Source organism: Pseudoduganella namucuonensis (genome assembly GCF_900116645.1).
GTDB lineage: Bacteria > Pseudomonadota > Gammaproteobacteria > Burkholderiales > Burkholderiaceae_D > Rugamonas > Rugamonas namucuonensis.
The window spans coordinates 1-57,671 of record NZ_FPBO01000023.1 but is presented as its reverse complement, the minus strand read 5'-3'; the positions used below and the strand labels follow the sequence as shown (position 1 = coordinate 57,671).

At 66.9% G+C, this 57,671-nt stretch carries 46 protein-coding genes; 24 read left to right on the top strand and 22 right to left on the bottom strand.

Annotated elements, in window-relative coordinates:
* The first annotated feature begins 265 nt into the window (after positions 1–265).
* The 5 genes from BM436_RS36385 to BM436_RS22090 all read left to right on the top strand — a co-directional run bounded on the left by BM436_RS36385 (position 266) and on the right by BM436_RS22090 (position 4,799).
* Positions 266–445 (top strand): hypothetical protein, encoded by a 180-nt coding sequence (locus tag BM436_RS36385; protein WP_143133268.1) that lies wholly within the window; start codon positions 266–268, stop codon positions 443–445.
* Between the two features lie 95 nt (positions 446–540).
* Complete coding sequence (locus BM436_RS22105) at positions 541–1,341, top strand: ABC transporter ATP-binding protein (protein ID WP_093557697.1); 801 nt, start codon at positions 541–543, stop codon at positions 1,339–1,341.
* Between the two features lie 86 nt (positions 1,342–1,427).
* A complete protein-coding gene (locus tag BM436_RS22100; RefSeq protein WP_143133267.1) occupies positions 1,428–2,756 on the top strand; it encodes a hypothetical protein in 1,329 nt (442 codons plus the stop codon).
* A 151-nt stretch (positions 2,757–2,907) separates the two neighbouring features.
* Entirely contained in the window at positions 2,908–4,059 is a 1,152-nt protein-coding gene (locus tag BM436_RS22095; protein ID WP_177307420.1) for a sensor histidine kinase, read from the top strand.
* Positions 4,056–4,799 (top strand): LytR/AlgR family response regulator transcription factor, encoded by a 744-nt coding sequence (locus BM436_RS22090; protein WP_218164908.1) that lies wholly within the window; start codon positions 4,056–4,058, stop codon positions 4,797–4,799. The genes BM436_RS22095 and BM436_RS22090 overlap by 4 nt, the downstream gene beginning before the upstream one ends.
* A 77-nt stretch (positions 4,800–4,876) precedes the next feature.
* Here the strand turns inward: BM436_RS22090 and BM436_RS22085 are convergent, their stop codons facing one another.
* Together BM436_RS22085 and BM436_RS22080 are read right to left on the bottom strand one after the other, a co-directional pair.
* Positions 4,877–6,232 (bottom strand): tetratricopeptide repeat protein, encoded by a 1,356-nt coding sequence (locus tag BM436_RS22085; protein ID WP_093557694.1) that lies wholly within the window; start codon positions 6,230–6,232, stop codon positions 4,877–4,879.
* Between the two features lie 34 nt (positions 6,233–6,266).
* Positions 6,267–7,739: a type VI secretion system contractile sheath domain-containing protein gene (locus BM436_RS22080; RefSeq protein WP_177307419.1), complete on the bottom strand. Its 1,473-nt coding sequence runs from the start codon at positions 7,737–7,739 to the stop codon at positions 6,267–6,269.
* A gap of 126 nt (positions 7,740–7,865) precedes the next feature.
* Here BM436_RS22080 and BM436_RS22075 point away from each other — a divergent pair, with 126 nt between their 5' ends.
* From BM436_RS22075 to tagF, 7 genes are all read left to right on the top strand, one after another.
* A complete protein-coding gene (locus BM436_RS22075; protein ID WP_093557692.1) occupies positions 7,866–8,255 on the top strand; it encodes a DUF4280 domain-containing protein in 390 nt (129 codons plus the stop codon).
* Positions 8,256–8,275: 20 nt separating this feature from the next.
* Positions 8,276–10,369, top strand: a complete 2,094-nt coding sequence (locus BM436_RS22070) for a type VI secretion system Vgr family protein (RefSeq protein ID WP_093557691.1) — start codon at positions 8,276–8,278, stop codon at positions 10,367–10,369.
* 141 nt (positions 10,370–10,510) lie between these two features.
* Positions 10,511–12,193 (top strand): type VI secretion system-associated FHA domain protein TagH, encoded by a 1,683-nt coding sequence (gene tagH, locus BM436_RS22065; protein ID WP_177307416.1) that lies wholly within the window; start codon positions 10,511–10,513, stop codon positions 12,191–12,193.
* A 21-nt stretch (positions 12,194–12,214) separates the two neighbouring features.
* Positions 12,215–13,546 (top strand): type VI secretion system baseplate subunit TssK, encoded by a 1,332-nt coding sequence (gene tssK / locus BM436_RS22060; protein ID WP_093557689.1) that lies wholly within the window; start codon positions 12,215–12,217, stop codon positions 13,544–13,546.
* Between the two features lie 27 nt (positions 13,547–13,573).
* The gene (gene icmH, locus BM436_RS22055; RefSeq protein ID WP_093557688.1) at positions 13,574–15,046 is read left to right on the top strand and encodes a type IVB secretion system protein IcmH/DotU; all 1,473 of its coding nucleotides are present in this window, start codon (positions 13,574–13,576) and stop codon (positions 15,044–15,046) included.
* Complete coding sequence (gene tssM, locus BM436_RS22050) at positions 15,043–18,600, top strand: type VI secretion system membrane subunit TssM (RefSeq protein ID WP_093557687.1); 3,558 nt, start codon at positions 15,043–15,045, stop codon at positions 18,598–18,600. The genes icmH and tssM overlap by 4 nt, the downstream gene beginning before the upstream one ends.
* Positions 18,600–19,286 carry a type VI secretion system-associated protein TagF gene (tagF, locus tag BM436_RS22045; RefSeq protein ID WP_093557686.1) on the top strand — a complete coding sequence of 229 codons (687 nt, stop codon included), beginning with the start codon at positions 18,600–18,602 and terminating at the stop codon, positions 19,284–19,286. The genes tssM and tagF overlap by 1 nt, the downstream gene beginning before the upstream one ends.
* A 76-nt stretch (positions 19,287–19,362) precedes the next feature.
* On the opposite strand, the gene BM436_RS22040 is transcribed toward tagF, so the two are convergent.
* Complete coding sequence (locus BM436_RS22040; protein WP_218164907.1) at positions 19,363–20,232, bottom strand: PP2C family protein-serine/threonine phosphatase; 870 nt, start codon at positions 20,230–20,232, stop codon at positions 19,363–19,365.
* Positions 20,233–20,343: 111 nt separating this feature from the next.
* Between BM436_RS22040 and BM436_RS22035 the strand changes: the two genes are divergently transcribed.
* Positions 20,344–23,016 (top strand): protein kinase domain-containing protein, encoded by a 2,673-nt coding sequence (locus tag BM436_RS22035; RefSeq protein ID WP_093557684.1) that lies wholly within the window; start codon positions 20,344–20,346, stop codon positions 23,014–23,016.
* A 22-nt stretch (positions 23,017–23,038) separates the two neighbouring features.
* Here BM436_RS22035 and BM436_RS22030 read toward each other — a convergent pair whose 3' ends face one another.
* The 6 genes from BM436_RS22030 to BM436_RS22005 form a co-directional block, all read right to left on the bottom strand.
* Positions 23,039–23,902: a hypothetical protein gene (locus tag BM436_RS22030; RefSeq protein ID WP_093557767.1), complete on the bottom strand. Its 864-nt coding sequence runs from the start codon at positions 23,900–23,902 to the stop codon at positions 23,039–23,041.
* Positions 23,903–23,984: 82 nt separating this feature from the next.
* Positions 23,985–24,668 carry a hypothetical protein gene (locus tag BM436_RS22025; protein WP_143133266.1) on the bottom strand — a complete coding sequence of 228 codons (684 nt, stop codon included), beginning with the start codon at positions 24,666–24,668 and terminating at the stop codon, positions 23,985–23,987.
* Positions 24,665–25,711, bottom strand: a complete 1,047-nt coding sequence (locus BM436_RS22020; RefSeq protein ID WP_093557682.1) for an ABC transporter substrate-binding protein — start codon at positions 25,709–25,711, stop codon at positions 24,665–24,667. The genes BM436_RS22025 and BM436_RS22020 overlap by 4 nt, the downstream gene beginning before the upstream one ends.
* The gene (locus BM436_RS22015) at positions 25,708–27,780 is read right to left on the bottom strand and encodes an MFS transporter (RefSeq protein WP_093557681.1); all 2,073 of its coding nucleotides are present in this window, start codon (positions 27,778–27,780) and stop codon (positions 25,708–25,710) included. Before BM436_RS22015 ends, BM436_RS22020 begins: the two co-directional genes overlap by 4 nt.
* Complete coding sequence (locus tag BM436_RS22010) at positions 27,777–28,487, bottom strand: hypothetical protein (RefSeq protein WP_143133265.1); 711 nt, start codon at positions 28,485–28,487, stop codon at positions 27,777–27,779. Before BM436_RS22010 ends, BM436_RS22015 begins: the two co-directional genes overlap by 4 nt.
* Before the next feature lie 146 nt (positions 28,488–28,633).
* Positions 28,634–30,898, bottom strand: coding sequence for a penicillin-binding protein 1A (locus BM436_RS22005; RefSeq protein ID WP_093557766.1), 2,265 nt, complete (start codon positions 30,896–30,898; stop codon positions 28,634–28,636).
* Positions 30,899–31,086: 188 nt separating this feature from the next.
* On the opposite strand from BM436_RS22005, the gene BM436_RS22000 reads away from it, so the two are divergent.
* Positions 31,087–32,373 (top strand): metal-dependent hydrolase family protein, encoded by a 1,287-nt coding sequence (locus tag BM436_RS22000; RefSeq protein ID WP_093557679.1) that lies wholly within the window; start codon positions 31,087–31,089, stop codon positions 32,371–32,373.
* On the opposite strand, the gene BM436_RS21995 is transcribed toward BM436_RS22000, so the two are convergent.
* Positions 32,309–33,334, bottom strand: a complete 1,026-nt coding sequence (locus BM436_RS21995) for an NAD-dependent epimerase/dehydratase family protein (RefSeq protein ID WP_093557678.1) — start codon at positions 33,332–33,334, stop codon at positions 32,309–32,311. The genes BM436_RS22000 and BM436_RS21995 overlap by 65 nt on opposite strands.
* A gap of 95 nt (positions 33,335–33,429) precedes the next feature.
* On the opposite strand from BM436_RS21995, the gene BM436_RS21990 reads away from it, so the two are divergent.
* Together BM436_RS21990 and glpD are read left to right on the top strand one after the other, a co-directional pair.
* Positions 33,430–34,338 (top strand): LysR substrate-binding domain-containing protein, encoded by a 909-nt coding sequence (locus BM436_RS21990; RefSeq protein WP_093557677.1) that lies wholly within the window; start codon positions 33,430–33,432, stop codon positions 34,336–34,338.
* An 89-nt stretch (positions 34,339–34,427) separates the two neighbouring features.
* Positions 34,428–35,954, top strand: a complete 1,527-nt coding sequence (gene glpD, locus BM436_RS21985; protein ID WP_093557676.1) for a glycerol-3-phosphate dehydrogenase — start codon at positions 34,428–34,430, stop codon at positions 35,952–35,954.
* Positions 35,955–36,009: 55 nt separating this feature from the next.
* Here the strand turns inward: glpD and BM436_RS21980 are convergent, their stop codons facing one another.
* A complete protein-coding gene (locus tag BM436_RS21980) occupies positions 36,010–37,518 on the bottom strand; it encodes a peptide MFS transporter (protein ID WP_093557675.1) in 1,509 nt (502 codons plus the stop codon).
* Positions 37,519–37,827: 309 nt separating this feature from the next.
* Here BM436_RS21980 and ppnN point away from each other — a divergent pair, with 309 nt between their 5' ends.
* On the top strand, positions 37,828–39,198 hold the full coding sequence (gene ppnN, locus BM436_RS21975) for a nucleotide 5'-monophosphate nucleosidase PpnN (protein WP_093557674.1): 1,371 nt from the start codon (positions 37,828–37,830) through the stop codon (positions 39,196–39,198).
* A 130-nt stretch (positions 39,199–39,328) separates the two neighbouring features.
* Here the strand turns inward: ppnN and lysS are convergent, their stop codons facing one another.
* From lysS to BM436_RS21955, 4 genes are all read right to left on the bottom strand, one after another.
* Complete coding sequence (gene lysS / locus BM436_RS21970) at positions 39,329–40,864, bottom strand: lysine--tRNA ligase (protein ID WP_093557673.1); 1,536 nt, start codon at positions 40,862–40,864, stop codon at positions 39,329–39,331.
* A gap of 23 nt (positions 40,865–40,887) precedes the next feature.
* Positions 40,888–41,562: an HAD family hydrolase gene (locus BM436_RS21965; RefSeq protein ID WP_093557672.1), complete on the bottom strand. Its 675-nt coding sequence runs from the start codon at positions 41,560–41,562 to the stop codon at positions 40,888–40,890.
* Between the two features lie 15 nt (positions 41,563–41,577).
* Positions 41,578–42,682, bottom strand: a protein-coding gene (gene prfB / locus BM436_RS21960) for a peptide chain release factor 2 (RefSeq protein ID WP_143133264.1) whose coding sequence is annotated in 2 segments (ribosomal slippage) — positions 41,578–42,600 and positions 42,602–42,682 — 1,104 coding nt in all. Because the reading frame shifts where the segments join, the coding sequence is not laid out codon by codon here.
* A gap of 33 nt (positions 42,683–42,715) precedes the next feature.
* Positions 42,716–43,354, bottom strand: a complete 639-nt coding sequence (locus tag BM436_RS21955) for a hypothetical protein (protein ID WP_229490594.1) — start codon at positions 43,352–43,354, stop codon at positions 42,716–42,718.
* A 222-nt stretch (positions 43,355–43,576) separates the two neighbouring features.
* Between BM436_RS21955 and BM436_RS21950 the strand changes: the two genes are divergently transcribed.
* Entirely contained in the window at positions 43,577–45,607 is a 2,031-nt protein-coding gene (locus tag BM436_RS21950) for a bifunctional 2',3'-cyclic-nucleotide 2'-phosphodiesterase/3'-nucleotidase (protein WP_093557765.1), read from the top strand.
* A gap of 143 nt (positions 45,608–45,750) precedes the next feature.
* On the opposite strand, the gene BM436_RS21945 is transcribed toward BM436_RS21950, so the two are convergent.
* Genes BM436_RS21945 through BM436_RS21935 form a run of 3 tightly spaced genes read right to left on the bottom strand, consistent with a single transcriptional unit; the run spans position 45,751 to position 47,199 of the window.
* A complete protein-coding gene (locus BM436_RS21945) occupies positions 45,751–46,071 on the bottom strand; it encodes a DUF2288 domain-containing protein (RefSeq protein WP_093557670.1) in 321 nt (106 codons plus the stop codon).
* A 7-nt stretch (positions 46,072–46,078) separates the two neighbouring features.
* The gene (locus tag BM436_RS21940; protein WP_093557669.1) at positions 46,079–46,762 is read right to left on the bottom strand and encodes an RES family NAD+ phosphorylase; all 684 of its coding nucleotides are present in this window, start codon (positions 46,760–46,762) and stop codon (positions 46,079–46,081) included.
* Complete coding sequence (locus BM436_RS21935) at positions 46,762–47,199, bottom strand: antitoxin Xre/MbcA/ParS toxin-binding domain-containing protein (protein ID WP_093557668.1); 438 nt, start codon at positions 47,197–47,199, stop codon at positions 46,762–46,764. Before BM436_RS21935 ends, BM436_RS21940 begins: the two co-directional genes overlap by 1 nt.
* A gap of 88 nt (positions 47,200–47,287) precedes the next feature.
* On the opposite strand from BM436_RS21935, the gene BM436_RS21930 reads away from it, so the two are divergent.
* Both BM436_RS21930 and BM436_RS21925 read left to right on the top strand, forming a co-directional pair.
* On the top strand, positions 47,288–47,737 hold the full coding sequence (locus BM436_RS21930) for a YybH family protein (protein WP_093557667.1): 450 nt from the start codon (positions 47,288–47,290) through the stop codon (positions 47,735–47,737).
* A 71-nt stretch (positions 47,738–47,808) separates the two neighbouring features.
* Entirely contained in the window at positions 47,809–48,201 is a 393-nt protein-coding gene (locus tag BM436_RS21925; RefSeq protein ID WP_093557666.1) for a hypothetical protein, read from the top strand.
* Positions 48,202–48,264: 63 nt separating this feature from the next.
* On the opposite strand, the gene BM436_RS21920 is transcribed toward BM436_RS21925, so the two are convergent.
* The 4 genes from BM436_RS21920 to map form a co-directional block, all read right to left on the bottom strand.
* A complete protein-coding gene (locus tag BM436_RS21920) occupies positions 48,265–49,029 on the bottom strand; it encodes a flagellar brake protein (RefSeq protein WP_307666148.1) in 765 nt (254 codons plus the stop codon).
* A gap of 118 nt (positions 49,030–49,147) precedes the next feature.
* On the bottom strand, positions 49,148–49,897 hold the full coding sequence (locus BM436_RS21915) for a pseudouridine synthase (RefSeq protein WP_229490592.1): 750 nt from the start codon (positions 49,895–49,897) through the stop codon (positions 49,148–49,150).
* Between the two features lie 27 nt (positions 49,898–49,924).
* Positions 49,925–52,507, bottom strand: coding sequence for a [protein-PII] uridylyltransferase (locus BM436_RS21910; protein WP_229490590.1), 2,583 nt, complete (start codon positions 52,505–52,507; stop codon positions 49,925–49,927).
* Between the two features lie 5 nt (positions 52,508–52,512).
* Positions 52,513–53,340: a type I methionyl aminopeptidase gene (gene map, locus BM436_RS21905; RefSeq protein ID WP_093557664.1), complete on the bottom strand. Its 828-nt coding sequence runs from the start codon at positions 53,338–53,340 to the stop codon at positions 52,513–52,515.
* Positions 53,341–53,606: 266 nt separating this feature from the next.
* Here map and BM436_RS36380 point away from each other — a divergent pair, with 266 nt between their 5' ends.
* The 4 genes from BM436_RS36380 to BM436_RS21890 all read left to right on the top strand — a co-directional run.
* Positions 53,607–54,173, top strand: coding sequence for a DUF6531 domain-containing protein (locus tag BM436_RS36380; RefSeq protein ID WP_143133263.1), 567 nt, complete (start codon positions 53,607–53,609; stop codon positions 54,171–54,173).
* Positions 54,097–57,171: an RHS repeat domain-containing protein gene (locus BM436_RS21900; protein WP_093557663.1), complete on the top strand. Its 3,075-nt coding sequence runs from the start codon at positions 54,097–54,099 to the stop codon at positions 57,169–57,171. Before BM436_RS36380 ends, BM436_RS21900 begins: the two co-directional genes overlap by 77 nt.
* 5 nt (positions 57,172–57,176) lie before the next feature.
* Positions 57,177–57,386 (top strand): RHS repeat-associated core domain-containing protein, encoded by a 210-nt coding sequence (locus BM436_RS38715; RefSeq protein WP_177307414.1) that lies wholly within the window; start codon positions 57,177–57,179, stop codon positions 57,384–57,386.
* Positions 57,387–57,441: 55 nt separating this feature from the next.
* Positions 57,442–57,671 (top strand): transposase (locus BM436_RS21890; protein WP_143133262.1); only part of this gene is annotated, 230 nt, incomplete at its 3' end.

Here is a 57,671-nt window from a genome sequence, read left to right as displayed (position 1 = left end):
CGTTGAACCACACCGGGCCGCCGGCATCGCCATTATCACCAGCCCCAGCGCGGCGATGCAGGTTTCGCCATATGCGGCCAGCAGCCCGCCTCACGGGTTGAGCAACTCACACCACGCTTGTGCAAAACGCCGTTCGCCAACAAGCCGTTGCGCTCCGACCTTTAGCAAAGTGATGAACGTGTGTCACATCAATAACGGCGTCGGCTTACCGCTTGCGCACGTTCTGCTTTTCGCGCAGCCACTGCCCGGCCAGTAGCGCTGGAACATGAAGGAAAAACAAGACTCCTTCGCAAACCGCGTTCCTTGTTCGTCGCGGCAATCCGGTACCGAGGCCGAGAAAACCGGGATTCGTCGCAGCATGTATCCCGCATTGGGGCCAAGCCTTTATCGTGCGTCCATCGACATCAATTGGCAGATGCCAACTGATGCGGTCAAACGCAAATGATCGGTGGTACTTGATGCGAACCATTTTGAGTGGAAGCCGCTGCGACGTTTGCATTGCTTGAGAAAACCGACTAACTACATAGGGTAGGGAACATCATGAAACCTCTAGCAAATAGTTGGACAGGATCAGGGAGTGGCGCTTCAGAACTCCATGCGTTACGGGTTAGCGGACTGCGGAAGTCGTTCGGCCGGCCCGCAGTCTCGGGGATCGATCTGACGATAGCACCGGGCGAGTTTTATGGACTCCTGGGCCCCAATGGCGCCGGCAAGAGCACGACTCTGCGCATGATCGCGGGTCTTCTGGCGCCGGACGCAGGAACCATCGAGGTCTTTGGCATTGACGTGCGGAAGGACCCGCTGGCCGCCAAAAAACTCATCGCGTGGGTGCCCGATGAGCCGTTACTCTACGACAAGCTGACGGTGATGGAGTACCTCGAGTTCATCGTCGGTCTCTGGCGGCTCGATGCGAACAAGGCTCAAGGCCACGCCCAGGAACTCCTAAAACGCTTGGATCTCTGGCAGCACCGCGATGAGCGCTGCGAAGGCTTTTCGCGCGGCATGAAGCAGAAGGCCGCACTGGCCGGGGCACTCCTGCATGAGCCGCGGCTTCTGATTCTCGACGAGCCGCTGACTGGCCTCGACGCTGCCATTGCACGTCAAGTGAAAGACCTGCTGCTTGAGCGCGCACGACAAGGCTGCACGATCATCCTTACGACACACCTCATGGACGTCGCCGAGCGCATGGTTCAGAGGCTGGGCATCATTGCATCGGGGCGGGTGCTCGCCGAGGGAACGCTGGACGAACTGAGGACCCGCACACAACAGGTCGGCGGCACTCTCGAAGACATCTTCCTGCGCCTTGTCACGAACGCCAAGGAAGAGGTGGCCGCATCGTGATTTCGGGCAAAGGTTCTGCAATCTGGCTCCTGCAGCATGAGCTGAGACTCTTTTGGCGCGCGGGGCTTGTCAGACGGATAAGCGCCGTGTTCCTCATCGTAGCGCTCGTCCTCATGCACCTGGTCGCCGCAGCGACCGAGTTCGCGCTTGAGGACGCACCGCCAATGCCTCGCGGCCTCCGCCTGCTGATCGTTACAGGACTCATCAGCTTCGTCTTCGGGACGATGCTGTCGCGGTGCCTGTTCCTCGTGATTGAAGCGATCTATACGCGACGGGACATGGAGCTTCTGCTCACTTCTCCGCTTGCCCCAACGTCGTTCATCGGGGCGCGCGCCATGAGCATAGCTATTACGGTGACGCTGGAGTTCGCCGCGCTACTGTTCCCGTTCGCGGACATCTTTGTGATGCTGGGACACATGGACTGGCTCAAGGTCTATCTGCTCGTCCCGGCCTTCGCCATGCTCACGACAAGTCTCGCCCTGCTGATTGCGCTCGGCATGTTCCAGTTGCTGGGGCCGAGGCGGACGCACGTGTTCGCGCAGATCATGTCGGCAGTGGTCGGAATCAGCTTCCTGCTGGTGATACAGCTGCCCAGCATGATGCCGCGGCAAACCCCGCAGGGGCTCGGTGATCTCGGCCGGCAAGCCGCCGAAACTGGCGCTGCTCTCATCTGGCAGCCGGCCTCACTGATCCTGAACGGCTTTGCCGCCACGCTGATCTTTACCGTCGGCTGCATCGCCTTGTTCATTGCCACGGTGAGGGCCTTGGGCGGCCCGTTTGTGTCTGCCTCGCTACTATCGAGCGGTACGTCGAAGGGCTTAGGTCGCGCCCAGTCCGCCGAGACGATGGTATTCCGTTCGGACCCGCACAAGATCCTCGTCTCCAAGGAACTGCGACTCATCGCCCGTGATCCGGGCCTGCTATCACAGCTTTTGCAGCAACTCGGCTACGCCGCCCCGATAGCGCTCATCCTCTGGAAGTACCAGTCCGACGGCACGCCGTGGATGTGGCTCAGCCTGATCCTGATCTCGGGATCGTGCGCGAGCGCTCTTTCCTGGCTCATCTTCACGGCCGAGGATGCTCCTGACCTCCTGGGGACTTCCCCCATGTCGCGCAAGGCCATCTTGCGTGCGAAGGTCGAGGCGGCGCTGACGCCGCTGATGGTCCTTATCTCCGTGCCCCTCTTTATGTTGTTGAAGCGCCATCCCGTGTTTGCGGTCTCGCTGGTCGTGTGCTCAGCGGGATGCGCGGCCAGTTGCGCTCTGCTGAACGTTCGTGGCGGGAGTCACCGGAAACGTGCCGAGTTCAACGCGCGACACCAGGGTGCGCCCGGCAGTGGCATCGTGGAGATACTCGTAATCGTTGGCTGGATGGCGTGTTGCGCGGGCATCATGTGGCTGAGCCCGTGGGCCTGATTCTTTAGGAAGGATGAGATGCGTGACCGTGACGATATGCGCAGCCGCACGGACAACCCAGAGCCGATCGACCTGTCGACGGCAATTGGCCCGCTCGACTGTCGACGTTTGCATTGCCTACGGTAAACCGAACAACTACACTGGGAATATCATGAAACTTCTAAGAAATAGCTGGACAGGAATAAAACATACGCGCGATCTCCTCAATGAAGGGGGCGATATGTCTCCTAAAACCGGGGTATGGATGTCGCGCCTGTCGCGCGGCGCCATCATCGCGCATTCTGCGATGCTGCTGGGAAGCCAACTGGCGGTCGCGGCGATATGGCTCATAAAGAAGCCAACTGACAAAATGTGGGCCTTGAACGTTGCCGTCACGTGCGGGGCCACCATTTTTTACTTGAGCTGGCTATTGGCGATGATGATCGACAAACATTTCGAGCGCATGCCAACGACAGAGGAATTCCGGAAATGGGCGGGCCTGGCGGCCTTGCTGGGATTGCCCGTCGGTCATCTGATATTTTTTATGGCCGGAAAAATTCAAACGCTTTCGGCGATGCCCTCGTTTATGTGGTTCTTTCCGGAACTGATGGTCGGCGGCTTGATCGCTTTCTGTTATTTGCGCTTCACGTATGTGCGCCAGTGGCATGAGCGCTTGAGCAGCGAAGCGCTGAAACGTCACTCCGCCGAGCAAGGCCAGGCACTGGCGGAAGCCCGCCTCACGCTCCTGCAGGCCCAAATTGAACCGCATTTCTTGTACAACACCTTGGCCAGCGTGCAGCATCTGCTGCGCAAGGATCCCGAGAATGCCGATTTCCTGTTGAGTCAACTGATCAGCTATTTGCGTCAGGCCATCCCGGATGTGCGTGGCACAGGTTCAGTCCTGGGACGCGAATTTAGCCTAATCGAGACCTACTTGAACATCGTGCGAGTGCGCATGGGCGGTCGGCTTGAGGTGGACGTGCAATTCGATCCGGCACTGGCGGACGTGCCGTTTCCCAACTTGATTATCCATACCCTGGTTGAAAATGCCATCAAACATGGCGTAGAACTCAAGCCCGGACCGGTCGGCATAGCGGTACAGGCCGTGCGAGTGGCGCATGAGGGGCAGGCACGCATCGACATTACGGTGAAGGACAACGGGCCCGGCTTTGGTGCCGGCGATACGGTCGGCACCGGCGTCGGACTGATTAATATCCGCGCTCGCCTGGCCGCGGCATATCAAGGTCGCGCGCGACTCGATATTTCCGATGCGCCGGGCGGGGGCGTGTGTGCTACAGTCAGCATTCCTGGAAATCCCATATGATTCTGACCGCCGTCATTGCTGACGATGAACCATTCGCCCTTGCCGGACTGGCCGATGCGCTGGTGCTGGTCTGGCCCGAGCTCCAGGTGGTGGCGACCGCTTGCGACGGCCCCTCGGCATTCCAGGCAATTCGCACCCATCGGCCGACCCTGGCCTTCCTGGACATTCGCATGCCGGGCATGAGTGGCTTGCAGGTGGCCGAGGCGGTCGGCGAGCAGACCCTGGTGGTGATCGTGTCGGCCTACGATCACTATGCCATGTCGGCGTTCGAGAAGGGCGTGGCGGACTATGTGCTCAAACCGGTTGAGCTGCCGCGCCTGGTAACGGTGGTGCGCCGCCTGCAGGAGCGCATGGCGCAGGTGAGCACTGCGAAAGCGAGACCAGACCCGGCGCCCGCCGTCGACGTGCAGCCGGCGGCGGCGCTGCAGTGGATCAAGGCCTCGGTCGGTACCCTGGTGCGCCTGATCCATGTGGACGACGTGTATTACTTTGAATCGGACGCGAAGTACACCCGCGTGGTCACGGCCGATGGCGAGGCACTGATTCGGATGCCATTGAAACAACTTGCGGGTCAGCTCGACCCCCAGTGGTTTTGGCAAGTGCATCGCAGCTCGGTGGTGAATCTGCGGCATGTCGTCAGCGCGGTGCGGATCGATGAAAACATGGAAGTGATACTGAAAGACAGGCCTGAACGAATTAAGGTGTCGTTGCAGTATCAGGCCTTGTTCAGGCAGATGTGAGGCCTGCACAGAAGTGCGCGCTGGCGGTCCAGCTGATGGTGAAGCGCTTGGTGGGCGGGCCACCACGGCCCGCTTGACTAGCGGCGGCTCGCCCCGATCAGCAGGCCGGCCACCGGTTTGCCCGCCTCCTGGCGCAGCGTGACGTGGCGCAGCTCGCGTACCTCCAGGCCGGCCTGTGCGAGGGCGGCAAGCGCATAGGCTCCGGCATGGCTGTAGCGCCCGTGGGGATTGAGCCGGTGGCGAAGGTCCGGCGGGGCGTCCTCGACTTCCTCCAGGGTGAACACCAGGCTGCCGCCGGGCCGCAGCGCGCCGGCGGCGGCCGTGAGCACGTCCTCTAGCTCGCCGAAATAGATCAGCGTGTCGGATGACACCACCAGGTCGTAGGCATGGGGATGGGCGCCCAGCCAGGCCGTCAACTCCGCCTCGTGCAGGCTGTCGTAGCCACCCCGCGCGCGCGCCTTGTCGAGCATCCCGGGCGACAGGTCCACCCCTTCAAGCCGCCGAGCGTAAGGACGCAGCAGCGGGCCGCACAGGCCGGTGCCGCAGCCGGCGTCCAGCACATCCAGGCCGCCGCGCGCATCGCCCAGCAGCGTGGCGGCCACCTCGGCGCACAGCGCCGGCGCGCAATAGCCCAGGTCCGCCAGCACCTCGTCGAAGGTGCTCGCGAAGCCGTTGAACACGGTTTGCACATAGGCGTCGGACGCGCGCGCCGGGTTTGCAGCCGCCTGTCCCAGCGCCGCGAGGCAGGCCTGGATGTGGTGGGCGACGATGGGATTGTCCGGCTTCGACTTTTCCCACTGCCGGTACAGGTCCAGCGCGTCGGCGTGGCGACCCTTGGACACCATGGCCTGCGCCACGTTGCGGCAGGCTTCGGGACTGTCCGGCTCCCGCAGCAGCGCGTTGCGGTAGGCGTCCAGGGCCTCGTCGATCTCGCCCAGCCGTTTCAGCGCGTTGCCAAGGTTGACCCAGCCCTGCGCGAAATCGGGATCGATGGCCAGTGCCTGGCGGTAGGCGTCGCGCGCCTCGGCGTGCCGGTCCTGCTCGCGCAGCACGACGCCCAGATTGTTGTGGGCGGCGGCGAAGTCCGGCCGTGCGGCGATCACGCCGCGGTAGGACAGCTCCGCGTCGGCGTAGCGGCCCGCCTCCTTCTGCACGTTGCCCAGGTTGTTGCGGGCGTCGACATAGCCGGGCGCCAGCGCCAGGGCGCAGCCGATCAGGCGGATCGCCTCGTCGTGGTCGCCCAGCTGGTGGCGGGCGATGCCCAGGTAGTGCAGCGCGTCCGCGTGTTGCGGCTGCAGCTTGAGGATGGCGGCGTATTGGCGCGCGGCCTGTTCGGGCCTGCCCTGGCGGTGCAGGGCGACTGCCGCCTGCATCGCGTCGTCGATGGGATTGCCGCGTTTCGCGGCGGTCTTCCTGGACTGCGGTTTCTTCATGCGGCTTGATCTTGGTTTTTGGTCTTCGTGTTTCTTAATATTCCCAGGCCCCGGCCAGCGCTTGCGGCGGAGTCGCGATCGATTGGCTGCGCAGCAGGCGCACGGCGTTGCGGTTGCGGAAACTGAGCAGCGGCATCAGGCCGCGCCGCAGGATGGCGTCGCCGGCGCGCTCGGACAGGTAGGCCTCGGCGCAAGCCTGCATATGCGCCTCGCCGTCGCGCCGCACCGTGTGCGCGGGCAGGTCGCCCAGATCCACCACGTCGCTGGCGCTCATGCCCCATGCACTGTCCTGGAAGGCGCGGCCCAGCAGCAGCGCGCACGCCAGCGAGGCGTGGCCCCACAGGTAGTCCTCGTGCCGGTGCGCGGGGCCGGCCTCCTCGTAGTCGAACTGGTCGACGCGGTCGGTGGCCTTGCCGTACGGGAGCCGCAGCAGCACGCGGGGCAGGGCGAGGCCCAGCCAGGCGGCTTGCCTGCTGGCGCGCAAGGCTTGCCAGCGCGCGGACGATTCGGCGTCCGCCGGTGCCCAGTCGGCCGCGTCGGGCTGCTCGGCCAGCGACGTGGCGCCCAGCAGGCTGGCCGAGGCCGCGCCGATGAAGGGGGCGCGGGCCTCGGCGGCGACGGCGCCCAGCACTGACAGCAGGCGGACGTCGTCCTCGCCGCCGTCGAAGCTGTAGTCGCCGCAAATGAGGGACCACGGCGCCGCGTCGGCCGAGCTGCGCGGCTGTTCGACGAGCACGCGCCGCAGCGCCAGCGCGTCGGCCCGCAACTCGGCCTTGGTGGCGTCCAGGATGTGCAGCTGCAGGCTTTCCTCCAGTTCCAGGCCGGTCACCAGCATGTGCAGGCCGCGCCACGCCGCCTCCAGCGCCTGGAACGCGGGCGCGTGCAGCACGGCGTTCATGCGCTCGGCGATGACGGCGTCCACGGCGGCGACGTAGTCGGCCTGGCGGGGATCGGGGCCGGCGGGCATGGCGCCCACCAGCTTGCGCACCAGTTGGTCGATGGGCGCGGCGGCCGGCGCGGCGGCGGTGCCGACCACGCCGCCCAGCAGGCTGGCGAACGGGTTGTCGCCGCCGGCGGCGCCGGACGATGCCTGCGCCGCCGGCGGGGAAGAGGGCGCGGGTGGCACCCCGTCCGCGGGACGCAGCTGGGCCGCGGCCGCCGCGAACGTGGCCGGATTCTTCAGCCGCTGCCGCTGCCCGCGCAGGTCCGCGAAAGCGTCTGATTTAAGATACAGCTGGTCGGGATGGAAGTCGTCCAGCTCGCGGAACTGGAAGGTGTGCGTGGCGCCCTCCAGCGCGAGCGACATGGAGGGCGCCAATTGCGCCATCAGGGCGTTGAAGTTGTCGATGTCCAGGCGGCGCGCGGGCCGCTGGCCCAGCGCTGGCCGGGCCGCGGCGCCGCCGCTGAAATCACCGAGCACCAGGATGCGCATGGGTTGGCCAGGTTCGGCGGGCCGCTGCGCGCCCTGCGTGGCGAAGTTCAATTCAAAAATCAGCGATGCGGCCATGGCCATTCCTCCTCGTTGCGTGCAGTGCTGGGCAGCTTATCCTAAAACCTTACCTTTAAGACAGCTTTATCGGTCATAATAGACGGTCGGCAATCATGACGTAAGAGTAATTCGTAGGAGATAAGAATGCCAAACCAAGTCTCGATGGGGGCAATGATGACCTGCACTTTCGGTGCCGCGCCGTCGTCGCTGGTCGTGCTCCCGAAGAACAAGGTGCTGGCCGAAGGTCCGCCCGCCGCCAACATCATGGACCACGTGCCGATGATGAACATCATGCCGTTCGGGATGTGCAACTCGCCCGCCAATCCCACCGTCGCCGCCGCCACGGCCGCCGCGCTGGGCGTGCTGACGCCGATGCCGTGCATCCCCGTGACGTCGGCGCCGTGGGTGCCGGGCGCGCCGACCGTCCTGATCGCCAACATGCCCGCGCTGGACAACGTCTCCAAGTGCATGTGCAACTGGGGCGGCGTGATCGGCTTCACCAACGCCGGCACCGTCAAAACCATGATCCCCTGATCCACCGAGACTAGAGTCCCATGCCTGTAACGCAAGCCAACCGCGAAGTCGCCGTCACCTCCAAGCTGGGGGCCGATGTCCTGCTGTTCGACCGCATGAGCGGCCATGAACAGTTGGGCCGCCTGTCCGAATACCGTGTGCAGCTGCTGAGCACCAAGCACGACGTGAAGATCGCCGACGTGCTGGGCAAGCCGATGGGCGTGCACGTGAACCTGGCCAGCGGCGAGGTGCGCCATTTCAACGGCATCGTCACGCGCTTCGCCTGCACCGGTTGGCGCGAGGGCTTCGCCAGTTACGAGGCCACCGTCCATCCCTGGCTCTGGCTGCTGACGCGCGCCTCCAACTGCCGCATCTTCCAGGAGAAGTCGGTGGTCGACATCGTCAAGGCGGTGTGCGCCGATTCCTCGTACGGCGGCATGATCGACCTGGACGTGAGCGCGCTGAGCGGCACCTACGCCGCGCTGGGCTACTGCGTGCAGTACCGCGAGACGGACTACAACTTCGTCTGCCGCCTGCTCGAGGGCGCGGGCATCTATTTCTATTTCAAGCACGACGAGACCAAGCACACCATGGTGCTGGCCGACTCCTACAGCGCGCACGCGGCCTGTCCCGGCTACGCCAAGGTGGTGTTCTCCGGCGAGGACGGGCGCCGCATCGTGGACCAGGAGGCCATGCACGGCTGGGCCGCCGGCGGCGAGATCCAGGCCAGCAGCTATGTGCTGAACGATTTCGACTTCGAGAAGGTGGCCGCCAGCACCAGCGGCGGCCTGGTGGTCAACTCCGCCATCGCGGCGGCCTTCGACCAGCAGTCCTATGAGATGTACGACTATCCCGGCCTGTACGTGGAGGCCGCCGCCGGCAAGGACCTGGCGCGCGCGCGCATGGAAAGCCTGCACGGTCAATGCGAGGAGATCACGGCCGACACCAACGCGCGCGGCCTGTTCCCGGGCGGCCTGTTCGCGCTGACCGGCCACCCGCGCGACGACCAGAACCGCGAGTTCCTGGTGACGGCGGCGCAGTATGAAATCGCCGGCAACGATTACCTGAGCGGCAGCGCCGGCGAGCCTTTCGACTTCCGCTGCAACTTCCGCGCCATCGGCAAGGAGCACAGCTACCGCGCGCCGCGCATCATGGTCAAGCCCGTGGTGCAGGGGCCGCAGACGGCGATGGTGGTGGGTAAATCCGGCGAGGAGATCTGGACCGACAAGTACGGCCGCATCAAGGTCCAGTTCCACTGGGAGCGCGAGGGCAAGGAAAACGAAACCAGCTCGTGCTGGGTGCGCGTGCAGCAGACCTGGGCCGGCAAGGGCTGGGGCAGCGTGTTCATTCCGCGCATCGGCATGGAGGTGGTGGTCAGCTTCCTGGAGGGCGATCCGGACCGGCCGCTGGTCACCGGCTGCGTCTACAACGGCGACTCCATGCCGCCGTACGCGCTGCCGGGCGAGCAGACCAAGTCCACCATCAAGACCAACACCTCCAAGGGGGGCGGCGGCTACAACGAGATCCGCTTCGAGGACAAGAAGGACAGCGAGGAAATCTACGTCCAGGCCGAGAAGGACTACAACCGCGTGGTGAAGAACAACGACACGCTGAAGGTGGGCTTCGAGAAGAAGGACAAGGGCGACCAGACCATCGCCATCAAGAACGACCGCAGCCTGGACGTGGGCCACGACCACAAGGAGCACGTGGTGAACGACCACACGGTGACCATCGATCACGACCAGATCGTCACCATCACCAACGACCAGACCGAGAACGTCAAGCACGACCAGAGCCTGAAGGTGGACAACAACCAGACGCTGGAGATCGGCGTCGACCGCAAGCTCGACGTGGGCGGCGACCAGACCACGGCCATCAAGGGCGACCACAAGGTGACGGTCACGGGCGACCAGAAGGTGAAGTCGTCCAAGACCATCGTGATCGAGGCCTCCACGTCGATCGAGTTGAAGGTCGGCGGCAGCAGCATCAAGATAGAGGCGGCGAAGATCACCGTGAAATCGCCGGAGGTGATGGTGCAGTCCGACGCCAACACCACCGTGAAGGCCGGCGCGATGATGCAGCTGAAGGCGGGCGCCATCATGACCGTCGAAGGCTCGCTGGTGAAAATTAACTGATGAACCGGCGCGGCCCGTTTCTACTCCCTTATAATCCATGGTCCCGGCCAGGGACGCGCCATTGAACCACCGGAATACAGAGAGCCGATGTCCTTAACTTTGCGGATACAGTCGTATCGAAAACAAGCGCCCGCGGTGCCCGTGGAACGCCGTTTCGACCAGTTGGGCGGCACCATAGGCCGCGCCGCCGGGAACGACCTCGAATTGCCCGATCCGGGCAAGTACATTTCGCGCAACCACAGCAAGATCGACTTCGCCGAGGGCCGCTACACGCTGATGGACCTGGGCGCCAATCCCAGCTGGATCAACGACCGGCCCGTGGGCGCCGGCAAGACCGCCAGCCTGGAGCATGGCGACCGCCTGATGATAGGCGACTACGTGCTGGAGGTGCTGGTTGAGCGTCCCGGCGCGGCCGCCGTGCCGGTGTTCGAACCCGAGACCTCGGCCGAACTGCCGTTCCAGGCGCAGCCCGCCGCGCCGCCGTCGCCGCACGAGGGCCCGTCCTTCGACGAGCTGCGCGACACGTTGGCCGGCGTGAAGATACTGGACGTGGCGGGCGGATTCGATCCGCTGGCCGCGCCGTCGGCCAACGACCCGCTGGGATTGAACATGCTGGGCGGGGCCGAACCCATGCCGCTGGCGCAGCAGCCGGCCGCGTTCCGGGGCTCCGAACCGGACCACGTGTCGCCCCAGTTCATACCGATGCCGGGCGCGCTGCTGCCGGGCCACGCGGCGGCCCCGCAGCCGGCCGCCTACGTGCCGGAATCGCCGCCGGTGTCGCCGTATTCGTCCGAACCCACGGTGCTGACCATACGCGCCACGCAGCCGCCCCAGATGCCGGGCATGGCCGCCGCGCCGCCGCCTTCCATGCTGATCCCGGACGACTACGATCCGCTGGCCGACTTCCTGCCGCCGCGCGTCGGCGCGCAGGCGCCCGCGCAGGGGGGAGGCTGGCAGCAGCCCGTCCCGGCGCTTGGCCAGGGCGCACAGGGCTGGCCCGAGCCCGGAGGAATGCCGTCGGGCGGCCAGGCGGGCTATCCCGGCCAAGCGGGTGCGTCCGCCGGCTCCCAGCCCGCGTGGCCCGCGCACGCGGCGACACCTCCGTCCGCGCCGGCCGGCTGGCCGCAGCCTCCGGTCCACGGCGGGGCGCCAGCCGGCTGGCCCGCTTCGCCTCTCCCGCCAGCCGGGGCGCCGGGCTGGCCGCAACCGGCCGCCGCGGTCGTCTATCCATCGGCGGGCGGCGACGAGGTCCTGCAGGCGCTGTTGCGCGGCATGGGCCTGAGCGGCCTGCAGCTGAAAAAGTCGCCCGCCGAGACGGCCGAACTGGCCGGCATGATGCTGCGCGAAGCCACCGCCGGCACCATGGCCGTGCTGATGGCGCGCGCCATGACCAAGCGCGAAAGCCGCCTGGAAATGACGGTGCTGGGCGCCCAGGCCAACAATCCATTGAAATTCTTCCCGGACGCGGAAAGCGCGCTGTCGCAGATGCTGACCAACGCGCTGAGCGGCTACATGCCGCCGGTGAAATCCATCGGCAGCGCCTTCGAGGACTTGAAGGCGCACGAACTGGCGGTGATCGCCGGCATGCGCGCCGCGCTGGACGGCGTGATGGCGCGCTTCAACCCGGCCCTGATCGAGGCCAAGGAGCCGGAAGGCGTGATGGACAAGATGATGGTCAACGCGCGCAAGGCCCGCATGTGGGACCGCATGGTGGAACTGTACGACGACATCCTGCGCGAAGCCGACGACGACTTCCAGCACCTGTTCGGCGAGAAGTTCTCGGCTGCCTACGAAGAGCAGATCGGCCGCCTGCACCGCAAATAACCCATAAGCTAGCGAGACAACATGTCGTGGAATCGTAAAGTCATCTGGTCGGAAGGCATGCTGCTGCAACCGCAGCACCTGCAGCAGCACGACCGCTACCTGCAAACCCAGCTCGAAAGCCGGGTCGGCAAGCTGCGCCCCTACGCGTGGGGCTTCTCCCAGCTCAAGATCGACGAGCAGCAGCTGGCGCTGGGCAGGCTGGCGCTGTTGTCCTGCGCCGGCGTGCTGCCGGACGGCACCCCGCTGGCGCTGCCCGCCGACGACGACCTGCCGCTGCCGCTGGACATACCCGAGGACGCGCGCAACGTGCTCATCGTGCTGGCGCTGCCGCTGCGCCGGCCCGGCATTCCCGAAACGGGCGACAACCCGGCGCCGGACAATTTCGCCCGCCACGGCACGGTCGACCACGAAGCCTGGGACAGCAACGGCATTGACAACAGCGCGCTGATGCAGGTCGGGAAGATGCGCCTGCGGCTGGCGCTGGAATCGGACGTGGCCAACGCCTACGCCTACGTGGGCGTGGCCCGCGTGATCGAACGCCGCCCGGACAACCGTGTGGTGCTGGACCCCGAATACTGCCCGCCGTGCCTGGACTTGCGCGTCGCGCCCCGCCTGGGCGGCTTCGCCGACGAGGTGGTGGGCCTGCTGCACCAGCGCGGCGACGCGCTCGGCAACCGCCTGTCGCAGCCCAGCGCCGCGGGCGCCGCCGAGATCGCGGACTTCCTGCTGCTGCAACTGGTGAACCGCGCCGAGCCGCTGTTCGCGCACCTGTCCACGATGACCGGCCTGCACCCGGAATCCTATTACCGCGAGGCGGTGCAGCTGGCCGGCGAGCTGGCCACCTTCGCCCCCAACAGCAAGCGCGCCATCCAGTACCCGGTCTACCGCCACGACCAGCTGCGCGAGACCTTCCTGCCGGTGATGGAGGACCTGCGCCAGGCCCTGTCCATGGTGCTGGACGCGCACGCCGTGCCCATCCCGCTGGAGGAGCGCCAGTTCGGCATCCGCGTGGCCGTGATGCGCGATCCGGAACTGGTGAAGTCCGCCAGCTTCGTGCTGATGGTGAACGCGCACATGCCGGCGGAGACCGTGCGCAGCGCCTTCCCGCGCCAGGTGAAGATCGGTTCCGTGGAAAAGATACGCGACCTGGTCAACCTGCAGTTGCCGGGCATCGCCCTGCGTCCGCTGCCGGTGGCGCCGCGCCAGCTGCCGTTCCACGCCGGCTTCACCTACTTCGAACTGGACCGCAACAGCGAATACTGGCACCAGCTCAGCACCTCGGCCGGATTCGCCATGCACGTCGCGGGCGACTTCCCCGGCTTGCAGATGGAGTTCTGGGCGATCCGGAAATAAGCGGACACTAAAGCGGAAGCAGCAACAATGAGCCAGGAAGATCTGCCGGACTCGGACCGCACCATCCTCGTGCCCAAGCCGGGCGGCCGGCGCGGCGCGCCTTCGCCCGTGCCGGGGCTGGGCGGCGCCGACGCGGCCGCGCCGGGCGGCGGTGGCGGCTATGGCGGCCAGGCGGGCGCTTACGGCGGGCCGGGCGGAGCCGCCGGCCCGGGCGCCGATCCCCTGTCGCAGGGCCTGCGCGGCGGCGCCCATCCTTCCGGCGGCGTCCCCGGCGAGGGCCCGGCCGCGCCCGTGACCAATTACGACGCGGCGCTGGCCCCCCTGGCCGCCGCCCCGCGCGCGCATTTGAACGGCGTGAATCCGCTGGTGGGCGCGGCCAACGCGCTGCTGGACCTGGTGGTCCCGCTGCGCATCATGGCCACCCATCCGAACGTGGAGGGCCTGCGCGGCCAACTGGTCTCGGCCATCAAGAAGTTCGAGGTGGACGCCAAGGCCGCCGGCTGTTCGCAGGAGGCCATCGCCGTCGCGCGCTACTCGCTGTGCACCTTCCTCGACGAGACCATCTCCAGCACGCCCTGGGGCGGGGGCGGCGTGTGGGCCAGCCGCAGCCTGCTGGTGGCCTTCCACAACGAGGCCTTCGGCGGCGAGAAGTTCTTCATCATCTTGCAGAAGCTGTGCCAGCAGCCGCAGGCCAATCTGCACGTGCTGGAACTGATGTACCTCTGCCTGGCGCTGGGCCTGGAAGGACGCTACCGCGTGATCGACGGCGGGCGCGGCCAGCTGGACCTGCTGCGCGAGCGGTTGCAGCAGCTGATCCAGAAGGAGCGCGGCCCGCTGGAGCCGGCGCTGTCGCTGCGCTGGCGCGGCTCGAATGAAAAGCGTCCCGGCCTGATGCGGCTGATCCCCGTGTGGGTGATGGCCGCCATCGCCGGCCTGGTCCTGCTGTTGCTGCACCTGGGCCTGAACTTCGTGCTGAACCGCCAGTCGGACCCGGTGTTCGCGGCCCTGCAGCGCATTCGCCTGGTCGCGCCCGCGCCGCCACCGCCGCCCATGGCCAATCCGCCGGTGCGGGTGGCCAAGTTCCTCGCGCCCGAGATCGAGCAGGGCCTGGTCAGCGTCACCGAGACGCCGGACCGCTCCACCATCGTGCTGCACGGCGACGGCGTGTTCAAGTCCGGCAGCGCGGAGGCCGAGCGCTCGTACGAGCCGCTGCTCAAGCGCATCGGCGAGGCGCTGAAACCGGTGCCGGGCAAGGTCATCGTCATCGGCCACACGGACGACGTGCCGAGCACCTCGGCGCGCTTCCCGTCCAACTGGGCCTTGTCCAAGGGCCGCGCCGCCACGGTGGCGCGCACATTGGCCGAGCAGGCCGGCCCCGCCGCGCGCTACAGCGCGGAGGGCCGCGGCGAGACCGAACCGCTGGTGCCGAACGACAGCTCCGCCAACCGCGCGCGCAACCGGCGCGTGGTCATCATCGTATTGACGCCCGCCGCCCCATGATCAAACGCTTCTTCAACTGGCTCATCAAGCCGCCGGTGCTCACCTTCATCGGCGTGCTGCTGCTGTCTCTCATCGTCTGGTTCGAGGCCCCGCTGCTGGCTTTCGACGGCAAGGAACCGTTCGCCGACAGCGGCGTGCGCTGGTTCATCATCTGGATGCTGTTCCTGGCCTGGGCCTGCTGGTTCGGCTGGAAGATCGTATCGGCCAAGCTGGCTAATCGCCGCCTGATGAAAAGCGTGGCGGGCGAGCCCAACGGCGCGCCCGCGCCGGCGCCCGGCCAGAAGGAGACCGCCGCCGAGATGGCCCTGCTGGCCAAGCGCCTGCAGGAGGCCATGGCGGTGCTGAAGAAGTCCCGCGTCGGCGGCGGCTCGGCCGGCCTGTACCAGCTGCCCTGGTATATGTTCGTGGGCGCGCCCGGCAGCGGCAAGACCACCGCGCTGGTGCACTCCGGGCTGAAATTCCCGCTCAGCGACACGCACGGCAAGGGCGCCATCGGCGGCGTGGGCGGCACCCGCAATTGCGACTGGTGGTTCACCGACGAAGCCGTGCTGCTCGACACCGCCGGCCGCTACACCACGCAGGACAGCTACACCGAGGTCGACAAGGCCGCCTGGAAGGGCTTTTTGCAACTGCTGCGCAAGCACCGCGGCCGGCGCCCGATCAACGGCGTCATCGTCGCGCTCAGCGTGGCGGACCTGCTGCAGCAAGGCGAAGTGGCGCGGCGCGCGCAGGCGCTGGCGATCCGCGCCCGCATCCAGGAGCTGCACGAGCAGCTGGGCATCCGCTTCCCCGTGTACGTGATCGTCACCAAATGCGACCTGCTGGCCGGCTTCGTCGAGTTCTTCGACAACCTGGGCCGCGACGACCGCACCCAGGTCTGGGGCGTGACCTTCCCGCTGGCGGCGGAGGAACAGGCGGACGCCGGCCTGAAATCCTTCCCCACCGAATTCGACGCGCTGCAGGCGCAGCTGCAGGGCCGCCTGCTGGAGCGCATGCAGCAGGAGCGCGACATCCAGCGTCGTGCGCTGATGTACAACTTCCCCCAGCAGTTCGCCGCCATCGGCGACGTGCTGGAAGCCTTCCTCACCGACGTGTTCGAGGCCACTTCCTACGAGCAGCCCGCGCTGGTGCGCGGCGTCTACTTCACCAGCGGCACGCAGGAGGGCAGCCCGATCGACCGCGTGATGTCCACGCTGGCCGCCAGTTTCGGTCTGGACCGCAAGGTGCTGCCGGCGAACGCCTTCGGCGGCCGCAGCTACTTCATCACGCGCCTGCTGCGCGAGGTGATCTTCCAGGAGAAGGACCTGGCGGGCGCCAACCTCAAGCTGGAACGCAACCGCCGCCTGCTGCAGTGGGGCGCCATGGCGCTGACGGCCATCATGCTGGTGCTGGTCTCGGCCGGCCTGCTGGGAAGCTATGTGCGCAACCGGAGCTACGTCGACGACGTGGCCGCGCGCACGCTGGAGATAGACCGGCTGGCGCGCGCGCTGCCCAAGGACCCTTCGCCGCTGGCGGCCCTGCCGCTGCTGAACGCGCTGCGCGACATCCCCGGCGGCTACGACGACCGGGGCGCGGACGTGCCGTTCTCCATGGGCATGGGCTTGTACCAGGGCGGCAAGCTGGGCGAGGGCTCCATCGTCGCCTACCACCGCGTGCTGCGCGAGGCGCTGCTGCCGCGCATCCTGGACCAGATGGAAACCCAGCTGCGGCGCGGCCCGGCCAACAACGCCGAATACCTGTACGAGCTGCTGCGCGTGTACCTGATGCTGGGCGAGCGCAACCACCTGGACCCGGCGGCGGTGCGCGCATGGCTCGAGTACGACTGGGCGCGCAGCCTGCCCGAGGCCAACGAGCCGCAGCGCCAGGACCTGTCGCGCCACGTGGCGGCGATGCTGGACCCGGACAGCCAGGCGGAGGCCCCGCCGCAGCTGGACGCGAAGCTGATCGCCCAGGTGCGCCTGGCGCTGGCGAAGATGCCGATGGGCGAGCGGGTCTACACCCGCCTGAAGCGCGAGCTGGTGGCCTCCGGCCTGCCCGACTTCGACGTGACCGCCGTGGCGGGGCGCGACGCGGCCGTGGTGCTGACGCGGCAAAGCGGCCAGCCGCTCACGCGCGGCATCCCCGGCGCCTTCACGCTGGCCGGCTACCGCAAGTTCACCGAACAGATCGACGCGGCCATCGCGGACGTGGTCAAGGACAGTTGGGTGCTGGACCAGCGCGAGGCCGTCACCACGCCGGCGGACGCCGCGCAGATGAAGGCGGCCGTGCAGCAGATGTATTACGAGGACTACATCCGCCAGTGGGACGCTTTGCTGGCCGATGTGACGCTGGCGCCGTTCACGACGCTGGACCAGGCCGCGCGCGTGATCGCCAGCGTGTCCGGCCAGGAGTCGCCGCTGCGCAAATTCCTGCAGGCGGCCGTGAAACAGACGCGGCTCGACAAGGTCAAGTCCACCATCTCCGCCGTGGACGCGGCGGCCAGCACCGTCAAGCAGCTGGGCGACGCGGCCAAGAAGCGGCTGGAGTCGGCGCTGAACACCGGCGTGCCGGACGTGCTGCCGGCCGAGACCCAGCCCGTCAATCCGGTCGACCAGCACTTCGCGCCGCTGCACAAGATGGTGGAGGCGGGCGCCATCGGCACCGTCACGGGCCTGGACAACCTCTTGCTCAAGCTGAAGGACGTCGCCGCCTACTTCGACGCGGCCAACAGCGCCCGCGCCGCCGGCCAGCCCGCGCCGCCGGCGGACGCGCTGGCCAAGCTGCGCCGCGACGCCGACAGCCTGCCGCCGCCCTTGTCGGCGCTGGCGCGCAACGTGGACACGGCCGGCTCCGGCCTCACGCTGGGCACGGAACGCGACCGGCTGGACGCGCTGTGGAAGACCGGCCCGGCGCTGTTCTGCCGCGCCGCCATCGCCGGCCGCTATCCGGTGGCGCGCAAGGCCGCGCTGGAATCCACGCCCGACGATTTCGGCCGCTTCTTCGCGCCCGGCGGCATGGCGGACGACTTCTTCCAGAAGCACCTGGCCAACTACGTGGACACCAGCGGCGCGCAATGGCGCTGGCGCACGGTGAACAATGTCTCGCTGGGCATGGGGCAGGACGTGCTGAACGAATTCCAGCGCGCCGCGCAGATACGCGACAAGTTCTTCGGCGGCGGGGGCAAGCTGGCCTCGGTGCGCTTCGACCTCAAACCGCTGGCCGCCGACGCGTCCTTCACCCGGGTGGCGCTGGACGTGGATGGCCAGGTGCTGGCGTTCGCGCCCAAGGCGCCGCAGGGCGCGGCCACCTTCCAGATCCCGAGCGGCAAGGGCGTGAACGGCGTGCGTTTCGACGTGGCGCCAGCCGGCGTCACGGAGCTGCGCACGGAGGGGCCGTGGGCCTGGTTCCGCATGCTGGACAAGGCCGTGCTGGAGCCGTCCGCGCAGGGGGAGCGCTACAAGCTGACCTTCGACCTGGAGGGACGCAAGATGATCTATGAGCTGACCGCCAGCAGCGTGAACAATCCGTTCAGGCGCGACGGCGTGGACCAGTTCCGTTGCCTGGAGTCGCTGTGATGGAGGAACCCGAACTGGCGCCCGGCTTTTTCGGCAAGGTCACCAGCCATGGCGACTTCGTGTCGCGCCGCCTGCCGCAGGCCATGCTGGCCGTGTGGGACGGCTGGCTGCAGGCCTCGCTGCAAGCCAGCCGCGGCGCGCTGGGGCCGCGCTGGCTGGACACCTATCTCACCAGCCCGATCTGGCGCTTCGCGCTGGCGCCCGGCGTGTGCGACAACAACGCCTGGGCCGGGGTGCTGATGCCCAGCGTGGACCGGGTGGGGCGGCACTTCCCGTTGACGCTGGCGGCGGGCGCGCCGGGCGGCGGCGCGGTGCTGGACTGGGTGGCCAATTGCGCGCCGTGGTTCGACCGGCTGGAGGCGCTGGCCTTGTCGTCGCTGGAGCATGGCTTCGCGCTGGAGCAGTTCGATGCAGCGCTGCTGGCCACCGAGCCGCTCAGCGACCTGGCGCTGCCCGGGCAGGGCGGGCCGGCCGGCAGCCGCGTCCCGCTGCCCTCCGTGGACGCGGTGGCGGCACAGGCGCCGCTGCTGGCGGCGGCCGCGTTGCGGGGCCAGAGCATCTGGTGGACGGACGGCTCGGCGCAGGTGGAACCGAGCTTGCTGATGTGCCGCGGCTTGCCGGCGCCGGCCGCGTTCGCGGGACTGCTGGCGGGGAACTGGGCGCAGACGGGGTGGGCGGGCGGCTGACCAGGCGGAGCGAAAACCAGCGGCGTACCCCTGGGGTCGGACCCGTCGGGTCCGACCCCGGAATTCGCTGGTGGTTTTAATCGCCGCAGCGCACCAGCACGGCGGTGATGTTGTCGCGGCTGCCGTCGCGCTTGGCCATGTCGACCAGTTCGGCGCAGCAGGCGGGCAGGTTGTCGTCGCGCACGCGCGACAGGATGGCGGCGATGGCCTCCGGCGTGGAGTTGCCATACAACCCGTCGCTGCACAGCAGGTACACGTCGCCCGGCGCCACGGCCTGCGTCTGCAGGTCCGGCTTGATGCCGTGCGCTGGGCCGAGCGCCTGCAGCAGCAGGTTGCGGGCCGGCAGCGGCTCCTGCATGCCGGCCTCCAGCGCCTGCTGGTACAGCGTCTGGTCGCGCGTGAGCTGGGTCAGGCGGCCCTGGCGGAAGCAGTACAGGCGGCTGTCGCCCACGTGGAAGATGAACACGGGACCGTCCGGCGCCACCTGCCACATGCCTGTCAGCGTGGTGCCCATGCCGGTGCCGTCGGGCTGGTGGTTGGCGCGGTTGGTCTGGTACATGCGCTCGTTGGCGAATTCCACCGCGTCGTGCAGCGTGATCATGGCGCGCATGGTGGCGTCGGTCCAGGTCGCGTCGGGATCGGCCTGCACCGGATCGAAGGCGCTGGCGTGGAAGGCGGGCACGGTGGCGTCGTCTGGCGCGGCGGGCGCGTTGCCGCGGGCCGCCTCGATGAAGCTGTGCAGCAGGGTGATGGCGTCGGCGCTGGCGATCTCGCCGGCCTCGTGGCCGCCCATGCCGTCGGCCACCACCACCAGGCCGATGTCGGGCGCGATGAAGAAGTTATCCTGGTTGGCTTCTCGCACGGTGCCGACATCCGTCAGTCCATAGGCCAGGCCCATGTCCAGCCGATGTAGCGTAGACGGCGATAATTGCTTCCAGTTGCCCAAGATATCTCCTATCGTTGAAAATGTCGCAAACCCCAAGTACCGCATGCTAGCATGCAGCAGTGTAAAAAGACCACTGCAACAAGACCACAGGACAGGAACGCCGGGACAGGCATGGAAGAGAGAGATCAGCTGAACGAGCCGGACGACGGCAACCGCAACGCGGCGGCCGAGGCCCGCGCCGCCATCCTGGCGCGCCGGGTGGCGGCCCTGGAGGCGGTGGTGGCGGTGGAGCGCCGCATGCGCGACGTGCACGAGATGACGGCGCGCGCCGCCACCGGCCAGCTGGCCGCGCGCGACGGCCTGGCCGACATCACGGTGCCGCGCCCGCAGGCCGCGCAGCCGCACGACGACGACGCCACCATCCCCGTGCCGTACTACCGCCCGGACGGTACGCGCGAACCGCCGCGCCACCGCGGTCCGGCGGAGGTTGCGGCCCGGGCCCAGGGCGCGGTCCCGGCCGAAGCGGCGGCGCCGACCTCCGGCGACTCGCCCACCGAGGTGCTGAACCACCCGCACAGCCGCCCGTCCGTTACCGGCCGCACGCGATCGGCGTCCCAGCCCAGCCGCAGCAACATCCTGCCCACGCTACCGCCGATACAGAACCGCTCCATCGCGCCCGGCACGGCCAGCCCCCTGGCGCTGGCGCCCGGCTTCGAGCTGTTCGAGTACCGCATCGACTCCGTGCTGGGGCAGGGCGGCTTCGGCATCACCTACCTGGCCACCGACGTCAACCTGAACGCCAAGGTCGCCATCAAGGAATACCTGCCGGCCGATTTCGCCACCCGCGCCAGCGACAAGTCGGTCTCGCCGCGCTGGCCCGAGGACAACGAGTTTTACCTGAACGGCCTGGAATGCTTCCTGGTCGAGGCGCGCACACTGGCCACCTTCCGCCACTCCAACATCGTGCGCGTGGCGCGCTTCTTCGAGGCGCACCGCACCGCCTACATGGTGCTCGAGTACGAGCAGGGCAAGCCGCTCAAGCAGTGGTGGGAAAAGCACAAGGACATGCCCGAACAGCAGCTGCTGTCGCTGATGCAGCCGCTGCTGGACGGCCTGTCGCTGGTGCACGAATCGGGCTATCTGCACCGCGACATCAAGCCGGACAACATCTACGTGCGCAAGGACGATGGTAGCCTGGTGTTGCTGGACTTCGGCGCCGCGCGCCAGACGGTGGGCGGCATGCAGGCCATGGCGGACGTGGTCACGCCCGGCTACGCGCCGCTGGAGCAGTACGAGGGGGGCGAGCAGGGGCCGTGGACCGACATCTACGCCTTCGGCGCCACGCTGTACTGGATGATCACCGGCGCCAAGCCGGCGCCGGCGCCGGAGCGCCGCAACGGCGTGGCCGAGTACATCCCCGCCACGCAGGCGGCGGCGGGGCGCTACAGCGAGGAATTCCTGAAGGCGGTGGACTGGGCGCTGGAGGTGCAGCCGGCGCAACGGCCGCAATCGATACAGGAATTCTCGCAAAGCCTGTTCGCGTCGCACGCGGGCAGCCTGGGCCTGCAGGAGGCGCTGCGGGTGGGCGAGCTGGAAGGCCAGCGCAGCATCAAGAAGGGCGTGCGCAAGCTGGGACGCGCGCTGTGGCGGCCGGCCTCCTGGCCGCTGGTGGTGAAAATGACGATCGCGATGATGCTGGCCGCGCTGCTGCCCATGACCATCACCGCCTACTACAACCTGAGAGGCAGCGTCTCGGCGGTGTCGGCCAGCGAACTGCGCAACCTGGAAAGCCTGGCGCAGGCCACGGCGGGGCGCATCTCGCAACTGATCGCGGACAGCCGCTACCTGGCCAACTACCTAGCCACCGACCGCGCCTTCATCGAGTACCTGCGCGAGCCGACCGAGGCCAGGAAGGCCGTGGTCAGCGCCAAGCTGGACAACCTGATCAAGACCAATCCGGACGCGCACCTGATGTTCCTGATGGATAAGGAGGGCACGGCCCTGGTCTCCAGCGAGCCCGGCGTGGCTGGCGTGAACTTCAAGTTCCGCGAGTACTTCAGGGAGGCGATGAAGGGCCAGCCCTTCATGACGGGCGTGATCATCGGCGCCACGGCGGGCCTGCCCGGCGTCTATTACGCCAACCCGGTGTTCGACGAGGCGAAGAATGTGATCGGTGTGGTGGTGTTGCGCATCAAGGGCGCCACCATCTCGGCCATCCTGAACGAGGTGGGTTCGGACCGGGCGCGCGTGCCGTTCATGATAGACGGCGACGGCGTCATCGTGCACCATCCGGACGCCAGGCAGCTGTACCGCAGCCTGGCGCCGCTGCCCAAGGCCACGCTGGGCCGCATCATCGCCGACCAGCGCTTCCGCCGCCACCGCATAGAAAGCGTGGACATGCCGGACCTGGCGCAGGCGCTGATCGGCGCCCGGAGCACGGGCAACATCAGCTTCCATTCCACGCTGAGCGGCGTCGACGAGCACGCCGGCTACGCGCCGGTGAAGGGCCACAACTGGATCGTGGGCGTGAGCGAGTCGCGCACGCGTTTCGAGGAGCCGCTGCAACGGCTGTTCAGCCACGTGCTGTACAGCGTGGCGGCGGTGGGGCTGGTGTTCCTGATCCTGGCGGTGCTGTTCGCGCGCAGCATCACGCGGCCGGTGGTGCGCCTGACCGAGGCGGCCAACGCGCTGAAGGACGGCGATTACGACCGCGCCAACATCAAGGTCACCAGCACCGACGAGATAGGCCGCCTGGCGCGCACCTTCAACGTGATGATAGACGTGCTGCGCCAGCGCGAACGGGAAAAGCGGCGCACGCCCGGGCGCGGGCGGGAGGAGGAATAGGAGGCGCGGGCGGCCGGTTCCGTCAGCGAGGCAGCTGCGACGCCAGCATCTCCGCCAGCGGATCGAGCACCTCGTCGTCGGTCCAGTAGCTGTTGTGGGAGGCGGGATTCCAGCTTTTCAGTATCCAGTCGACCGCGCCCTGGCCGGAGTTGATGGCGCGGTCCTGCACCAGGCTGCTGTAGCCGGGCGACAGCGGCTGCAGCGGCCAGCCCAGCACGTCGTCCGGGTCGTACAGGTTCAGCCAGTGGAAGCCGGGCGTGGGCTTGTCGATGGGGATGATGGTCATGCCCTGGTGCGCGGCCACGAACATGGGGATGTTGCAGCCGGTGGTGAGCATGCCGGTGCAGGTGCCGCCGCTGATGAAGCGCTTTTCAGCCTCGTTCAGCACGCGGCCGGCGAAGCCGAGCGAGGCCTGGTCGATGTCGCGCCAGATGCCGGCCCGCACCGGCACCCGCTTCCTGGCCTTCTGGGCGTCGTACAGATAACTGGATAGCACCTGGCAGCCCAGCGAGTGCGCCAGCAGCACCACCGGCGTGGCACGGCCGTTTTGCTCGCAAACCGACAGCAGCGCGCGGGCGATTTCGGCCTGCGCCAGCTCGTAGGTCGAGCAATCGTCCTCCTTGCGGTTCTCCAGGCCGGCCGCGTCGCCGAAGCCGAACAGCAGGAACTTGCGCAGGTCGTCGTAATGCACCTTGCTGGCGGAGTTCACGCGCTTCCACACCTCCTGCTCGTTGTCCTGCAGGATGTGCTGGTAGTAGACGGTGCGGGTGTCCACCCGCGTGAAGGCGTCCCCCATGCGGCGCTGCAGCGCCGTCAGCATCGGCTTCGCGTAGCCGCGCTGCGTCTCGCCCATGCCGTGTACCGTGACCAGTGCCGCCTTTGCCATATCCTTCTCCGCCCGATTTTGCGTCAGCATATCGGCATTCGCATCCACTTGTCACGCACTAGTTGTGACAATGTGTGAGAATTCAAGGCGCGGTGTTTTTAATGTGGCCGTAGTCCACGTGCCAGTGTTCGTGCTCGTCCTGCCAGCAGTGGAAGCCTTGCAGGCCCTCGGCCAGCGCGCGCTGGTGGCCTTCGTGGTCGGCCGAGGGCACGCGCCGCACCGTGGTCCATTCGGGGATGGCTTGCAGCAGGTCGCGCCGCACGATCAGCCGCGCCAGGCCGCCGTAGACGATGGCGTAGCCGTGCACGCTGAAGCCTTCCAGCAGCAGGCCGCGCAGGCTGCGCATGTTCTCCGGCGCCACCGTGGCCGCCACCAGCGTGCGTCCCAGTTCCCGCCCCAGCGCCATGCGTTCCTCGATGGCGGCGCAGTGCAGGCGCCGGCCGCGCCATTCGGGCAGCGAGGCGGCGCCGTCCAGCACGCACAGGCGCGCGCGCTCGTCGGCGCGCAGGCGCAGCAGTTCGGCCAGGTGGTCCACCGTCGGCGAGTCCATGCCCAGCACGCCGTAGGCCACCAGGTCGCCGTCGGCGAAGCAGCCGAGTATGCGGCCGCATTCGGCCACGTGGCGCTGGAAGTGTTCCAGTCCGTCCGGGCGCACCATGCCGCGCGGCGTGGCGGCGGCGACCTCGCTGTGCAGCGCGTGGATGGCCGGCGCCTCGCCGGCCTCCATGGTCCGCCAGTGGAACAGGAAGTCGGTCATGACGTTCATTTCAGCACCTCGGCGTAGTTGATGACTTTAAGGGGCGGGTACAGGTCCAGTTGCGCGGCGACGGACATGTTCACCAGGTAGGAGAAGCGCGCCAGGGTTTCGATCGGGATGGCGGCCGGTTTCACTTTGCCGCGCAGGATCTGCTCGGCCTTGAAGGCGGTGAGGCGGCCCACGTTCTCGTAGCCGGACACCAGCCCGAATAGCGCCTTGCCTTCGCGCAGTGGGATCTCCGTGGCGGAGAAAGTCGGCAGGCGCCGCAGCAGCGCGGCCTCGGTCAGCGCCTTGCGGTTGGCGCCCAGGAAGCTGTCCGGGCCGATGTACAGCAGCTGCACGGCAAGCGAGGACAGCTCGGCGACCATGCCGGGCAGCGCCGACGCAATGGGCTGGCCCTTGTCGTCCAGCGGCACCGGGCGCTCGATCAGCTGGAAGCGCTCGGTCGCGGCCAGCGCGCGCAGGTCCTTCACGTTCTGGACCGAGTTCGGTTCGGCCGGGTTGTAGATGATGGCGATGCGGTCGAAGCGGCGGTAGGCGCGGATGGCGCTGAACTGCTGCGAGGCCGGCACCACGTGGCTGGCGCCCGTCAGGTTGCGCCCCGACGAGGCGGGCGACTTCGCCTGGCCCGGGCCCGCCGGCGAGGCCAGCGACTTCACCAGTCCGGCGCCCACCGGAGAGGCCACCATCGTGAACACCACCGGGATGTCCGTGACGTGGCGCGAGGGATCGACCGCGCCCTCCTTGCCCACCACGGCCAGCGTGACCGGCGTGCCCCAGGTGTAGATCAGGTCCACCTTCATCGCGCGCGCCTCGGCCACCAGCTCCGGCACCTTGCCCACGTCGAGCGCGACGTCGCGCACGATCAGTTCCACCGGGATGCCATGCACGGCGAAGTAGTCGCGGAAGCCGTGTTCCACCGCCGTCTCGCCGCGGAACAGGATCATGTAGATGCGGTACGGGCGCGCCTGCGCGGCGGCTGGCGGCAGGGCGCAGGCGAGGGCGCCCGCCACGCCGGCCAGGCCGGCCTTGGTGAATGCGCGCCGCTTCATGATGCCGTCCTCACGCCGCCAGCGCCGGGATGCCGCGCCGCGCCCCGGCTGGCCAGCACGAACACCAGCGCGAACAGCAGCGATGCGCCGAGCGCGAAGACGCCGAGTAGCGTCATGGCGTGCGGGGCGCCGTAGCGCGCGGCCAGCATGCCCGTCACCACCGGTCCGGCGGCCGCGCCGAGGCGCTCCAGCAGGCGGAAGATGCCGACGATGGGACCCGTGCCGGCCTGGCGCGCCTCGGCCTGCGTGACGCGCGCCACCAGCACCAGCTGCGCCGAGATGCTCATGGACTGGCCCACGCCCAGCGCAGCGATGCCCAGCATGACCATCTCGCCGCTGGCGCCGTACGCCACCGGCAGCAGTCCCATGCCGGTCAGCACGCCGCCGGCGGCGACCAGTTTGGCGTAGGCGTTGTAGCGGTCCGCCAGGTGGGCGAACAGCGGCGCCAGCGCCAGCGAGCTCAAACCGTACAGCATGGTGTAGCGGCCGATCTCGGACTTGGAATGGCCCAGCGACGACAGCAGCACCGGCACCAGGAAAATCAGGAAGCCGGAGTACAGGAACTTGGCCGGCACGCCGGACAGGATGGACAGCGCCAGGAAGCGCCGGTTGCGCGCCAGCCGCGCCAGCAGTGGCTGGCCTTGCGCCGCGGCACGCGCGTCCGAGCGCGCATCCGAGCGCGCGCCGGCCGGCGCGGCCGGCGGCGCCTTCTGCAACACGCCGGCCGCCAGCACGGCCGCCGCCAGCGCCACGGCGGCGCCCAGCAGGAACACCAGCCGGTAGCCGATGCGGTCGGCCAGGATGCCGCCCACGGCCGGCGCGCAGATCTCCGCCACCATGATGGCGCCGACGAACAGCGCCATGCCCTTGCCGCGGTTGCCGCTGTCCGTGTGGTCGAACACATAGCCCTGGCAGGCCATGAACATGATGGCGTAGCCCACGCCGGTCACGGCGCGCGCCGCCACCAGGGCCAGGTAATCCGGCACCAGCCCGGTCGCGGCCAGGCCCGTCATCACCGTCAGCGCGCCGGCGATATAGCTGCTGCGCCGGCCCAGCCGGTCGGACCAGCTGCCGGCGAAGGGCATGGACAGCGCCACCCCCAGCAGGAAGGCGGTCACGGGCAGGCTGGCGTGCAGGCCGCCGGCGACCCCCTCGGCGGGCAGCGACGCCGCGTACACGGGCAGGAAGGGGCGCGACAGCATCTCGGCGAACATGAACAGGAAGCTGAGCACCCGCACCAGCACGATGCGGTGCTGTATCAGTTCGTCGCCGGGCGAGCGGCCGAAGGCGTAGGCCTGGCGCAGGCGCTGTAGCAGCGGTTCCGCCCTCGCCGCGTGGTGGGGCGCGGCCACGGCCAGCGCCGCCGCCTTCTCCAGCAGATCGGCGTAGGCCTGGTTCAGGCGCGCGGAGATGCGGTGCAGGCGGGTGGCGATGACGGCGGTGGCGGGCGGCGGCGTGCGCTCGCGGAAGTCGCCCTCGGCGATGTGCGTCATCAGGCCGACGATCTGGCGCATGGGCGCGGTGAAATTCAGGGTGACGATGAACCACAGGATCTCGAAGGCGATCAGCAGGCTGGTGATGAGCACGATGCCGATGTCGTAGCGCAGCTCGCGCACGCGCGCGGCGACGTAGCCCTTGTCCACGCCCACGTGCAGGCGCGCGATGACGCGGCCCTCGTGCACCAGCGGCAGCTCGGTGTCGAGGAACTGGTCCGGCTGCCCGCCCGCGGCGTAGCCGCCGTTGCTGCTGCTGCCAAAGAGGACGGCGCCGCCGGGGTCCGTGATGCGCAGGTAGGCCAGGTCGCTGTTCTTCCTCAGCACCTCGCCGAAGTATTCGGGCACGCCCTCCAGGCGCCGCAGCGGGATGCCGTAGCCGACCGCCCGCACCAGCTGCGCCGACAGCGCCACGCCGGTGGTGTGCGCCTTGCGGCCCAGTTCCGGCAACAGGCGCCGCTCGGACAGCGTCCACGCGTACAGCGACAGCGCGGCCTGCACCGTCACCAGCAGCGCCAGCACGAAGATGAACAACTGGCGCACGGGGCGCGCGTACAGGCGGCTGGCGTTGCTCACGGCGCCCCCCCCACCGCGCGGCGCGCCCGATCCAGTTCGTCCATGGCCTTGCCGGCGCTGTGCTTGACCTCCTCGGCCAGGGCCGCCGCGTGGCGGTCCGGCTTTTCCACCGCCGGCGCGTTGTCGTCCAGCGCGTGCTCGATGCTGCCCAGGGTGCGGCCTATGCGGCGCACCCACTGCCTGGTGACGACGAGGGTGAGCAGGATGGACACGGCGGTGGCCACCAGCGCGGCCAGCAGCAGGTGGGCGGAGATGCCGGCGATGAATTCGTCGTGGCCGCGACGCGAGTAGCGCAGCTCGATCGCGCCCACCTCGGCGCCGAGGTTGTTGCTCAGCGTGGCGCCGACCTTGATGCTGTCCGGGTCAGCGTCCGCCCCGCGGCCGTCGGCGGCCGGGCGGCTGGTGTGGAACACCGGCTGGCCCGCCTCGTCCCTGACCACGATGGAAACGATGTCCGGGTCCTGGCTGGCTTCGAAGTCGATCGCGGCCTGCGCGTTGCCGAGGCTGCGCACCGGCAGGCCCAGGTCGAGCCCCGTTTCCAGGTTCTGGCGCAGGGCGTTGACGGTGTAGCGCAGGCGCGACTCCTCCAGCTCCGCGAGGGTGCGATCGAGCTTGCCGACGTTGAGGAAAACGGTCAGCCCTATCGCCAATACCGAAATCAGTACGATGGGCGCCGTGATCGTTACGCTGAGTCGTGACATCGCCATGCGTGGGCACCTGGGCAGCGGCGGCGCGAGGCGCCGCGTAATGTATAGATTGCAATAATTGTAGCACTGTTGAGTTTGCTCAATATTGCTTTTCTACCATTTCGCCACCAGGGTGTGGCGCGGATGCAAACAAAGTTGCTTCGACGCTAGTTGACGATGGGCGCCTCGTCCGCCGCGGGCGCGGAAGGGGGAGGAAGCTCCATGTCGATGGTGCGCACCGACGGGTCGTCCACATACTCGCTGTACATCCACTCGCCGTCCACCTGGGTCACGCCCTCCGGCGCCGCGCGTTCCACCGCCGCCAGCTTGGCCAGCGCCACCTTCATGTAGTCGACCCAGATCGGCATCGCCAGCGTGGCGCCGAACTCGCGCCCGCCCAGCGACTTGGGATCGTCGTAGCCCATCCAGGCCACGCCGACCACGCCGCCGCCATAGCCGGCGAACCAGCCGTCCACCGCGTCGTTGGTGGTGCCGGTCTTGCCGGCGATGTCGTATCGGCCCAGGCGCTGCGCGGCCGCCGCGCCGGTGCCGCTGCGCGTCACTTCGCGCAGCATGCCGTCGGTGATGAAGACGTTGCGCGGATCCAGCACGCGGTTGCCCTCCTGCGCCGCCTGCGGCGCCTTGGTTTCCGAGATCACCTTGCCGTCGCCGTCGACGATGCGGGCGATCAGGTAGGGCTGCACCTGGTAGCCGCCGTTGGCGAACACCGCGTAGGCGGCCGCCATCTGCTGCGGCGTGACCGAGCCGGTGCCCAGCGTCATGGTCAGGTTCTGCGGGTGCTTGGCCGGGTCGAAGCCGAACTTGGCCAGGTAGTCGTGCGCGTAGGGCACGCCGACGGCGCGCAGCAGGCGGATGGAGGTGACGTTCTTCGATTTGGCCAGCGAGGTGCGCATGGTGACGGCGCCGTCGTAGACGCCGTCGTCGTTCTGCGGCCGCCAGGGCTGGCCGTTCTCGCCGCCGCCCAGGTCCAGCGGCGTGTCGCCGATCAGCGTGCCGGGGAAATAGCCTTTTTCCAGCGCCGCCGAATACACGAAGGGCTTGATCGCGGAGCCGGGCTGGCGCCAGGCCTGCGTCACGTGGTTGAACTTCTGCAGGTTGTAGTCGAAGCCGCCCACCATCGCGTGGTAGGCGCCGGTGTTCGAATCGATGGACACGAAGGCGGCCGCCACCTGCGGCACCTGGGCGATGGCCCACGCCGGCTTGCCGCCGCGCTTGTCCGATTTCACCACGCGGACGATGGCGCCCGGGCGCAGCTTGACGGCCGGCTTGGCGTTCTCGCCCAGCGCGGGCGTGGCCAGTTTCAGTCCCTCGCCGCTGATGTCCAACTCCTCGCCGTCGATGGTCTCCACCCGCACCAGCTTGGACGTGGCCGACGTCACCACGGCCGGCACCAGCCGGTCGCTGCTTCGGCGCTTCTGCAGCGCCTCGTCGATGGCGTCCTCGCGCTCCTCGGGATCGGAGGGCAGGTCGATGAAGGCCTCGGGGCCGCGGTAGCCGTGGCGCTGGTCGTAGGCCAGCACGTTGCGGCGCACCGATTCATAGGCCGCGTCCTGGTCCGCCTTCAGGATGGTGGTGTAGACGCTGATGCCGCGCGTGTACGACTCCTCCTTGAACTGTTCGTACACCACCTGGCGCGCCAGTTCGGCCACGTATTCGGCGTGCGTGTCGAACTCCTGGCCCTTGGCGCTCACGCGCAGCGGCTCCTTGAGCGCCTGCTGGTATTGCGCCTCGGTGATGTAGCCCACGTCGCGCATGCGGCCCAGCACCACGTGCTGGCGCAGGCGCGCGCGCTGGGGGTTGACGGCCGGGTTGTGGCGCGACGGGTTCTTGGGCAGGCCGGCCAGCATCGCCATCTCGGCGATGGACAGTTCCTTGAGCGGCTTGCTGAAATAGGTCTGCGCCGCGCTGCCGAAACCGTAGGAGCGCTGGCCCAGGTAGATCTGGTTCATGTACAGTTCCAGGATCTGGTCCTTGCTCAGCGCCGCCTCTATCTTATAGGCCAGCATCACCTCGGCCATTTTGCGGCCCAGCACCTTGTCGCGGCTGAGGAAGAAGTTGCGCGCCACCTGCATGGTGATGGTGGAGCCGCCCTGGCGGAAGCTGCCGCGCAGGTTGGAGCGCACCGCGCCCAGCGCGCGTATCCAGTCGATGCCGCCGTGATCGTAGAAACGCGTGTCCTCGATGGCGAGGATGGCCTTCTTCATCATCTCCGGCGTGTCCTTCACGGCGACGAAGTCGCGGTGCTCCTCGCCGAATTCGCCGATCAGCTCATTGTCGGCGGTGTAGACGCGCAGCGGAATCTTGGGGCGGTAGTCGGTGACGGCGTCCAGCGCCGGCAGGTTGGGTGCGACCACCAGCAGCATGTAGCCGGCCAGCGCGGCGGCGCCGACCGCCGAGGCGATGCCGGCCATGGCGAGGCCGCGGATGACGTTGCGGCGGTTAAGCCAGATTGGAGTGTTCAAATCGAGAGCCCACGGATGCAAGGTTGCAAGGAGGGGCAATTATAGACGAAGCGGATTGCGCCAAACCCGCCTCCCGCGCCGCTTGTCCTTATGCTATTCTCGCCTCCGGTTAATGTGTCAATTTAAAGGATGAAGCCATGCGTGGTGTATCGGTTCTGGGTTTGCTGGTGGTGCTGAACGGGGCGGCGGCCGCGTCCCAGACCGTCGATTGCGGGCGCCTGCTGGATGTGAAGGCGGGCGTGTGGCGCGAGCGGGTGACGGTCACGGTCGACAACGGCGTCGTCGTGTCGATCGCGCCGACCGGCGCCGCCAGGGGCGACGTCGACCTGGGCGCCAGGTCTTGCCTGCCGGGCTTCATCGACATGCACGTGCACCTGACCGACGAAACGCAGAAGCAGGCCGACGCGCTGCGCGCCGCGCTGACGCAGGACCCGGCGGACCTGGCCTACCGCTCCGTGGCCTACGCCGAGCGCACCCTGAAGGCCGGCTTCACCACCGTGCGCGACCTCGGCGCGCCGGATGGCTTGAACATCTCGCTCAAGCGCGCCATCGCCAGCGGCGCGATTCCCGGCCCGCGCATGTACACGGCGGGCACCATGATCGCCACCACCGGCGGCCACGGGGACCACAGCAACGGCCTGTCGCGCGCCCTGGGCAAGGCCAAGGGCGCGCCGACGCCGTACGAGGGCGTCATCAACGGCGCCGACGACGCGCGCGAGGCGGTGCGGGCGCGCTACAAGGAGGGCGCGGACCTGGTCAAGATCACCGCCACCGGCGGCGTGTTGAGCCAGGCCGCCAGCGGCCAGAATTCGCAGTTCACGGACGAGGAGCTGAGGGCCATCGCCGCCACCGCGAAGGACTACGGCTTCCGCGTGGCGGTGCACGCGCACGGCGTGGAGGGCATCAAGCGCGCGCTGCGCGCGGGGCTGGACTCGATCGAGCACGGCACCTATATGGACGACGAGGCGATCGCGCTGTTCAAGAAGAGCGGCGCCTATTACGTGCCGACCATCAGCGCCGGCAAATACGTGGGTGAGAAGTCGCGGGACGCCGACTACTACTCGCCGCTGGTGCGCCCGAAGGCGGCCGCCATCGGCCCGCTGATCCAGGCCACGTTCGCCAAGGCCTACAAGGCGGGCGTGAAGATCGCCTTCGGCACTGACGCCGGCGTCTTCCCCCATGGCGACAACGCAAGGGAGTTCGCCTACATGGTGGAGGCGGGCATGCCGGCGCTGGAGGCGATACGCTCGGCCACGCTGACCGCGGCCGAGCTGCTGAACCAGTCCGGCCGCCTGGGCGCCGTGGAGCCGGGCTACGCCGCCGACATCGTGGCCGTCGACGGCGACCCGCTCAAGGACATCACCTTGCTCCAACAAGTGAAGTTTGTGATGAAGGACGGCGTGGTGTACAAGCAGCCACGGTAACGCGCACGGGCGCCTGGCCGGCCACCAGGTCCGGCTGGTGCTGGTGGATCAGCAGGTCCAGCCAGCCGTCGACGCGGCTGAAGCGGAAGCCCATGGCGGCGGCGCGCTCCGTGTTCAGCACCAGCGGGTGCGGCAGGTCGAAGGGGCTGAGTCCGGCCTGCGTGGTCAGCGGCAGCGCGCGCACCTTCAGCCCCAGCACCTCGCCCACGCGGCGGTGCAATCCCAGCGCGGACAACTGGCCGCCGCTGGCCGCGTTCACGGGACCGAGGAAGTCCTGCGCGCCGGCCCACAGCAGGAAGGCGCTGGCCCCTTCCGCGTCCAGGAAGGACGTGGTGGCGCGGCCGTTCGCGTAGAGCAGCGCCTGGTCGGTCTGCGCCAGGGCCACGTAGTGGGCCAGCGGGTCGCCGGCGGCGCGGTCGCCCGCGTCCCCGCCGGACGCCTGGCCCAGCACGTGCGCCAGGCGCACCGTCACCACCGGCAGCGTGGCGTCGCGGTAGAGCAGCGCCTCGGCCTGGCGCATGCCGTCGGCGCGGCGGTAGTCGGCCAGCAGCGCGTCGTGCCACGGATAGCCCATATCCACCCGCTGCGACGACAGGTCCAGGTCCAGCTCCTCGAACGGGCCGTCGTGGCGGCCCATGAGGTTGCGATAGACCTCGATGGACGAGGCCATCACGTAGCGGTCCACCTTGCCGGCCAGGACTTCGATGGCGATGGCCGCGTCCAGCGGGTTGTGGCACAGCAGGTCATACACGATATCGAAACGGACCTCGCCGGCGAAGGCCGCGCGCATGGCCGCGTGGTCGGCGCGGTCCGCGACGATGCGGCGCGCGCGTGTGCCGAAGCCGTCCCGAGCGATGCCGCTGTCGGCCACCGCGACCGTGTGGCCCGCGTCCAGCAGCTTGTCCACCAGCGCCGCGCCGAGGCCGCGCGTGCCGCCCATCACCAAGATATTCTTGTGCATGTTATTCTCCTGTTTGTGTGAGGTCCATTCTGCGGTAGCGCCGATGGCTGATCAAACGAGAAAATTGCCAGTCTGAGAACAAGAAAATCTAATCCATGAAAAAGCCCCTGCGCAGCCTGTCCGGCCTGATCGACCTCGAGTGCGCGGCCCGCCTGGGCAGCTTCAAGCTGGCCGCCGAGGAGCTGTTCAAGACGCCGGCCGCCGTCAGCCAGCAGATCCGCAACCTGGAGGAGGAGCTGGGCTTCGCGCTGTTCCTGCGCCACCCGCGCAACGTGGAGCTGACCGAGAAGGGGCGCGACTTCGCCGCCACCGTCACGCGCGTGCTGGCCGACCTGCGCGGCAAGGCCGCCGCGCTGCAGGACAGCGGCGAGGAGAACGTGCTGCGCATCTCCAGCACCCATTCCTTCGCGCTGAAATGGCTGGCGCCGCGGCTGACGCACTTCACGCGCCTGCACCCGGACCTCGACATCCGGCTGGACGCCAGCGACCGTGTGGTGAGCCTGGAGGACGACAGCGTCGACGTGGCCATCCGCTACGGCGGCCACGAGCCGGGCGACCCGGCGGTGCTGTTCCGCGAGCGCCTGGTGGCCGTCTACAGCCCGGACATCCTGCCGCCCGGCCGCGACGAATTCACGCTCCGAGACTTGCGCGACCTGCCGCTGCTGGACGAGGGCAGCAACGTGCAATGGCACCGCTACATGGAGGCCAACGGCCTGCCCAAGGCCTGCCACCACATCTCCAAGGGCTACAGCCACTGGGGCGTGCTGGCGCAGGCGGCGGTGGCCGGGCAGGGCGTGGCGCTGGTGGCCTACAGCATCGTCTACGAGGACTTGCGCAAGGGCGCGCTGCGCATGATGAAGGGCCGGCCCATCTCCTACAAGTCCGCCTACCGCCTGCTCAACAACATCAACAAGGACCGCATGCCCAAGATCGTCCACTTCCGCGCGTGGCTGACGGCGGAGGTGGCGGAGATGGAGCGCGCGCTGCTGGCCTCCACCGAATAGCGGCCGCGATAGTAGTTGGCAGTATTTCGGGAATGGCGTATCTTTATCCCACGGCAACATTGATGGCTTGCCGGAGTGAATGAGAGAGCATGGCGGTGGGCGGACACGATATCGAATGCGATTTGCTGGTGGTTGGCGGCGGCATCAACGGCGCGGGCATCGCGCGGGACGCCGCCGGCCGCGGGCTGTGCGTGGTGCTGTGCGAAAAGGACGACCTGGGTTCGCACACCTCGTCGGCCTCCACCAAGCTGATACACGGCGGCCTGCGCTACCTGGAATACTACGAGTTCGCGCTGGTGCGCAAGGCGCTGATCGAGCGCGAGGTGCTGATGCGCTGCGCGCCGCACATCATCCGTCCGCTGCGCTTCGTGATGCCGCACGCGCCGGGGCAGCGTCCCGCGCTGCTGATACGGGCCGGCCTGTTCCTGTACGATTTCCTCGCCCGGCGCGAGCTGCTGCCCGGCTCGCACGGCGTGCGCCTGCGCTGCCACGTGGCGGGCCGTCCGCTCCGGCCCGAGTTCACGCGCGGCTTCGTCTATTCCGACGGCTGGGTGGACGACGCGCGGCTGGTCGTGCTCAACGCCATGGACGCCTGCCGCAAGGGCGCCGCCATCAAGACCCGCACCGCGTGCGTGGCGCTGCGGCGCGAGCGGGACCACTGGTACGCCACGCTGCGCCAGGCCGACGGCGTGGAGAGCGTGGTGCGCGCGCGCTGCGTGGTGAACGCGGCCGGGCCGTGGACCGCCAGCCTGCTCGGCATGGCCCTGCCGCGCCGGGACGCGCGCAGCCTGCGGCTGATCAAGGGCAGCCACATCGTCGTCAAGCGCCTGTTCGAGCACGAACACGCCTACATCTTCCAGCACCGCGACGGCCGCATCGTGTTCGCCATCCCCTACGAGGGGGACTACACGCTGATCGGCACCACGGATCTGGACTACCGCGGCGACCCGAACGCGGTCGCCATCGACGGCGCCGAGGTGGCCTACCTGTGCGAGCTGGTCAGCCAGTACTTCAGCGCGCCGGTGCGGCCGGACGACGTGGTGTGGACCTACGCCGGCGTGCGGCCGCTGGTGGAGGACGCGGCGGCCGACGCCAAGGCCGTCACGCGCGACTACCGTTTCGAGGTGGAGGCCGAGGGCGGCGCGCCGCTGTTGAGCATCTTCGGCGGCAAGATCACCACTTTCCGCAAGCTGGCCGAGGAGGCGGTGGACCTGGTGTGCAAATCGCTGGGCAGTCCCCAGCGCGGATGGACCGCCAAGGCCTGCCTGCCGGGCGGCGACCTGTATGGCGACACGCCGCAGAACTGCGCGGTGCTGCGCTACGGCGAATGGGAGGCCAAGGTCGCCAAGCAGTACCCGTGGCTGGCGCCCGGCCTGCTGGCGCGCTACTGCCGCGCCTACGGCACGCGGGTGCACACGCTGCTGTCCGGCCGCGCCGCGCTGGCCGACATGGGCGGGGAACTGGAACCCGGCCTGTACGCCGCCGAGGTCGAATACCTGAGGCGCTACGAATGGGCGGTGACGGCCGCCGACATCCTGTGGCGCCGCAGCAAGCTCGGCCTGCATCTGCCCCCCGGCGCCGAGGCCCGCCTCGACGCCTGGCTGTCGGCGCAATGAAAAAGCGCCCAGGGCCATTTAATTAAATAGCCCTGGGCGCTTTTTGTGGTGGCGCTTACTTGACGCCGTGCATCAGCTTGTTGATCAGCGGGGCCAGCAGGAACAGCAGCACGCCGCAGGCGAGCAGGATGTAGAAGCCTTGCGTGTAGGCGCTCAGCGCGGTCGTGACCGACATGCCGCTTTCGCCGCTGGCGTGCGAGGCGAAGATGCCGGACAGGTTGTTGCCGATGCCGGTGGACAGGAACCAGCCGCCCATGCCCAGCCCGACCAGGCGCGTCGGCGCCAGCTTGGTCACCATCGACAGGCCGATCGGCGACAGGCACAGCTCGCCCACGGACTGGATCACGTACACCATGAACAGGGTCCAGAACGGGATCTTGCTGTCGGCGCCCACCAGGGTCGACAGCGAGAACCACAGCAGGCCGAAGGCGGCCGCGTTGAACAGGATGCCCAGGCCGAACTTGCGCGGGATGGACGGGTTGGCGTTGCGCTTGGCCAGCATCACCCATCCGGCGGCCACGATGGGCGCGCAGCCGATGATGGCGAGCGAGTTCACGGTCTGGAACCAGGCGGTGGGGAAGGTCCAGCCGCCGAAGTCGCGCCGCACGATGTGCTCGGCCAGGAAGGTGAAGGAGCTGCCGGCCTGTTCGAAGAACATCCAGAACACGATGTTGAAGAAGAAGATCACCAGCATGGCGATGACCTTTTCACGCGCCACCTTGCCGTTGCGGAAGCCCTCCACCAGCAGCATGACGGCCAGCAGCACGAACAGGCCCGACAGCACCATCTGCAGGTTGTTGGCGCCCACCGCCAGCAGCAGGTAGGCCACCGGGATCACGGCCAGGCAGCCCAGCGACACGTAGGCCACGCGGGCCATGCCGCCGGCTTGCGGGTCGGGCGCCCCGATGCCCTTGAGCTGGGCGCGGCCGACGAAGAACCAGATCAGGCTGATGATCATGCCGACGCCGGCGGCCATGAAGACCACCTTGTACGACGGCATGCCGCCGGTGCCGAACACTTCTTCCGCCAGCAGCTGGGTCAGCACGGGCGCGATCAGGGCGCCGGTGTTGATGCCCATGTAGAAGATGGTGAAGCCGGAGTCGCGGCGCGGATCGGCCACGCTGTACAGCTTGCCGACCATGGTCGAGATGTTCGGTTTGAACAGGCCGTTGCCGACGATGATGGTGGCCAGGCCGAGCTTGAAGATGGTGGGGTCGGGCAGGGCGATGGCGAACAGGCCGATGGCCATGAACACGGCGCCCACCAGGATGGAGCGCTGGTAGCCCAGCACGCGGTCGGCCACGTAGCCGCCGAACAGGGCCGCCGCGTACACGAGGGCCAGGTAGGAACCGTAGGTGAGGTTGGCGTCGGCCTGGCCGCTGGCCGCGCCGCCGTGGAATTGCGCCACGATGTAGAGCACAAGGGCCCAGCGGATGCCGTAGAACGCGAAGCGTTCCCAGAACTCGGTCATGAAAAGCATCCACAGCGGGGCGGGGTGCCCCAGGATCTGTTTGAACTCCGGCGGATTGATGTCCGCGGGATTCTGCGTCGTAGCACCGCTCATGCGGCTTCTCCTGAAAAATATTTTCGTTTAATAAAAAATATGGGACCGGACCAGGCAAGCTCGCTTGTAGCGTGTTCGCCGGCGGTCCGCGTCCCAACAGGGCGCCATTTTAATCTACCGCGCGCCCTTGTCTAGCAATTAGCTTGCTGCAATGCAGCAATATGGCTACTATCACAACAGTGTGTCTGGAAAGCAGCACGCTTGATAGCCGCTGGCTATCAAACTGGGGCCCCAAAGCCCCGGAGTTGTCGTATATTGGTGTCGCAGGCTCAAGAGTTGTAAGTGGATCTGAATAAGGATGCTCGTATCATGGAACATGACGTTGTCGATACCCTGATTTCCCCCGAGGGCATGCTGGAGGTGCTCTCGAAGGCGGAAGTAAACAAGTTGCTCGATTCCGGTAAGGGCGGGCTGTACAACATCTTCCGCAACTGCGCCCTGGCGGTGCTGAACTGCGGCAGTACGATCGACGATGGAAAGGAACTGCTGGAACGCTACAAGTCTTTCGATATCGACATCATGCAGCGCGAGCGCGGCATCAAGCTCGAGATCAAGGGCGCGCCGTCGATCGCCTTCGTCGACGGCAAAATGATCAAGGGCATACACGAGCACCTGTTCTCGGTGCTGCGCGATATCGTCTTCGTCAGCAACGAGGTGACCGACAATCCCAAGTTCGACCTGAGCCGCACCGACGGCATCACCGACGCGGTGTTCCACATCCTGCGCAACGCGGGCGTGCTGGTGCCGCACTTGAACCCGAACATGGTGGTGTGCTGGGGCGGCCACTCGATCAACCGCGCCGAGTACAACTACTCCAAGGAGGTCGGCTACCAGCTGGGACTGCGCGGGCTGGACATCTGCACCGGTTGCGGCCCGGGCGCGATGAAGGGGCCGATGAAGGGCGCCACCATCGGCCACGCCAAGCAGCGCACCCACCAGGGGCGCTACCTGGGCATCTCCGAGCCGGGCATCATCGCCGCCGAGTCGCCCAACCCCATCGTCAACAGCCTGGTCATCATGCCCGACATCGAGAAGCGGCTGGAGGCGTTCGTGCGCACCGGGCACGGCATCCTGGTGTTCCCGGGCGGCGCCGGCACGGCCGAGGAGATCCTGTACATCCTGGGCATCCTGCTGCATCCGGAGAACGCCAACATCCCGTTCCCGCTGATCTTCACCGGGCCGGAGACCTCGCGCGAGTACTTCGTGCAGATCAACCAGTTCATCGCCGACACGCTGGGTCCGGAGGCGCAGAAGCGCTACAAGATCATCGTCGACGATCCGGAACTGGTGGCGCGCGAGATGCAGGCCGGGATCAAGGAGGTGCGCGAGTTCCGCAAGTCGCGCAGCGACGCCTATTACTACAACTGGGCGCTGAAGATCGACCACGAGTTCCAGCGTCCGTTCGCGCCCACGCACGAGAACATGCGCAACCTGAGTTTGCACAAGAACCAGGCCACGCACCTGCTGGCGGCCAATCTGCGCCGGGCCTTCTCCGGCGTGGTGGCGGGCAACGTGAAGGACGAGGGCATCCGCGCGATCGAGAAATACGGCCACTTCGAGATCCACGGCGACCCGAGCATCATGGGGCCGATGGACGCGCTGCTGGCGTCGTTCGTGGCGCAGAGCCGCATGAAGCTGGCGGGCAAGGCCTACACGCCTTGCTATCGCATCGTGCAGTGATCGTGCATTGAAACCAGAGGCAAATCCTGGGGTCAGACCCCATGGGGTCTGACCCCGGCCTTTGCCGCTGGTTTGGGATAAAAAAAGCCGCCGGGCTTCGAGCCGGGCGGCTTTTTTCACGTCAAGGAGGTCAGTCTTCCTTGCGCAGGTGCGGGAACAGCAGCACGTCGCGGATGTTGGGCGAATCGGTGATGATCATCATCAGGCGGTCGATGCCGATGCCGCAGCCGCCGGCCGGCGGCATGCCGTATTCCAGCGCGCGGATGTAGTCCGCGTCGTAGAACATGGCTTCCTCGTCGCCCGCGTCCTTGGCCGCGACCTGCGCCAGGAAGCGCGCCGACTGGTCCTCCGCGTCGTTCAGCTCCGAGAAGCCGTTGGCGATCTCGCGGCCCACCATGAACAGCTCGAAGCGCTCGGTGATGCCGGCGCGGGTGTCGGAGGCGCGCGCCAGCGGCGACACTTCGACCGGGTAGTCGATGATGTAGGTCGGTTCCCACAGCTGCGACTCGGCGGTCTCCTCGAACAGCGCCAGCTGCAGCGCGCCCAGGCCCGAGTGCGCGTGCGGCTTGACGCCGAACTTGAGCAGCTCGGCCTTGATGAATTCCGCGTCGTTCAGCTGCGCGTCCGTGTAGTGCGGCGCGAACTTGTTGATGGCGCCGACGATGGTCAGGCGGTGGAAGGGCTTGGCCAGGTCCAGCTCGCGGCCGCCGTAGGTCAGCGTGGCGGTGCCGTGCGCGTCGATGGCGGCCTGGCGGATCACGGCCTCGGTGAAGTCCATCAGCCACTTGTAGTCGGTGTAGGCGGCGTAGAACTCCATCATCGTGAACTCGGGATTGTGACGGATCGACACGCCCTCGTTGCGGAAGTTGCGGTTGATCTCGAACACGCGGTCGAAGCCGCCCACCACCAGGCGCTTCAGGTACAGCTCGGGCGCGATGCGCAGGTACATCTGCATGTCCAGCGCGTTGTGGTGGGTGATGAAGGGCTTCGCGGCGGCGCCACCGGGGATGGTGTGCAGCATCGGCGTTTCCACCTCCATGAAGTCGTTCTTCTCCATGAAGCGGCGGATCGACGACATGGCGGCGGTGCGGGCCTTGAAGGTGCGGCGCGTCTCGTCGTTCATGATCAGGTCCACGTAGCGCTGGCGGTACTTGGTCTCCTGGTCGGCCAGGCCGTGGAACTTGTCCGGCAGCGGGCGCAGCGACTTGGTGATCAGGCGCAGCTCGCTGACCTTGATGGTCAGTTCGTCGGTCTTGGTCTTGAACAGCGTGCCCGTCACGCCCAGGATGTCGCCCAGGTCGTAGTGGTGCAGCGCGGCCATGGCTTCCTCGCCGGTCAGGTCCAGCGTGGCGTAGATCTGGATGCGGCCGTCGGCGCGCGCGCCGGACGAGTCCTGCAGCGTGGCGAAGGCGGCCTTCTTGCCGGCCTCGCGCTTGAACATCATGCGCCCGGCCAGGGTGACCTGCACCGGATCGGCCTCCAGCTCTTCGCGGGTCTTGTCGCCGTATTGCAGGCGCAGGTCGGCGGCCTTGTGGGCCGGCTTGAAGTCGTTCGGGAAGGCGACGCCTTTTTCGCGGATCGCGGCCAGCTTGGCGCGGCGCTCGGCGATGAGCTTGTTCTCGTCCGGGGCCGGCGATGCTGCTTGTTCTTGGATGTCCGTAGTCATGGTGTTGAGTCGTTATTGTTGAATTAGTCGGCGGCGGTGGCGAACAGTTGCTCGACATCGAGTTCGCTGAAGTCGCGCGCCACGCAAATCACGTTGTCGTATTCGGCGAAGGCCTCGGCCGGCAGGGTGGTGGTCAGCACCACGGCGCGCATGCCGGCGCGGCGGGCCGCCTCCACGCCCAGCGGCGCGTCCTCGAACACGATGCAGTGCTCCGGCGCGGCGCCGCAGCGCTCTGCCGCCAGCAGGAACACGTCCGGATTGGGCTTGCCGCGCGCGACATCGGCGGCGCCGACGATGGCGTCGAAGTGCCTGCGCAGGTCCAGGCCGTCCAGCGTGAAGACCACGTTGTCGGTGGGCGCGGCGGTGCCCACGGCCAGCGCCACGCCGTCCGCCTTGGCGGCGGCGATCAGCCGGTCGAAACCGGTCACGGTGGCGCGGTGCGGCGCGTACAGCTCGCGGTACAGCGATTCCTTCTCGGCGTCCAGCGCGGCGCTTTCCTCCTTCGTGATATGCGCGCCCAGGTAGGTGCGCATGATCTCGTGGCCCTGGCGGCCGGCGGTGGAGCGGAAGAACTCATCCGGGTCCAGCGCGTGGCCGCGCCGTTCGAAAAACGTGATCCACGACTTGGTGTGGAAGGCCATGTTGTCGACGATGGTGCCGTCCATGTCGAAGATGAATGCGCGCTGTGCTGGAGCCATCGGATGCGGTTTTCCTTATACGCCTTGTTTGAGGGATGCCGAGATGAAGTCGTCCAGGTCGCCGTCCAGCACGCCCTTGGTGTTGCCCGTCTCGAAGCCGGTGCGCAGGTCCTTGATGCGGGACTGGTCCAGCACGTAGGAACGGATCTGGTGGCCCCAGCCCACGTCGGTCTTGGAGTCCTCCAGTTTCTGCTGCTCGCTCATGCGCTTGCGCAGTTCCAGCTCGTACAGCTTGGCCTTCAGCATGTCCATCGCCTCGGCCTTGTTGCGGTGCTGCGAGCGGTCGTTCTGGCACTGCACCACGATGCCGGACGGGCCGTGCGTCAGGCGCACCGCGGAGTCGGTCTTGTTGATGTGCTGGCCGCCGGCGCCGGACGCGCGGTAGGTGTCGATGCGCAGGTCGGCCGGGTTGATCTCGATGTCGATCGAGTCGTCCACCTCGGGGTAGACGAACAGCGACGTGAACGAGGTGTGGCGGCCGTTGGCCGAGTCGAACGGCGACTTGCGCACCAGGCGGTGCACGCCGGTCTCGGTGCGCAGGTAGCCATAGGCGTGGTCGCCCTCGACCTTCAGGGTCGCGGTCTTGATGCCGGCCACCTCGCCGTCGGACTGCTCCATGATCTCGACCTTGAAGCCCTTGCGCTCGCAATAGCGCAGGTACTGGCGCAGCAGCATGGAGGCCCAGTCCTGGGCCTCGGTGCCGCCGGCGCCGGCCTGGATGTCGATGAAGCAGTTGTTCGGGTCCATCGGATTGTTGAACATCCGGCGGAATTCCATGCCTTCGATGACGGCCTTGATTTCCTCGGTGTCGGCGATGACCGCCTCCAGCGTGTCGTCGTCGCCTTCCTCCCTGGCCATGGCGAACAGGTCGGCCATGTCCTTCAGGTCGGCGTCGGCCTTGGTCAGCGTGTGGACGATGGCCTCCAGCGCCTTTTTCTCGCGGCCCAGGTCCTGCGCGCGCTTAGGGTCGTTCCAGACGGTGGGGTCTTCCAGTTCCTCGTTTACTTGTTCCAGCTTCTCCGACTTGACAGTGAAGTCAAAGATACCTCCGAAGTTCGGCTTCGCGGGTCGTCAGATCGGCGAGCAGGGCGGAGAGGGCGTTGATGCGTTCGGCTTCCATGATCTTCTTCTAGTAGTGAAATCAAACCCTAGATTATACCCGAGTGGAGGGTTCCCACGAAGCGCTCGGCTGAGAAAGGAGCGGCGCGCCTATTCGAACGCGACATCTTCGAGCCGGTAGCGGAATTTGCGCCGTTCGGGCAGGCTCCAGCCGCCGCTTTCGGGAGCGGGACGCCGTTCGGCCGTGGGCGGCGCGGCCGGGGACGGTTCCGCGCCGTCGGGCGGCTTGGCCGGCGGGCCGACCCGCCGCGGCGGGCGTGGCCGCAAGCTCCTTGCGGAGAATCGAGGCCTTCTTCCAGCCTTTGTCCTGGGGACGCTTGACGAGGAGGTCGTCCCAGGCGTTGCGGTTGGTCCTGGCGAACGAGCGGGCGAACTGGTTGGGGGAGACGGCGCGGCCGTCGTGGATGATCTGGTCGCCGACCACCCGCGCGTAGTTGGGCTGGCCGTAGCTCCAGGAGCGCAAACACGTGCCCTCCGGCAGAAACAGTGATTTCCATTGATAGCCGCGCATCAGAGGCTCCTCGGGCGGGGCGCCGGTCTGGCGGGCCAGCCACTCGCACAGGGCGAGCGACATCGCCTGGGACACGTCGCGCTTCCCGCCTTGCTCTTTCAAATGCCCGAGCAGTTTAAGCAGGGTGTCGGTGGGTACTTGGACTGACACTACGGTAAACATTCTTTTTCCCCTTCTCTTTTCTTCTCTTTTCTCCTCTTTTGATCGGAAAATCCGAAAAAGAGAGAGAAAGCGGGAAAAAGAGAAGAAAAGAGAGACCGGATGAGAGGGTTTACCGTACGCGGCCCGCGGGGAAGCGGACGCCCCCCGGCGTCATCCGCTTGATAAGGATGGTGCCGGATCGTATGATGCTGCGCAACCGTGTTTTGCCGATTGGACAAACCCATGCGCTCCCGCCCGCCGCCCACGCTGCTTCCCATACTTCTGCCCCTGCTCCTGGCCGCGTGCGGCACGCCGCCGCGAAGCGCCGCGACGGGCGCCACGCCGGAGGGCGCGCAAGCCACGCTGGCGCTGCTGGAAACCACGGACCTGCACGCGAATGTGCTCGGCTACGACTACTACAAGCTGGCCGCCGATCCCTCGTCCGGCCTGGAACGCACCGCCACGCTGATCCGCCAGGCCCGCGCCGAATTCCCCAACACGCTGCTGCTCGACAACGGCGACACCATCCAGGGCACGGCGCTGGCCGATTACCAGGCCCTGGCCGCGCCGGTGCCCTGCGGGCAGGCGCTGGCCATCCACAAGGCCATGAACCTGCTGGGCGTGGACGGCGCGGGCCTGGGCAACCACGATTTCGACTACGGCCTGCCGTTCCTGAACCAGGTGACGGGCAGCCGCCTCGATGTCGACGGCGTGGACGGCGCGCAGCCGCGCTGCGCCGGTCCGGCGTTCCCCATCGTGCTGGCCAACGTCTACAGCAAGAAGAGCGGCAAGCCGCTGTTCCAGCCCTACGCCATCATCGACAAGCGCGTCACCGCCACCGGCCCGGATGGCAAGCCGTTCGAAACGGTGCTCAAGGTGGGCATCATCGGCCTGGTGACGCCGATGATCATGAACTGGAACAGGAAGGCGCTGGAGGGCCGGGTCTACACGGAAGGGGTGCGCGAGGCGGCGCAAAAATACATCCCGCAAATGCGTGCGCGGGGCGCGGACCTGGTGGTGGCGATATCGCACGGCGGCCTCGATGGCGGACCGTATTCGCAGGGGATGGAGGACGGCAGCTGGCACCTGGCGCAAGTGCCGGGCATCGACGCCATGCTGACCGGCCACGCGCACCAGGCGTTCCCGAACGCCTCCAGCGCCGCGCCGCAGCACAATCTGCCCGGCGTGGACAAGGTGAAAGGCACGGTGCACGGCGTGCCGACGGTGATGGCCAGCCAGTGGGGCAAGCACCTGGGCGTGATCGGCCTGCGGCTGCGGCGCGAAGGGGGGCGCTGGATGGTCGACAGGGACAGGACCACGGTGGAGGTGCGCGCGCTGCAGCGGGCCGACAAGAGCCATGTGGCGGCCGACCCGTCCATCGCGCCGCTGGTGGCGGCCGAGCACGAGGCCACCATGCGCTATGTGCGGACGCCCGTGGGCCGCACCGAATTCCGCATGACGACCTATTTCGCCGACGTGGGCGACGTCAGCGCGATCCAGATCGTGAACCAGGCGCAGGCCGCCTATCTGGCGCAATACGTGAAGGCCAACCTGCCGCGCTACGCGTCGCTGCCGGTGCTGTCGATGTCCGCGCCGTTCAAGAGCGGCGCGGCCGGGCCGGGCGACTACACCGACGTCAAGGCCGGCGATCTCGCGCTGTACAACGCGGCCGACCTGTACCTGTATCCCAACGCGCTGTACGGCGTGAAGATCGACGGCGCGGGCCTCAAGGCCTGGCTGGAAAAGGCCGCCGAACGTTTCAACACCATCGACCCGGCCTTGACGGCGCCGCAGGAACTGGTCAACAGCGCCTTCGCCGGCTACAACTTCGACATGCTCAGCAGCCCGGACGTCAGCTACCGCATCGACCTCACGCGGCCGCCGGGCAAGCGGGTGCAAGGCCTGAGCTATCGGGGCAGGGAGGTGGCGGACGGGCAGGAGTTCCTGGTCGCCACCAACAACTACCGCGCCAGCGGTGGCGGCGGCTTCCCCGGCCTCGATGGCGGCAAGACCATCTTCGCCGCGCCGGACGCCAGCCGCGACGTGATGATCGCCTATATCCGGCAGGCCAGGACGCTGAGCCGCGAACGGAACGGCGGCGCGCGCAGCTGGCGCTTCGCCAGCGTGAAGACCCGGGGACCGGTGGTGTTCCACTCCGCGCCCGGCCAGCTCGCCGTGGCGCGCGAGGCGGGCCTGGACCACGTCAGCGAACTGCGGTCCGACGACGGCGGCGGCAAAGGCTACGCGCTGTACGCCGTGGACCTCTCCCAATGACGCCGCGCCAACCCTATGTTATCAAAAAAACATCGGTGTCAGGCGCGACATTCGGACAAATTTGCGGCATGCAAGATGCGCCGCCGCAAAATGTCCGAATGTCGCGCCTGACACCGATGTAAAAGTGGCAATGATCCGAGGCTTCAGTGCGGCTTGCGCTTTTCCTGCTGCACGAGGATGAAGGGGCTGACCACGCTGGCCCACAGGCTGGCGTTGTCGTCCAGCCAGCGCTGCGCCTGCGCGTCGGAGACCTTGGCGATCCGGCCGGCGGCCATCCATTGCGTGATGTTGTCCTTGTCGTCGTGCGAGATGCGCACGGCGACGTCGACCAGGTCCAGCTCGTCGGCGACCCACACCACGGTGCCGGAGGCGAAGTGTTTGATCAGCTCGGTCCAGGGCACGCGCGCGGTCTCGCGGTTGATCTTCAGGCGCAGTTCGGTGTCTTTTTCGGGTTTGGTTTGCATATCGGAGTCAAATGGTGGCGACGCGCGGCACCGGGCCGCCTTCCCATGTTAACCGATAGGCGTCGCCTTTGCGAACATTGCCCACCAGCGCGGGCCGGAAGCAGGCCAGGTTGGTGCCGCCCGCCCGCCGCACGCTGGGGAAGATCACGCCCGTCGAGCCCTCGTCCAGCAGCCGCTCGGCCAGCTTTTGCGAGGCGACGTAGCTGCCCGGGTCCAGGCATTTCTCGTAGCGCGACTGGCCGCGCAGGTCGTGGAACACGGCCGTGAAATCGGCCAGCATGCACTGGTAGCTGACGCTGTCGCGGAAGTAGCCGATCTCGGCGTACTCCACCGTCTTGTGGAAGGTGACCTCGGCCAGCGCGGTGTCGGCGTCGAAGGCGCAGTACCAGGCGCCGCGCTCGCCGTCGTTGAAGCGGCTGCCCTCGGGGCGCGCGTAGGTGAAGGCGGCGTTGATGATGCGGTAGTTGGGAACCCGGAACACCAGCTCGTCGATGCCGATGCCGGGCGCGCCGCCGTGCTCGGCGATCAGGCGCGCGTTGGTGGCGTTGTCCAGCTCGAACAGCTCGTGCAGCTCGGCCTCGTTGTCGGCCAGCGGCGCCAGCACGGAATCCTCCACGTCGGCGAAGCGGGACTGGATCAGGCGGCAAGTGTCGAACTGCCGCAGCAGGGTCAGCGGGGGCGACGCCGGCACTAGACGGCTCCCCGGCGCGCGTCCAGCAGGCGGCGCACCGTCTGCATGGCCAGCAGCCCGCCGGCCTGCATATAGGCCAGCGGCGTGCCGCCGGCGAAAATGGCGTTCTTGTTGGGCAGCGCCACCCAGCGGTCGGCCAGCTCGTCGCCGTACAGGATGTGCAGCGCCTTGTAGATGCCCAGCAGGTAGGAGATGCGCGTGATGCGGTCCACCTCCAGCACCCGTTGCGGGTTCTTTTTCCAGTCGTAATAGCTGCTGCTGGACAGGCCGCCCAGCAGTTCGCGGGCGTCGTCGTCGCGCACGCTCCAGGCGGCGGCGAGCTTGAAAAAGCCCTTCAGCGCCGCCTGCGACAGGCGCTCGCGCTCCTCGCGCGCGTTCAGGTCGACCGGCTTTTGCGGCTGGAAGCGGCTCTTGGGGTAGGCGTAGGCTGGATACATATATCCTCCAAATATGTATTCGTTATACTCCACTTTCGGACTCGATGCAAATGCTACCATCATGGTTCCAACTCAACCGGGAGAACAGATGAGACCCATGATCGCCGCCGCCGTCCTCGCCCTGGGCCTGCCCCTGGCCTGCGTCCACGCCGCGCCCTCGAACGCCGAGCTCAAGCGGCAGGTGGCCGACACCGAGCGCGCCTTCGCCGCCACCATGGCGCAGCGCGACCTGGCCGGCTTCACGTCCTTCCTGGCCGACGAGACCGTCTTCTATTCCGGCCCGGTGCCGCTGCGCGGCAAGGAGCAGGTGACGCAATTCTGGAAGAAGTTCTACGACGGCAAGGAGGCGCCGTTCTCGTGGGAGCCGGACCAGGTGGATGTGCTGGACTCCGGCACGCTGGCCCATTCCTCCGGCCCCGTGTACGACCCCAAGGGCAAGCTGATCGCGCGCTTCAACTCGGTGTGGCGGCTGGAGCCCTCGGGCAAGTGGCGCATCGTGTTCGACAAGGGGCAGGATATCTGCGACTGCGCCAGGTAGGTTAGGCTCCGCACAGACCGCCACCGGGCGGCGCGGCATCATGGCACCACACCCCGAAAGAGGAGAACGCCATGAACCGCGACACCGCCACCCGTCTGATTTTGCGCGCTTGCGTGCTGGTCATGTCCATCGGGCCCGCGCGCGCGCAGGCTCCGGCCACTGAAGTGGTGATGCTGCCGGCCCCCGCCGCGCAGACCGAACTGGGGGATGCGCCGCCGCCGGTGCAGGCCTCCATCGACCCCGCCGCCGCCGCGCCGGCGCCCGAGCAGCGCGCCCAGGGCAGCATCACGCGCATCACGCTGTCGGCCAACGAGTTGCCGACCGTGGCGCGCCGCCCGTTGCCGCCCCAGCCGGCGCCGGCCACGCATCCGATGGAGCGCGACGTGCAGACGCTGAAGGCGGCCCGCGCCGCCATGCAGCTTGCCGACGCGCTGCACGGGCAGCGCCTGGCGGCGATGCGCTGAGGATAACGAGAAAGGGGCGCGCGCCGCGAACCCGGGTTCCCGCGCGCGCGGGAACGGCGGCGCCTACCGCCGGTGGCGGCTGTTCATGCGGTCGATCTGTTTGGTCAGCTCTTCCTGCATCTGCGGCGAGATGTTGAGGAACTGGCAGCCTATCTGCACCTGCTCGCCCAGCAGGAAGGAGCGGTAGGTGCGCGACAGGCGGATCTCCAGGTCGGCGATGATGACGGCGTCCGGCCCCAGTTCCAGGCGCACGCGCTGCAGCTTGCGCCCCACGTGCAGGCCCTGCGCGTCGCGCGGCGCGCAGCGCATGCCGATGCCGCCCTGCGACACGTCGTACAGCTGCAGCTCGTAAGGCTTGCCGTTCATGACGAACGACGCGGTGAAGTAGATGCCCAGCGGCGTCTCCAGCCGCGCGGCGGCGCGCCGGTTCAGCACCAGGCATTTTTCCGGGAAGTCCAGCGGGATCAGGTTGGGCTGGTCCGGCAGCGGCGTCCACTCCTCGCGCGCCAGCGCGAACTGGAACTTGGCGCTGCGCAGCCACGTGACGAAGGTGGCGTTGCCGGGCGGGAGGGCGTCGCCCTCGTTCAATTCCAGCACCCAGTGCGGCTCCTCCGGATGCACCGACAGGATGCGCGCCACCAGCACCTCGCCGGTGCCGCTGGGGTACACCGAAATCGGATCGCCATTCTCGGCCAGGATGGTCAGCGAATCGCCGATGTCGTCCGGGTTCGTCATGTCGTGCGGCTTGGAACCGGGCGCGATCGGCTCCACCGCGTCGATCAACGCGGGCGGACCCTTGCGGAATTCGTTAGGAATGGGATCGTTCACAACGGGGAGTCTCTATGATTGTGGAAAGTGTCAATCCGGTCGCAACAGTTTACAGCATCCGCGGCGATTTGCTTGCCAAATGGCAAGAAAACCACGGTTTACCGACGCGAGTGTGGTTTTAAAACTGCTCGTCCGCGCGCAGGTAGCGCCACTGGCCCTCGGGCAGGTGACCCAGCTTGACCTTGCCGATGCGCACCCGCTTCAGGCCCAGCACCTTCAGGCCCACCATCTCGCACATGCGGCGGATCTGGCGTTTCTTACCCTCGCGCAAGGTGAAACTGAGCTGGTCCTCGTTCTGCCAGCGCACCTTGGCCGGCAGCAGCGGCTTGCCGTCCATCCACAGGCCGTGGCACAGCTTGCGCAGGTCGGCGTCCGGCAGCTTGTCGCCCTTGGTGTACTGTACCCGCACCAGGTATTCCTTGTCGATGTCGGTGTGCTCGCCGATCAGCTGCTTGGCGACGCGGCCGTCCTGGGTCAGCACCAGCAGACCGACCGAGTCGATGTCCAGGCGGCCGGCCGGCACCAGGCTGCGCAGCTGGGTGGGGTGGAACTGTTCCGGGGCCTGGCACTCGGCCCAGCGGTTTTCCGGCTTGACCAGGGCCACGGCCGGCGTGTAGCCGTCCTCGGCCTGGCCGCTGACGTAGCCCACCGGCTTGTTGATCAGGATGGTGACGCGCTTCGATTGCTCGGCCGCGGCCTGGCGCTCGACCGTCACGCGCTGGCTGGGGTAAATCTTGGTGCCCAGTTCGGACACCACCTTGCCGTCCACGCGCACCCAGCCGCGCGCGATCCACTCATCGGCTTCGCGGCGGGAGCACAGGCCCAGTTCGGACATGCGTTTGGACAAGCGTAACAGTTCTTCTGACATTTCTAGGATTTCGGAAAGTGAGGGGGCTCAGACCTTGAGCGCCTCGAGTAAATCGGTTTCCAGCTGCAGCTGGTTGCGCGCGTTGTTGAGCGCGGCGCCGTCGACCAGGAACACGTCCTCGACCCGCTCGCCCAGGGTCATGACCTTGGCCGTGTGCAGGTTGATGCGGTACTTGGTCAACACGTTGGCGATCGAGTACAGCAGCCCGGTGCGGTCGTTGGCGGCGATCGACAGCAGGTAGTACTGGCCGCGCTCGTCCGGGCGCAGGTCCACGGTGGGCTGGATCGGGAAGGTGCGCGACAGGCGCGACAGCCGGCCCTTGGTGGGCGCCGGCAGCGGCGACTGCGTGCTCAGCAGCTCGCACAGCTCGTGCTCGATCAGGTTGATGATGTCGCGGTAGCTCTTGGCGAAGCTCTGCTCGGTCACCAGGAAGGTGTCCAGCGCGTAGCCGTGCTTGGTGGTGTGGATCTTGGCGTCCAGGATGCTGAAGTTCTTGCGGTCGAAATAGCTGCAGATGCGCGCGAACAGGTCCGGCTGGTCGTGCACGTAGACGGCGATCTGCAAGCCCTCGCCGATCGGCGCCAGGCGGCACTTGACCACCGGCCTTGGGCTGTCCAGGCGGTCGTACAGCGCGCGCGTCTGCCAGGCGATGTCGGAGGCGTCGTGGCGCAGGAAATAGGCCACGTCCAGCTGCTTCCACAGCGCCTCGTGCGCGTCCGGCTGCAGGCCGTACAGGCGCAGCGTGGCCAGCGCCTCCTGCTGGCGGTTCTTCAGTTCGCGGTCGGCCGAATGCGGCTCGCCGCCCAGCACGCGCAGGGTCATGCGGTACAGGTCCTCCAGCAGCTTGGCCTTCCAGGCGTTCCACACCTTGGGGCTGGTGCCGCGGATGTCGGACACCGTCAGCAGGTACAGCGCCGTCAGGTGGCGCTCGTCCTTGACCAGCTTGGCGAATGCCTGGATCACGTCCGGATCGGACAGGTCCTGCTTCTGCGCCACCTGCGACATGGTCAGGTGCTGCTCGACCAGGAAGGCCACCAGTTCGGTGTCCTCGCCGGCGATGCCGTGCTCCCCGCAGAACTGCGTCACGTCGGCCACGCCCAGCTTGGAGTGGTCGCCGCCGCGGCCCTTGGCGATGTCGTGGAACAGCGCCGCCACGTACAGCAGCCAGTGGTTGGGGAAGTTGGCCATCAGCTGGCTGCAGAACGGGTACTCGTGCGCGTGCTCGGTCATCGTGAAGCGGCGCATGTTGCGCACCACCATCAGGATGTGCTGGTCCACGGTGTACACGTGGAACAGGTCGTGCTGCATCTGGCCGACGATCTTGCGGAAGTTGGGCAGGTAGCGGCCCAGCACCGACAGCTCGTTCATGCGCCGCAGCGCGTGCAGCATGCCGACCGGCGCCTGCAGGATGCGCAGGAAGTAGGCGCGGTTCAACGGGTCCTGGCGGAAGGCCGCGTCGATCTTGAAGCGCTCGTGCCACAACGCGCGCGTGGCGCGGGCCGTCATGCCCTTCAGCGCGGGGCGCTCGGTCATCAGCACGAACACCTCCAGCATGGCCGAGGGCGTGCGCTCGAAGGTGTCGTCGGCGGCGATGTCGATGAAGCCGTTCACCTCGTTGAAGCGGGCGTTGATCTTGACCGGCGCCTCCTCCTGCGGGAACAGCTGCGCCTCGATGTTCTGCAGCAGGATGGTGTTCAGCTGCGTCACCGTCTTGGCGGCCCAGTAGTAGCGCTGCATCAGGTATTCGCTGGCGCGGCGCATGTGGGCGCCGCTGCCGGTGGCCTGCAGGCCGATCGATTCGGCGATCGCGGTCTGCACGTCGAACACCAGGCGGTCCTCGCGCCGTCCGGCGTGCAGGTGCAGGCGCACGCGGATGTCCTTGAAGGCGCGCTCCTTCTCCATCAGCTGCTTGGCCTCGGTCTGCGTGATCAGGCCGCGGGTGGCCAAGGTGCGCCAGGAGCTGGCCAGGCCGGCCGCGCGCGCCATCCACAGGATCACCTGCAGGTCGCGCAGGCCGCCGGGGCTCTCCTTGCAGTTCGGCTCCAGCGCGAACGGGGTGTCCTCGTATTTCGCGTGGCGCTGGCGCATCTCCAGCATCTTGGCGTGGAAGAAGGCCTGCGGGTCCATGGCCGCGTCGTAGCGCGCCTGCAGTTCCTCGAACAGGGCCTGGTTGCCGCACACCAGGCGCGCCTCCAGCAGGCTGGTCTGCACGGTGATGTCGGCCCGCGACTCGCTCATGCACTCGTCGACGGTGCGGATGGACGAGCCGATCTCCAGGCCCAGGTCCCACAGCAGCTGCACCAGCTCCTCCAGGCGGGCGCGGGTGTCCGCGCTGGGCGCCTCGTGCAGCAGGATCAGCAGATCGACGTCGGAGTAGGGGAACAGCTCGCCGCGGCCGAAGCCGCCCACGGCCACCAGCGCGGTCTCGGGCGGCAGCGCGGCCTCTTCCCAGGCGTTGACCAGCACGCCGTCCACCACCTGGCGCAGGTTGCGCAGCAGCTTCTCGGGCATGCCGTCCTGCTGGAAACCGGACACCACCATCTGGCGTCCGGACTTGAGCTGGCTCTTGAGCTGCTCGCGCAGCTCCTTCTTCATGGCGGCCTGCGGCATGGCGCTCAGGCCGGAACGGCTTGCGCGGCCTGGGCGGCCACGATGGCCGGCGGCGGCGGCGTGCCGGCCGACATGGTCAGCACCTCGTAGCCGGTCTCGGTCACCAGCACCGTGTGCTCCCACTGGGCGGACAGGCTGCGGTCCTTGGTTTTGATGGTCCAGCCGTCACCCATTTCGCGGATCTCGCGGCGGCCGGCGTTGATCATCGGCTCGATGGTGAAGATCATGCCCGGCTTCAGCTCGTCCAGCGTGCCGGGGCGGCCGTAGTGCAGCACCTGCGGCTCCTCGTGGAACACCTTGCCGATGCCGTGGCCGCAGAACTCGCGCACCACGCTGTAGCCGGCCTTTTCCGCGTGCTGCTGGATCACGTGGCCGATGTCGCCCAGGTGCGCGCCCGGCTTCACCTTGGAGATGCCCAGCCACATGCATTCATAGGTGACCTCGGACAGGCGCTTGGCCAGGATCGACGGCTCGCCGACGAAGAACATGCGGCTGTTGTCGCCGTGGTAGCCATCCTTGATGACGGTGATGTCCAGGTTGACCACGTCGCCGCTCTTGAGCACCTTGTCGCCCGGGATGCCGTGGCAGATCACGTCGTTGACGGAGGTGCAGATGGCCTTGGGGTAGGGCGTGTAGCCGGGCGGGCAGTAGTTCAGCGGCGCCGGGATGGTGCCCTGCACATTGGTCATGTACTCGTGGCACAGGCGGTCCAGTTCGCCCGTGGTCACGCCGGGTTTGACGAAGGGGGTGATGTAGTCCAGCACCTCGGCGCCGAGGCGGCCCGCCAGGCGCATGCCTTCGATGTCTGCCGGGGTATTGATGGTAATAGCCATGGGGTAGGTAATCTGTGAGGAATGTATAGGCGAAATTATAAACGACCCGGTGCTCTACAGAGGGATTACTGTGGCTTGCGCTCATAGAGGGGGGGCTGGGCTTGGCTCGGGGGCTTTACCGGCACAAGGTAGCCCATTCAAGGCAAGGCGCGGCATCGGGACTACAAGTTGATAGTTGTCAAATGGAAATTTTCGGCCCGAATCATACTCCTTAGCTCCACCATCAGTTGCATCCCAGAATTTCTGGCCTCTCGATAAGGAGCCTTATGAAAAAGTCGCTTCCTTGTTTGTGCGTCATCCTGGCCACGTTGGCAGCCCCGGCGGCGCCATCCGGGTACCGTCCCAAAGTTCTGCCCCTCGAACCGCCTTCCACTGGCGAATTTGTCGCCGTCGTCGAGATATTTGGCGAACGGGGTCCGGGCAACGGTATCTTGCGCAACGACATCCGATCATTCGTTCAAGGGCCCTACGGCGTTGCCGTCGCCTTCGCCGAAAAAAGCGCAGGTCCCGGCCCCCGACAAAAAGCCAAGCCCACCTCGCCGGCCAACTCCAACAAGAACTGCGGCGTCATGGAAGGCGGATCGCCCTCTTCGAGCAACCCGGTCGTCTTGGCTACAGGAGAAAAACACCTTTCCGAGCTCGACATCCCCTCCGGCGGAGAATACGGCTTGGGCGTGCACCGCACCTATCGCAGCATTCATGCCTCGGGCAGCATGTTCGGCGCGCATTGGCTAGCCAGTATCGATTTCCCTCGGCTTGCCTTTTACCTTCGCCAACTGCATCAACACACCGAACGGCGACTGCATACCCGCATCCGCGACCTACACGGATGAAGACGGAACGAAATATGTCTACAAATACATCGGTTGGACGGATGAGGCTAACCGCTACACATATGCCGTAAATGGCGCGGCGGCCACTGGCGAGTTGATTTTCACCTATGGAAGTTCCTGGCGGCTTTTCCACAACAAGAAAACCCAGACTTACACGAACGGTGGCTACATACAGAGCGCAACCGATGTGACCGGCGCAGTGTTAACGTTTTCTTACCTGGATGGCACGAAGGTTGGCAGGGTAACTAACCCAGCGGGCCAGTTCATCCAGTTGACATATGGAGGCAATGGGCGCGTCAGTACGGTACGCGACACGGCAGGTGGCATCTGGACCTATGCGTATAACGGAGCCGGCATGCTCGTCAAGGTCACCTCGCCGGGCACGGCGCCGGATATTCGGGAATACCTGTACGAAGCGGCGGACGGCACGCTGCTTACCGGACTGAAGATCAATGGCCAGCGCTACAGCCGCTACAGCTACTACGCGGACCGCCGGGTGAAGGAGAGTGGCCTGGAAAGCGGTGAGGAAAAGGAAACGTTTGAATATGGAGCCAACCAGACCAAGGTAACGGATCTGCGTGGCCAGCCTGTCACCTATGGTTTTGTGCCGATTCAGGGGGCATTGAAGATTTCCAGCGTCTCCCGCGCGGCGACCGGCACGTGTGCCGCGGCCAGCGCACGTACCGTTTACGACGGCCTCGGCTATGTCGACTATACCCTCGACTGGAACGGCAACAAGACCGATTACACGTTCGATGTCGCCGGCAAACTCGTGAGCGTCACGAATGCCGCCAACACCGCGCACGCCGCCACCATGGCGCATACCTGGAGCGGCGACGAGATAGTGCAAACTGAGTTTCGCGGCGCCGGGAACACAGCCTACGCCAAGGTCAATTACGCATACCAGGCTGGCCTGATCAAATCCGAGACATGGACCGATCTGAAATCGTCAGCCACACGTCAGCTAATCTATGGCTACACGACCTACCCGAACAACACCATCGCGACCCGCACAGTCACACGCGTTCTTCCCGAGGGCAATGTCACCGCCACCATCAAGTACGACACGCTGGGCAACATTGTCTCGACCACCAATTATCTGGGGCAGCAGCAGAGCTGGAGCAACCATAACGCCCTGGGGCTTGCGGGCAGGCATATCGACCTCAACGGCATCGCGACCGATTTCGGCTACGATCCCAAAGGCAATCTCATCAGGCAAACCCAGCACTTGCCAAATGGGGACCGGGTGACGACATTCACCTACAATAACAACCGCCAACTCACGGACGTGTCGTACGCGGACGGCCGGGTTGATCGCTATCGTTACAACATCAGCGGGCGGCTGGAAAAAATTGGCGACGCGGCGCAGCGCTTCGCGACGCTGGCGCTCGACGTGCCGAAGAACACCTACCGCAAAAGTTCAGAACGACGCACACCCGGGACCGGCAGTGTCCCCGTGATCGTCCCTGACGGCCAGTTCAGCAGCACTACCGTACTCGATTCCCTGGGACGCCCCTATACCGATATCGGCAATCACGGCCAGCGCATCGACTACCGATACGATGGCAACGGCAATTTGAAGAGCCGGACCGACGCGGCCGGCCATGTCACGCGCTTCAATTACGATGCCCAGAACAGGTTGATCCTGCGCATCGCCCCGGATGGCGGCGAGACGCGGTGGCACTACAATCCGGAAGGGCAATTGCAGTTCGTGCAGGATCCGCGCGGCCTACGTACCAACTACACTTACAATGGCTTCGGTGACGTCACCAGCGCCGCCAGCCCCGATACCGGGCTGACCACCTACCAATACGATGCGATCGGCAGGCTCGCCAGCTCCACCACCGCCGACGGTAAGATGGTCCAATACGGATTTGATAGCCTTGACCGTCCGACGTACCGTTTCAGCGGGAATGTCACGGAAAGCTTCACCTACGATAAGGGTGCGTACGGCAAGGGCAGGCTGACAAGCGTCGACGACGCAACCGGCCGCACCACATTCGACTACACCGCGGCCGGGGAGTTGCGCTCCAAGGTTAGCAATATCTTGGGCCAGACCTATGCCCTGAACTGGAGCTACGACAGCGCCGGGCGGCTGCTGGGCTTCAGTGATCCGAGCGGCATGTCGATCGGCTACGACCACGATGGGATCGGCAATCTGACGCGAGTGCGCAGCAGTCTGGCCGGATGGGGCGTGTTGGCGGATAGCTTCCAATACCAGCCTGTCAGCGGCCTCCGCTATGCTTGGCGCTTTGGCAATGGGCTTCCGAGGCTGGTGACGCTGGATACGGATGGCCGCGTCACGCGCCTTGCCGGCTTGGGCGCGCATAACCAGGCTTTCGACTATACGAACGTCGACACGACACAATCCATCACCGATTACGTCTATCCAATGCTCAACGAGACCTTGCGCTACGACGCGGCGGACCGCCTGGCCACTGTCGCCAAGCAGAACGATCCGCAGGGGTTCGCCTGGGACAAGGCGGGTAACCGAATAGACCACACACGCGCTGGTATCAGTTATCCGACAACCGTCGACGCTCTAAGCAACAGGCTGCTCTCTTGGCGTGGCGGTGGCAAGTCGCGCAACTTCACCTATAACAAGGTCGGCGATTTGTGGATGGAAACTGGTTCGAAAATGGCGCTCGCCTCTATGAATATGACGCCTTCAACCGCCTGGCTCGTATCTACATCAACGGTGCGAGTGCTGGGGTCTACCGCAACAATGCATTTAATCAGCGTGCACATAAGCAGGCTGCCACAGGCACGGCCTATATTTATGGTTCGCAAGGGGAACTGCTTATGGAAATCGGGGGTCAAACGACAAGCTACGTCTGGTTGGGAGGTGAGTTGCTGGGAGTGGTGCGCGGCAGCAAGTTCTACGCTGGCCATAACGACAGGCAGGGCCGTCCGGGCGCGCTTACCGATGTGGCGGGCAGGGTGGTCTGGCGGGCAGACAACGCGGTGTTCGATCGGCGCGTTGCGGCAGACGACATAGGTGGAATGAATCTGGGTTTTCCAGGTCAATACTACGACACCGAATCTGGCCTTTGGTATAACTGGCATCGATACTATGATGGAACGTTAGGACGATATATCCAAAGCGATCCCATTTCGCCGGAAGAAAATGCCAATAGCTACAGCTATGCGAGCGGAGATCCATTGAGGAACACAGATCCGTTGGGACTGTGGGATCCCCCGGTGTCAGAATAGTTGTCGCGTCACCTGACGAAGTAGAAACGTATCGGGGGCGGGCAAGAGAGATCGTGTGAGGCAGTATTCAGCAGAACGGAAAGAATCGCTACTGCGGCAGATGATGCCGCCGCAAAACCGGCTGGTGTCGGAGCTGGCCCGCGAGAGCGGGATCACGGAGCAAACCCTTTATACTTGGCGCCGTCAACTTCGTAATCAAGGAATACCTGTGCCAGGTAGTGGGAAAAATGCCGAGGAATGGACCTCGGAAGACAAGTTTGCAGTGGTGCTGGAGACGGCAGCGCT

Bases quoted from the DNA above. Each gene is read 5' to 3' on its own strand.
- BM436_RS36385 (WP_143133268.1), top strand. From the start codon at position 266: ATGAAGGAAAAACAAGACTCCTTCGCAAACCGCGTTCCTTGTTCGTCG.
- BM436_RS22105 (WP_093557697.1), top strand. From the start codon at position 541: ATGAAACCTCTAGCAAATAGTTGGACAGGATCAGGGAGTGGCGCTTCA.
- BM436_RS22095 (WP_177307420.1), top strand. From the start codon at position 2,908: ATGAAACTTCTAAGAAATAGCTGGACAGGAATAAAACATACGCGCGAT.
- BM436_RS22090 (WP_218164908.1), top strand. From the start codon at position 4,056: ATGATTCTGACCGCCGTCATTGCTGACGATGAACCATTCGCCCTTGCC.
- BM436_RS22085 (WP_093557694.1), bottom strand. From the start codon at position 6,232: ATGAAGAAACCGCAGTCCAGGAAGACCGCCGCGAAACGCGGCAATCCC.
- BM436_RS22080 (WP_177307419.1), bottom strand. From the start codon at position 7,739: ATGGCCGCATCGCTGATTTTTGAATTGAACTTCGCCACGCAGGGCGCG.
- BM436_RS22075 (WP_093557692.1), top strand. From the start codon at position 7,866: ATGCCAAACCAAGTCTCGATGGGGGCAATGATGACCTGCACTTTCGGT.
- BM436_RS22070 (WP_093557691.1), top strand. From the start codon at position 8,276: ATGCCTGTAACGCAAGCCAACCGCGAAGTCGCCGTCACCTCCAAGCTG.
- tssK (WP_093557689.1), top strand. From the start codon at position 12,215: ATGTCGTGGAATCGTAAAGTCATCTGGTCGGAAGGCATGCTGCTGCAA.
- icmH (WP_093557688.1), top strand. From the start codon at position 13,574: ATGAGCCAGGAAGATCTGCCGGACTCGGACCGCACCATCCTCGTGCCC.
- tssM (WP_093557687.1), top strand. From the start codon at position 15,043: ATGATCAAACGCTTCTTCAACTGGCTCATCAAGCCGCCGGTGCTCACC.
- tagF (WP_093557686.1), top strand. From the start codon at position 18,600: ATGGAGGAACCCGAACTGGCGCCCGGCTTTTTCGGCAAGGTCACCAGC.
- BM436_RS22035 (WP_093557684.1), top strand. From the start codon at position 20,344: ATGGAAGAGAGAGATCAGCTGAACGAGCCGGACGACGGCAACCGCAAC.
- BM436_RS22030 (WP_093557767.1), bottom strand. From the start codon at position 23,902: ATGGCAAAGGCGGCACTGGTCACGGTACACGGCATGGGCGAGACGCAG.
- BM436_RS22025 (WP_143133266.1), bottom strand. From the start codon at position 24,668: ATGAACGTCATGACCGACTTCCTGTTCCACTGGCGGACCATGGAGGCC.
- BM436_RS22020 (WP_093557682.1), bottom strand. From the start codon at position 25,711: ATGAAGCGGCGCGCATTCACCAAGGCCGGCCTGGCCGGCGTGGCGGGC.
- BM436_RS22010 (WP_143133265.1), bottom strand. From the start codon at position 28,487: ATGGCGATGTCACGACTCAGCGTAACGATCACGGCGCCCATCGTACTG.
- BM436_RS22005 (WP_093557766.1), bottom strand. From the start codon at position 30,898: ATGGCCGGCATCGCCTCGGCGGTCGGCGCCGCCGCGCTGGCCGGCTAC.
- BM436_RS22000 (WP_093557679.1), top strand. From the start codon at position 31,087: ATGCGTGGTGTATCGGTTCTGGGTTTGCTGGTGGTGCTGAACGGGGCG.
- BM436_RS21995 (WP_093557678.1), bottom strand. From the start codon at position 33,334: ATGCACAAGAATATCTTGGTGATGGGCGGCACGCGCGGCCTCGGCGCG.
- BM436_RS21990 (WP_093557677.1), top strand. From the start codon at position 33,430: ATGAAAAAGCCCCTGCGCAGCCTGTCCGGCCTGATCGACCTCGAGTGC.
- glpD (WP_093557676.1), top strand. From the start codon at position 34,428: ATGGCGGTGGGCGGACACGATATCGAATGCGATTTGCTGGTGGTTGGC.
- BM436_RS21980 (WP_093557675.1), bottom strand. From the start codon at position 37,518: ATGAGCGGTGCTACGACGCAGAATCCCGCGGACATCAATCCGCCGGAG.
- ppnN (WP_093557674.1), top strand. From the start codon at position 37,828: ATGGAACATGACGTTGTCGATACCCTGATTTCCCCCGAGGGCATGCTG.
- lysS (WP_093557673.1), bottom strand. From the start codon at position 40,864: ATGACTACGGACATCCAAGAACAAGCAGCATCGCCGGCCCCGGACGAG.
- BM436_RS21965 (WP_093557672.1), bottom strand. From the start codon at position 41,562: ATGGCTCCAGCACAGCGCGCATTCATCTTCGACATGGACGGCACCATC.
- BM436_RS21955 (WP_229490594.1), bottom strand. From the start codon at position 43,354: ATGTTTACCGTAGTGTCAGTCCAAGTACCCACCGACACCCTGCTTAAA.
- BM436_RS21950 (WP_093557765.1), top strand. From the start codon at position 43,577: ATGCGCTCCCGCCCGCCGCCCACGCTGCTTCCCATACTTCTGCCCCTG.
- BM436_RS21945 (WP_093557670.1), bottom strand. From the start codon at position 46,071: ATGCAAACCAAACCCGAAAAAGACACCGAACTGCGCCTGAAGATCAAC.
- BM436_RS21935 (WP_093557668.1), bottom strand. From the start codon at position 47,199: ATGTATCCAGCCTACGCCTACCCCAAGAGCCGCTTCCAGCCGCAAAAG.
- BM436_RS21930 (WP_093557667.1), top strand. From the start codon at position 47,288: ATGAGACCCATGATCGCCGCCGCCGTCCTCGCCCTGGGCCTGCCCCTG.
- BM436_RS21925 (WP_093557666.1), top strand. From the start codon at position 47,809: ATGAACCGCGACACCGCCACCCGTCTGATTTTGCGCGCTTGCGTGCTG.
- BM436_RS21915 (WP_229490592.1), bottom strand. From the start codon at position 49,897: ATGTCAGAAGAACTGTTACGCTTGTCCAAACGCATGTCCGAACTGGGC.
- BM436_RS21910 (WP_229490590.1), bottom strand. From the start codon at position 52,507: ATGCCGCAGGCCGCCATGAAGAAGGAGCTGCGCGAGCAGCTCAAGAGC.
- map (WP_093557664.1), bottom strand. From the start codon at position 53,340: ATGGCTATTACCATCAATACCCCGGCAGACATCGAAGGCATGCGCCTG.
- BM436_RS36380 (WP_143133263.1), top strand. From the start codon at position 53,607: ATGAAAAAGTCGCTTCCTTGTTTGTGCGTCATCCTGGCCACGTTGGCA.
- BM436_RS38715 (WP_177307414.1), top strand. From the start codon at position 57,177: ATGAATCTGGGTTTTCCAGGTCAATACTACGACACCGAATCTGGCCTT.